At 66.2% G+C, this 57,671-nt stretch carries 43 protein-coding genes and 1 pseudogene (1 of these 44 running past the window's edge); 26 read left to right on the top strand and 18 right to left on the bottom strand.

Annotated features, from left to right (window positions below):
* A protein-coding gene (locus tag AC6CH3_RS20410; protein WP_498134153.1) for a S41 family peptidase crosses the window boundary here: on the top strand, window positions 1-2,555 show its 3' portion. Its footprint begins 994 nt before the window's first position; only the last 2,555 of its 3,549 coding nucleotides appear in the window; its start codon lies beyond the left edge, outside the window; its stop codon occupies window positions 2,553-2,555.
* A gap of 130 nt (window positions 2,556-2,685) precedes the next feature.
* Here the strand turns inward: AC6CH3_RS20410 and AC6CH3_RS20405 are convergent, their stop codons facing one another.
* The 5 genes from AC6CH3_RS20405 to AC6CH3_RS20385 form a co-directional block, all read right to left on the bottom strand.
* Window positions 2,686-3,117, bottom strand: a complete 432-nt coding sequence (locus tag AC6CH3_RS20405; RefSeq protein WP_498134152.1) for an OsmC family protein — start codon at window positions 3,115-3,117, stop codon at window positions 2,686-2,688.
* A gap of 267 nt (window positions 3,118-3,384) precedes the next feature.
* Window positions 3,385-3,735: a hypothetical protein gene (locus tag AC6CH3_RS20400; protein ID WP_498134151.1), complete on the bottom strand. Its 351-nt coding sequence runs from the start codon at window positions 3,733-3,735 to the stop codon at window positions 3,385-3,387.
* Window positions 3,736-3,889: 154 nt separating this feature from the next.
* Window positions 3,890-5,650, bottom strand: a complete 1,761-nt coding sequence (sucB, locus tag AC6CH3_RS20395; RefSeq protein ID WP_498134150.1) for a 2-oxoglutarate dehydrogenase, E2 component, dihydrolipoamide succinyltransferase — start codon at window positions 5,648-5,650, stop codon at window positions 3,890-3,892.
* 113 nt (window positions 5,651-5,763) lie between these two features.
* Window positions 5,764-7,146: a dihydrolipoyl dehydrogenase gene (lpdA, locus tag AC6CH3_RS20390; RefSeq protein ID WP_498134149.1), complete on the bottom strand. Its 1,383-nt coding sequence runs from the start codon at window positions 7,144-7,146 to the stop codon at window positions 5,764-5,766.
* Between the two features lie 264 nt (window positions 7,147-7,410).
* Window positions 7,411-8,934: a leucyl aminopeptidase gene (locus tag AC6CH3_RS20385; protein ID WP_498134148.1), complete on the bottom strand. Its 1,524-nt coding sequence runs from the start codon at window positions 8,932-8,934 to the stop codon at window positions 7,411-7,413.
* A 257-nt stretch (window positions 8,935-9,191) separates the two neighbouring features.
* On the opposite strand from AC6CH3_RS20385, the gene AC6CH3_RS20380 reads away from it, so the two are divergent.
* The 4 genes from AC6CH3_RS20380 (at window position 9,192) to AC6CH3_RS20365 (ending at window position 14,631) form a co-directional block, all read left to right on the top strand.
* Entirely contained in the window at window positions 9,192-10,130 is a 939-nt protein-coding gene (locus AC6CH3_RS20380) for a proteasome assembly chaperone family protein (protein ID WP_498134147.1), read from the top strand.
* Between the two features lie 61 nt (window positions 10,131-10,191).
* Window positions 10,192-11,532: an MFS transporter gene (locus tag AC6CH3_RS20375; protein ID WP_498134146.1), complete on the top strand. Its 1,341-nt coding sequence runs from the start codon at window positions 10,192-10,194 to the stop codon at window positions 11,530-11,532.
* 127 nt (window positions 11,533-11,659) lie between these two features.
* Complete coding sequence (locus tag AC6CH3_RS20370; protein WP_498134145.1) at window positions 11,660-13,036, top strand: DUF4192 family protein; 1,377 nt, start codon at window positions 11,660-11,662, stop codon at window positions 13,034-13,036.
* Window positions 13,037-13,311: 275 nt separating this feature from the next.
* Window positions 13,312-14,631, top strand: coding sequence for an RNA polymerase sigma factor (locus AC6CH3_RS20365; RefSeq protein ID WP_498134144.1), 1,320 nt, complete (start codon window positions 13,312-13,314; stop codon window positions 14,629-14,631).
* 218 nt (window positions 14,632-14,849) lie between these two features.
* Here AC6CH3_RS20365 and AC6CH3_RS20360 read toward each other — a convergent pair whose 3' ends face one another.
* The gene (locus AC6CH3_RS20360; protein ID WP_498134143.1) at window positions 14,850-15,071 is read right to left on the bottom strand and encodes a DUF7455 domain-containing protein; all 222 of its coding nucleotides are present in this window, start codon (window positions 15,069-15,071) and stop codon (window positions 14,850-14,852) included.
* Window positions 15,072-15,294: 223 nt separating this feature from the next.
* Between AC6CH3_RS20360 and AC6CH3_RS20355 the strand changes: the two genes are divergently transcribed.
* Entirely contained in the window at window positions 15,295-17,403 is a 2,109-nt protein-coding gene (locus tag AC6CH3_RS20355; protein WP_498134142.1) for a DNA gyrase/topoisomerase IV subunit B, read from the top strand.
* Window positions 17,404-17,482: 79 nt separating this feature from the next.
* On the opposite strand, the gene AC6CH3_RS20350 is transcribed toward AC6CH3_RS20355, so the two are convergent.
* Both AC6CH3_RS20350 and AC6CH3_RS20345 read right to left on the bottom strand, forming a co-directional pair.
* On the bottom strand, window positions 17,483-18,469 hold the full coding sequence (locus AC6CH3_RS20350) for a M56 family metallopeptidase (protein ID WP_498134141.1): 987 nt from the start codon (window positions 18,467-18,469) through the stop codon (window positions 17,483-17,485).
* 6 nt (window positions 18,470-18,475) lie between these two features.
* Window positions 18,476-18,862 carry a BlaI/MecI/CopY family transcriptional regulator gene (locus AC6CH3_RS20345; protein ID WP_498134140.1) on the bottom strand — a complete coding sequence of 129 codons (387 nt, stop codon included), beginning with the start codon at window positions 18,860-18,862 and terminating at the stop codon, window positions 18,476-18,478.
* A gap of 273 nt (window positions 18,863-19,135) precedes the next feature.
* Between AC6CH3_RS20345 and AC6CH3_RS20340 the strand changes: the two genes are divergently transcribed.
* From AC6CH3_RS20340 to AC6CH3_RS20325, 4 genes are read left to right on the top strand one after another with little or no spacing between them, the layout of a single operon-like run.
* A complete protein-coding gene (locus AC6CH3_RS20340; RefSeq protein ID WP_498134139.1) occupies window positions 19,136-20,737 on the top strand; it encodes a cytochrome ubiquinol oxidase subunit I in 1,602 nt (533 codons plus the stop codon).
* 17 nt (window positions 20,738-20,754) lie between these two features.
* Window positions 20,755-21,804, top strand: a complete 1,050-nt coding sequence (cydB, locus tag AC6CH3_RS20335; RefSeq protein ID WP_498134138.1) for a cytochrome d ubiquinol oxidase subunit II — start codon at window positions 20,755-20,757, stop codon at window positions 21,802-21,804.
* A 6-nt stretch (window positions 21,805-21,810) separates the two neighbouring features.
* A complete protein-coding gene (cydD, locus tag AC6CH3_RS20330) occupies window positions 21,811-25,311 on the top strand; it encodes a thiol reductant ABC exporter subunit CydD (RefSeq protein ID WP_498134137.1) in 3,501 nt (1,166 codons plus the stop codon).
* A 9-nt stretch (window positions 25,312-25,320) separates the two neighbouring features.
* Window positions 25,321-26,352 carry a GNAT family N-acetyltransferase gene (locus tag AC6CH3_RS20325; RefSeq protein WP_498134136.1) on the top strand — a complete coding sequence of 344 codons (1,032 nt, stop codon included), beginning with the start codon at window positions 25,321-25,323 and terminating at the stop codon, window positions 26,350-26,352.
* Between the two features lie 20 nt (window positions 26,353-26,372).
* On the opposite strand, the gene AC6CH3_RS20320 is transcribed toward AC6CH3_RS20325, so the two are convergent.
* The gene (locus AC6CH3_RS20320; RefSeq protein WP_498134135.1) at window positions 26,373-26,891 is read right to left on the bottom strand and encodes a DinB family protein; all 519 of its coding nucleotides are present in this window, start codon (window positions 26,889-26,891) and stop codon (window positions 26,373-26,375) included.
* Window positions 26,892-26,900: 9 nt separating this feature from the next.
* Window positions 26,901-29,423, bottom strand: coding sequence for a DNA gyrase/topoisomerase IV subunit A (locus tag AC6CH3_RS20315; RefSeq protein ID WP_498134134.1), 2,523 nt, complete (start codon window positions 29,421-29,423; stop codon window positions 26,901-26,903).
* Window positions 29,424-29,478: 55 nt separating this feature from the next.
* On the opposite strand from AC6CH3_RS20315, the gene AC6CH3_RS20310 reads away from it, so the two are divergent.
* Genes AC6CH3_RS20310 through AC6CH3_RS20295 form a run of 4 tightly spaced genes read left to right on the top strand, consistent with a single transcriptional unit; the run spans window position 29,479 to window position 34,956 of the window.
* On the top strand, window positions 29,479-32,169 hold the full coding sequence (locus AC6CH3_RS20310; RefSeq protein ID WP_498134133.1) for a bifunctional acetate--CoA ligase family protein/GNAT family N-acetyltransferase: 2,691 nt from the start codon (window positions 29,479-29,481) through the stop codon (window positions 32,167-32,169).
* A gap of 43 nt (window positions 32,170-32,212) precedes the next feature.
* A complete protein-coding gene (locus tag AC6CH3_RS20305) occupies window positions 32,213-32,956 on the top strand; it encodes a DUF5998 family protein (protein WP_400579564.1) in 744 nt (247 codons plus the stop codon).
* A 1-nt stretch (window position 32,957) separates the two neighbouring features.
* Window positions 32,958-34,214, top strand: a complete 1,257-nt coding sequence (locus tag AC6CH3_RS20300; RefSeq protein WP_498134164.1) for an alkaline phosphatase family protein — start codon at window positions 32,958-32,960, stop codon at window positions 34,212-34,214.
* Complete coding sequence (locus tag AC6CH3_RS20295) at window positions 34,207-34,956, top strand: thymidine kinase (RefSeq protein ID WP_498134132.1); 750 nt, start codon at window positions 34,207-34,209, stop codon at window positions 34,954-34,956. Before AC6CH3_RS20300 ends, AC6CH3_RS20295 begins: the two co-directional genes overlap by 8 nt.
* Before the next feature lie 29 nt (window positions 34,957-34,985).
* Here the strand turns inward: AC6CH3_RS20295 and sepH are convergent, their stop codons facing one another.
* Complete coding sequence (gene sepH / locus AC6CH3_RS20290; RefSeq protein WP_498134131.1) at window positions 34,986-36,512, bottom strand: septation protein SepH; 1,527 nt, start codon at window positions 36,510-36,512, stop codon at window positions 34,986-34,988.
* A 280-nt stretch (window positions 36,513-36,792) separates the two neighbouring features.
* Between sepH and AC6CH3_RS20285 the strand changes: the two genes are divergently transcribed.
* Window positions 36,793-37,092, top strand: coding sequence for a DUF4193 domain-containing protein (locus AC6CH3_RS20285; protein ID WP_498134130.1), 300 nt, complete (start codon window positions 36,793-36,795; stop codon window positions 37,090-37,092).
* Here AC6CH3_RS20285 and AC6CH3_RS20280 read toward each other — a convergent pair.
* Entirely contained in the window at window positions 37,089-37,595 is a 507-nt protein-coding gene (locus tag AC6CH3_RS20280; RefSeq protein ID WP_498134129.1) for a DUF3093 domain-containing protein, read from the bottom strand. The two genes, AC6CH3_RS20285 and AC6CH3_RS20280, sit on opposite strands and share 4 nt — an antisense overlap.
* A gap of 182 nt (window positions 37,596-37,777) precedes the next feature.
* Between AC6CH3_RS20280 and dut the strand changes: the two genes are divergently transcribed.
* The 4 genes from dut (at window position 37,778) to AC6CH3_RS20260 (ending at window position 40,243) form a co-directional block, all read left to right on the top strand.
* Entirely contained in the window at window positions 37,778-38,278 is a 501-nt protein-coding gene (dut, locus tag AC6CH3_RS20275) for a dUTP diphosphatase (protein ID WP_498134163.1), read from the top strand.
* Between the two features lie 129 nt (window positions 38,279-38,407).
* Window positions 38,408-39,139, top strand: a complete 732-nt coding sequence (locus AC6CH3_RS20270) for a DUF3710 domain-containing protein (RefSeq protein ID WP_498134128.1) — start codon at window positions 38,408-38,410, stop codon at window positions 39,137-39,139.
* Between the two features lie 13 nt (window positions 39,140-39,152).
* Window positions 39,153-39,482 (top strand): single stranded DNA-binding domain-containing protein, encoded by a 330-nt coding sequence (locus tag AC6CH3_RS20265; protein ID WP_498134162.1) that lies wholly within the window; start codon window positions 39,153-39,155, stop codon window positions 39,480-39,482.
* Window positions 39,479-40,243: a DUF3159 domain-containing protein gene (locus AC6CH3_RS20260; protein ID WP_494035234.1), complete on the top strand. Its 765-nt coding sequence runs from the start codon at window positions 39,479-39,481 to the stop codon at window positions 40,241-40,243. Before AC6CH3_RS20265 ends, AC6CH3_RS20260 begins: the two co-directional genes overlap by 4 nt.
* Here AC6CH3_RS20260 and AC6CH3_RS20255 read toward each other — a convergent pair.
* Both AC6CH3_RS20255 and AC6CH3_RS20250 read right to left on the bottom strand, forming a co-directional pair.
* Window positions 40,204-40,953, bottom strand: coding sequence for a potassium channel family protein (locus AC6CH3_RS20255; protein WP_498134127.1), 750 nt, complete (start codon window positions 40,951-40,953; stop codon window positions 40,204-40,206). The genes AC6CH3_RS20260 and AC6CH3_RS20255 overlap by 40 nt on opposite strands.
* Window positions 40,954-41,625 (bottom strand): potassium channel family protein, encoded by a 672-nt coding sequence (locus tag AC6CH3_RS20250; RefSeq protein ID WP_498134126.1) that lies wholly within the window; start codon window positions 41,623-41,625, stop codon window positions 40,954-40,956.
* A 92-nt stretch (window positions 41,626-41,717) separates the two neighbouring features.
* Here AC6CH3_RS20250 and AC6CH3_RS20245 point away from each other — a divergent pair, with 92 nt between their 5' ends.
* The 4 genes from AC6CH3_RS20245 (at window position 41,718) to AC6CH3_RS20230 (ending at window position 51,280) form a co-directional block, all read left to right on the top strand.
* Entirely contained in the window at window positions 41,718-43,694 is a 1,977-nt protein-coding gene (locus AC6CH3_RS20245) for an APC family permease (protein WP_498134161.1), read from the top strand.
* Window positions 43,691-45,070: a class I SAM-dependent RNA methyltransferase gene (locus tag AC6CH3_RS20240; protein ID WP_498134125.1), complete on the top strand. Its 1,380-nt coding sequence runs from the start codon at window positions 43,691-43,693 to the stop codon at window positions 45,068-45,070. Before AC6CH3_RS20245 ends, AC6CH3_RS20240 begins: the two co-directional genes overlap by 4 nt.
* 155 nt (window positions 45,071-45,225) lie before the next feature.
* On the top strand, window positions 45,226-48,036 hold the full coding sequence (gene acnA, locus AC6CH3_RS20235; protein WP_498134124.1) for an aconitate hydratase AcnA: 2,811 nt from the start codon (window positions 45,226-45,228) through the stop codon (window positions 48,034-48,036).
* 556 nt (window positions 48,037-48,592) lie between these two features.
* Window positions 48,593-51,280: a cation-translocating P-type ATPase gene (locus AC6CH3_RS20230; protein ID WP_498134123.1), complete on the top strand. Its 2,688-nt coding sequence runs from the start codon at window positions 48,593-48,595 to the stop codon at window positions 51,278-51,280.
* Window positions 51,281-51,882: 602 nt separating this feature from the next.
* Here AC6CH3_RS20230 and AC6CH3_RS20225 read toward each other — a convergent pair.
* The 3 genes from AC6CH3_RS20225 to AC6CH3_RS20215 form a co-directional block, all read right to left on the bottom strand.
* Window positions 51,883-52,350, bottom strand: coding sequence for a pyridoxamine 5'-phosphate oxidase family protein (locus tag AC6CH3_RS20225; protein ID WP_498134122.1), 468 nt, complete (start codon window positions 52,348-52,350; stop codon window positions 51,883-51,885).
* Between the two features lie 164 nt (window positions 52,351-52,514).
* Entirely contained in the window at window positions 52,515-54,035 is a 1,521-nt protein-coding gene (locus AC6CH3_RS20220) for an L-lactate permease (protein ID WP_498134121.1), read from the bottom strand.
* A gap of 11 nt (window positions 54,036-54,046) precedes the next feature.
* Window positions 54,047-54,541 (bottom strand): NAD(P)-dependent oxidoreductase, encoded by a 495-nt coding sequence (locus tag AC6CH3_RS20215; RefSeq protein WP_498134160.1) that lies wholly within the window; start codon window positions 54,539-54,541, stop codon window positions 54,047-54,049.
* 386 nt (window positions 54,542-54,927) lie between these two features.
* Here AC6CH3_RS20215 and AC6CH3_RS20210 point away from each other — a divergent pair, with 386 nt between their 5' ends.
* On the top strand, window positions 54,928-55,215 hold the full coding sequence (locus AC6CH3_RS20210; protein WP_498134120.1) for a hypothetical protein: 288 nt from the start codon (window positions 54,928-54,930) through the stop codon (window positions 55,213-55,215).
* Between the two features lie 610 nt (window positions 55,216-55,825).
* Entirely contained in the window at window positions 55,826-56,284 is a 459-nt protein-coding gene (locus tag AC6CH3_RS20205; RefSeq protein WP_498134119.1) for a hypothetical protein, read from the top strand.
* 171 nt (window positions 56,285-56,455) lie between these two features.
* Here the strand turns inward: AC6CH3_RS20205 and AC6CH3_RS20200 are convergent, their stop codons facing one another.
* Window positions 56,456-56,752: a helix-turn-helix domain-containing protein gene (locus AC6CH3_RS20200; protein WP_498134118.1), complete on the bottom strand. Its 297-nt coding sequence runs from the start codon at window positions 56,750-56,752 to the stop codon at window positions 56,456-56,458.
* Window positions 56,753-57,273: 521 nt separating this feature from the next.
* Here AC6CH3_RS20200 and AC6CH3_RS20195 point away from each other — a divergent pair.
* Window positions 57,274-57,651: pseudogene (locus tag AC6CH3_RS20195) on the top strand (IS21 family transposase); the annotation flags it as partial.
* Between the last annotated feature and the right edge of the window lie 20 nt (window positions 57,652-57,671).

The raw sequence follows: 57,671 nt of genomic DNA, 5'->3' as shown, positions 1-57,671 counted from the left end.
CCAGGCTGCCGCGTCCGTTGACGGACGGCCGCATTGCCTACGTAGCGGACCACGATGGGGACGAAGCGCTGTTCATCAAGGAGATCGCCCCCAAGCTTGAGGTACAGGGCGCACGGGTTGACCGTGCCGCCCCGGTCAGGGGGAAGTTCGCCGAACAGCAGTCATCGGAGACTCCGGCGCTGCTGCTGCCCAGTCCCGTCCCCGCTGCCGGGCCCGCCGGTCAGCGGATTGATGTGGCCGTTGCTGACGATTCGCAGGCGGACGTCGCGCCGGCCGCCGGCGCGGAAGACCAGGATGGCCCGGACGCCGGCACGCCCGCCCAGGCCCAGGCCTTGTCCGCAGCCCAGGCGCCGATCCGGATTCCCTTCCCGAAGCCCTCGCGGGCAAGCGCCATGGAAACCAGTCCCGATGGCCGGTGGGTTGCCCTGGGCACCGCGTTCGGTGACGTCTATATTGCCGACACGCGTGCGGGTTCGATTTCCGCGGTGACCAGCATCGGCGAAGGCAGCATCGAAGAACTGTGCTGGTCGCCGGACTCGGCCTGGCTGGCCTGGTCGGAACCGGTGACGTCGTTCGGCTCCCGCAGCCGCCTCCGGCTGGCCCGCGTCGGCACTGGTACGGATAAGGCCGGCACGGATAAGCCCGGCACCGGGACCCCAGAGATCATCGGGGTGACGGACGGCCGCTTCCGCGACCACTCGCCGTCGTTCACGCCGGACGGGAAGTTCCTGGCCTTCCTGTCGAATCGGAGCTTCGACCCGGTCTACGACGGGCATTCCTTTGACCTCTCCTTCCCCAGCCCGATCAAGCCTTACCTCGTTGCGCTGGCTGCGGATACGGCGTCGCCCTTCGGCCCGGCCGTGGACCTTTCCTTCGAACCGGGGACGGACCAGGACGGCGACGCCGGTGAGTCCGGGCAGCCGGCGCCGGTCAGCGTTGACGCCGAGGGTCTCTCGCATCGCGTCGTCAGCGTCCCCGTCCCGCAGGGAAACTACTCCTCGCTGACGGCGGTCGACGGCGCACTGCTGTGGCTGGACAGCCCGCTGGCCGGGGTGACCGGTGACGGCAAAGCCAGCCTGGAGGACAAGAACGCGGCACCGAGCCTGGTCCGGTTCGATCTGGCCAAGCGCAAGAGCGTTACCCTTGTGGACGCGCTGGACAGCTACCTCGTCTCCGGCGACGGCAAGAAGGTGGTGGTTATCCACGACAAACAGATCAGGGTTGTGCCGTCCGACGCGAAGGCCGACGAGGAATCCGGCCAGGTGGTCAAGGTGGACCTTGCGCGTGTCCGGGTGCTGATGGAACCGCTGAGGGTGTGGGGACAGGCCTTTGATGAGGCATGGCGGCTGCAGCGCGACTTCTTCTGGACCGAGGACATGGCAGGCCAGGACTGGGAGTCCATCCACAAGCGCTACCGGCCTTTGGTCGACAGGCTGGGCTCCCATGACGACCTCGTGGACCTGCTCTGGGAGCTCCACGGCGAGCTTGGCACGTCCCATGCATACGTCCGGCCGGCAGCAGCCACAGAGGACGGCGGCAACGGACAGGGCCGCCTCGGCGCGGACCTGGCGTTTACGGGCGAGGGCTGGGAAATTGTCCGCATCCTCGCAGGCGAATCGTCGGATCCGCTGGCGACATCACCGCTGTCCCGCCCCGGCGCCGCTGCCAAGGCCGGCGACGTCCTGCTTGCCGTCGACGGCGTCCAGCTCACCGATAGCCTGACTCCGGCCATGCAGCTGGTCGGCGCGGCCGGGCGGACGGTGGAACTGACCCTTCGCAACGGTGCCGGCCACGGCCCTGCGGCCGGCGAGCAGCGACGCATTGCCGTGGTCCCCATCAAGGACGAGGAGCGCCTCCGCTACCAGGATTGGGTGGCCGCCAACCGCCGAACCGTGCGGGAAGCATCCGAAGGAAACTTCGGCTACCTGCACGTTCCCGACATGATGGCCAACGGCTGGGCCCAGCTGCACCGTGACCTGGACACCGAAACGGCACTGGACGGGCTGATCGTTGACGTGCGCCGGAACCGCGGCGGGCACACCTCCCAGCTGGTGGCGGAGCTGATCGGCCGCAAGGTGACGGGCTGGAGCATGCCGCGCGGCGAGAAGCCCAGGACCTACCCGCACCACGCACCGCGCGGCCCGGTCATTATCCTCACCGACGAGTTCGCAGGGTCCGACGGCGACATCATCACGCAGGTATCGAAGCTGAGGGGCATCGGCCCCGTGATCGGGACCCGGACCTGGGGCGGAGTGGTGGGGATCGACAGCCGCTTCACCCTCGCGGACGGCACCGGCGTCACTCAGCCGCGGTACGCCACCTGGTTCGGCGGCGGGGTGGGCTGGAACGTCGAGAACTACGGAGTTGCTCCGGACATCGAGGTGACGTTCCCGCCGCATGCCTACGCTGCCGGCCGGGATCCGCAACTGGAGTACGGCATCGGAGCGCTCAAGGAAATGGTCCAGGAGATCCCCACAGACCGTCCGCCGGCACGCGAGGGTTACCGCCGGCTGCGGCCCGGGCGGTTGCCTGCCCGCCAGAACGCCGACGGCTGACACGGCGGCCGCCGATGGCAGCCGGCGTCTGACGCCATAAGTAAAGGCCCTGGGCCCGAACTGGATTCTCCAGAACGGGCGCAGGGCCTTTGCTGTGCGGTACTCCGCTGCCGGTAGCGGAGGCCGGCAATCAGGAAGCGGCGAGCGTGGCGTCGAGGGTGATGTCGATGCTGGCGAGGGCGCCGGAAACAGGGCAGCCGACCTTGGCTTCCGCTGCGATCTTCTGGAACTCGTCTTCGGAGATGCCGGGGATCCTGGCGTTGACGGTCAGGTGGCTGCCGGTGATGCCGGTGCCCGGTTTGAAGGTGACATCCGCCTTGGTGTGGACCTCTTCCGGCGTGTGCCCCGCCTGGGCGAGCATGTTGCTGAACGCCATGGAGAAACAGGCGGAGTGGGCGGCGGCAATCAGCTCTTCCGGGCTGGTTTTGCCTTCAGCGGCTTCGGTGCGGGCCTTCCAGGTGACCTCGTACGTACCCAGGCCGGAGCTGTCGAGCGTCGTGTTGCCGGCACCTGTCATCAGGTCGCCGTTCCATACAGTGTGTGCGGTGCGTGTTGCTGCCATGTCCACTCCTAAGCTTCGGTTCAATTCAGGATCCGGCTGACGCCCGGTCCTTCCTGCACAATCCTATGGACTACAAGACCCCCGCGCACGGATTGTCCGCTGTCAGAGGATTATGACCGGCGCTCCGGCGAAAGCGTCCCGCCCGGCGCCAGAAACGACGACGGCGACGCACCCTCCGCTTCTTGGGTAGCGGTAGGTAGGTGCGTCGCCGTCGTCGTTTCCTTCTGGGAGAGCCCCCTTGCGGGAGAGTCCCTTACAGGAGAGCGGCTACGGCCAGAGCGTGGCGATCCCGATGTTCAGCAGGGCCAGGCCGCCGACGGCGTGCGCGAGGCCGGCAGAGATGGGTTCGTCCTTCTTGTACTTGCGCCTGCCGATGAAGGCGAGCACGCCGACGGCCAGTGCGACGGCGAACTTGATGCCCAGTTTGAAGTAGTTGGCATCCATATTCAGGGCGGGGATCAGGCCCATCATGACGATGCCCGTGAGCAGCTGAAGCGCGGCGCCGTCGAACTGCCGGGGGTGGACCGTGGGCTTCTTCATGTTGCCGATCCAGATGCCGACGATCATGGCGGCGCCGACGATGTGCAGGAAGACCATGACGTTATAGACGATGTTCATGGCACCAGTGTAGCCAGCTCCTTCTACGCTCCGTAGTAATGCCGCCGGTGGGTCGGCGCGCGAAACGCAGGCACGAAAAAGGCGGCGGCCGCTCCGGGTGCGGCGGTTTCCCACCGGCACCGGACTGGCCGCCGCCCTATGCAGCGTGCGGAGGCTAGAGTCCCAGGTCCGCTTCGAACGCGCCCTCTTCGAGGCGTGCCTTCAGCGTCTGCAGGAAGCGTCCGGCGTCCGCCCCGTCCACGAGGCGGTGGTCGTACGTCAGCGACAGGTACATCATGGAGCGGATGGCGATGGAGTCATCGCCGTTCGCGTCCTGGACCACCACGGGGCGCTTGACGATGGCGCCTGTGCCGAGGATGCCGACCTGCGGCTGGTTGATGATCGGGGTGTCGAACAGGGCGCCCACAGAACCGATGTTGGTGATGCTGAACGTTCCGCCGGACAGCTCGTCCGGACCGATCTTGCCATTGCGGGTGCGGTCTGCGACGTCCGCGATCTTGCCGGCCAGGCCGGCAAGGTTCAGCGTGCCGGCGTCGGAAATGACGGGGACGAGCAGGCCCTTGTCAGTGTCGACGGCAATCGCCAGGTGTTCGGCGTTGTGGTACGTGATTTCCTGCTTGTCTTCGTCGTACGCAGCGTTGAGCTTGGGGTGCTGCTTCAGGGCCTCGGCTACGGCCTTGGCGATGAACGGCAGGAACGTGAGCTTGGTGCCGTTCTGGGCCTGGAACGAGTTCTTGGCCTGGAGGCGGAGCTTGGCCACCTTGGTCATGTCCACTTCGTGCACCTGGGTCAGCTGGGTGGAGACATCCAGTGACTCGCGCATGCGGCGGGCAATGACCTGGCGGATACGCGGAGCCTTCTGCGTGGTGCCGCGCAGCGACGACGACGCGGCGGAAGCTGCTGCCGGGGCGGAAGCGGCGGGGGCGGACGGTGCTTCCGGGGCAGGCTTGGCCTCAGCGGCGGCCAGGACGTCCTGCTTGCGGATACGGCCGCCGACGCCGGTGCCGGACAGGGCGGAAATGTCCACACCGTGCTGGTTGGCCAGCTTGCGGACCAGGGGAGTGACATACCCGGATTCGCCACCGGCGGCCGGTGCTTCGGCGGGTGCTTCGGCGGGCGCGGCCTGGGCGGCGGGAGCCGGAGCTGCCTGTGCCGGTGCAGCCTGCGCGGGAGCTGCCTGCTCCGGTGCAGCCTGTGCCGGTGCTTCGGCCGGCTTTTCCGGGGCGGGAGCCTCCGCGGGCTTCTCAGGTGCTGCGGCGGGTGCGGCGGCAGGCGCGGCAGCGCCGGAGCCGATCACGGCGAGAACGGAGCCGACCTCGGCAGTTTCGTCTTCGTTGACGCGGATTTCCTGGAGGGTGCCGGCAACGGGGGACGGGATTTCGGTGTCGACCTTGTCGGTGGAAACCTCGAGCAGCGGCTCGTCCACTTCGACGGAGTCGCCGACGGCCTTGAGCCAGCGGGTCACGGTGCCCTCGGTCACGCTTTCACCCAGTGCGGGGAGCGTCACTTCGTGGGACTCGCCGGAGGCGGCGGGAGCTTCTGCGGCGGGGGCCTCCTGGGCGGGGGCCTCTTCAGCCTGAGCCTGCGCCGGCGCTTCCTGGGCGGGGGCCTCGGCGGTTTCTGTGGCCGGTGCCTCTTCGGCGGGGGTGGCCTCAGCGGGAGCGGATCCGCCGCCGGCACCGTCACCGATGCGGACCAGGGGAGCACCAACTTCTGCGGTCTCGTCTTCAGCAACGAGGATTTCCTCGATGACACCGGCGATCGGAGAGGGGATTTCTGTGTCTACTTTGTCGGTGGAGACTTCGAGCAGCGGCTCGTCCACCTCTACCCGGTCACCTACCTGCTTGAGCCAGCGGGTGACAGTTCCTTCGGTGACGCTCTCACCGAGGGCGGGCAAGTTAACGGATTCAGACATGTCGTCCCCGTTCTCCTTATTGATTTTGTGCGGATGATTGCTGGCGTGTTCGAGCTTAGTGCACCCTGCGGATCATGCCGGGTGCACTAAGCACTGGGGTATTGCGGAGCTGCTTAGCCGTGGAGGGCTTTGCCCGCGAGGGCGAGGTGGGCTTCGCCCAGCGCCTCATTCTGGGTCGGGTGGGCGTGCAGCAGCTGGGCCACATCCTCCGGGTAGGCTTCCCAGTTCACGATCAGCTGGGCTTCGCCGATCTGCTCGCCCATGCGGGATCCGATCATGTGGACGCCGACGACGGGGCCGTCCTTCTGGCGGACCAGCTTGACGAGGCCGCCCGTGCCCAGGATGGAGCTCTTGCCGTTGCCGGCGAGGTTGTATTCCTGGATCTCGACCTGGTCATCGCCGAACTTGGCCTTGGCGCCCTTTTCGGTGTAGCCGACCGTGGCGATCTCGGGCTCGCAGTAGGTGACCTTGGGGATATTGACGTCCTCGACGACGACGGGCTTCAGGCCCGCGATCTCCTCGGCGACGAAGATGCCCTGCTGGTAGCCGCGGTGGGCCAGCTGGACGCCGGGGACAATGTCGCCGACGGCGTAGATGTTGCCCACACCCGTGTGCAGGCGCTCGTTGGTGATGACGAAGCCGCGGTCGATGGTGATGCCGGCCTCTTCGTAGCCAAGGTTGGCTGTTACCGGGCCGCGGCCGACGGCCACGAGGAGCAGTTCCGCTTCGAAGGTCTTGCCGTCAACCAGCGTGACCTTGACGCCGTTGTCGTCCTGCTCGACGCCCTGGAAGAAGGTGCCGGTGGAGAACTTGATGCCGCGCTTCTTGAAGGCCCGTTCGAGGTTCTTCACGATGGTGGCGTCCTCGTTGGGGACCAGCGAGGGCAGGCCTTCAACGATGGTGACGTCCACGCCGAAGGAGTTCCACACGGAGGCGAACTCCACGCCGATGACGCCGCCGCCGAGGACAATGACGCTCTTGGGGATGTAGTCCATGGTCAGGGCTTCGTCGGAGGTGATGACGCGTCCGCCGATTTCCAGGCCCGGGAGGGAGCGGGAGTAGGATCCCGTGGCGAGGACGATGTTCTTGCCCTTGTAGGCGGTGCCGTTCACGACGACGGTGTCGGTGCCCTGGAGCTTGCCCTCACCCTCGATGACGGTGATGCCCTTGGACTTGATGAGGCCCTGCAGTCCCTTGAACTTGCCGGCGACGATTCCGTCCTTGTAGGCGTTGACGGCCGTGATGTCGATGCTGTCAAGGGTGACGTTCACGCCGTACTTGGCGGAGTCGCGGGCGTGGTCAGCCAGTTCGGCCGAGTGCAGCAGTGCTTTGGTGGGGATACAGCCGTTGTGCAGGCAGGTTCCACCGAGTTTGGCCTTCTCCACGAGGCCGACGGTGAAGCCAAGCTGAACGGCCCGGAGGGCGGTGGCGTATCCGCCGCTGCCGCCACCGAGTACCAGGATGTCGAATTCTTGCGCAGTTGCCTGATCGGCCACTTAGACGCTCCCTCGCGTGAACGATGACACGAGAGTACGCATCATCTGGTCTTGGAACTTGCTCTGCCGTGATTATGCCAGCAGGCCTGTTCCCTTTCATTTGTGACTACCGTGGTTCACCTTAGCGAACCACTTATCCATGCTCCACCTTGCCGGGACATTTGTGGAGCGCTTGTGTCGAGTGTCACGCAGGCGTGTGGCGGACGGATCATGCCGCCCGCCACACGCCGACACACCCCCCGGGGCAGAACCGGGCGGAACCGGTCAGGCTCCTGCGAGGAGGTCCTCGGCGTACGCCACGAGCGTGCGGACCGTGCAGCCCGTGCCCTGCTTGGGTGTGTAGCCGTAGGGTGCACTGTTGTTGAAGGAGGGGCCGGCGATGTCGATGTGTGCCCAGGGGATCGGCTGGCCGTCCTTGCCCTTGCCCACGAATTCGCGCAGGAACACGGCGGCCGTCATCATGCCGCCATGGCGTTCGCCGATGTTGGCGAGGTCGGCCACCTGGGAGTCGAGGCTGGGCCGCAGCTCTTCCGGCAGGGGCATGGGCCAGATGAGCTCCCCTGCGCGGTCCGCCGCCGCCTTCAGGGGACCGGTGACACTGTCCGCGCCCATGACACCCGCCGTGCGGTTTCCGAGCGCGATCAGCTGCGCGCCCGTCAGCGTCGCAACGTCGATGATCGCGTCCGGGTATTCCTCGCTCGCCGCGACAATGCCGTCCGCCATGACCAGCCGGCCTTCGGCGTCGGTGTTAAGAACCTCGACGGTCTTGCCGCCGAACATGGTGAGGACGTCCGCCGGACGGGAGGCCGCGCCCGAGGGCATGTTCTCCGCAATGCACAGCCATGCGGTCGCCTTCACAGGCAGGCCCAGGCCGGCGAGGGTCAGTACTGTATTAAGTACGACTGCGGCGCCTGCCATATCGCTCTTCATGTCACCCATGCCGAGGGCGGGCTTGATGGAGATTCCTCCGGTGTCGAACGTGATGCCCTTACCGACGAGGGCGATTTTCCGGGTGGCCTTCGCCGGAGCGTATTCGACCTTGACCAGGCGGGGCTGGCGCGATGAGCCTTTGCCGACACCCATGATGCCTCCGAAGCCTTCCTTCTCGAGGCGCTTCTCGTCCCACACGGTCACCTTGACGGGCAGTCCCTTGGCCAGTTCCTTGGCGGCGTCGGCGAACGATTCCGGGTAGAGGTGGCTGGGCGGCTGGTTCACCAGCGAGCGGGTCGCGTTGACGGCCTTCCCAAGGAGCGCGGCGCGTCTCAGGGCGGGTTCAAGGGTCTTGTCGCCGGCCAGGTCCGTGAAGATCACCGCATTGCGGACAGGATCCTTCAGCCCGTCCTTGGACGAGCGGTACTCGGTGAAGGAATAGGCGCCCAGCGCCGCGCCCTCGGCGACGGCCGCGACGTCGGCGACATCCGCCGTCGGGAAGGCCAGCGTAACCGTGGTGAGTCCCGCCAACTGGCGGACTGCTGAACCGGCTGCACGGCGCAGCGCCTCCCGGGTCAGCCGCTGGCCGGGGCTGATCTTGCCTACGCCCGCCAGCACGACGACGCCGTTGCCTGCCTCGGGAAGACCCGGGAGGCGGACAGCCTGGTCAGCCGCCCCGGTGATGCCAAGAACCTTCAACGATTCGGCCAGTGCCTCGGCCGACTTGGCCGTCAGCGGATTCTCAAGCAGGACGGGGCCGTCGGCCCCCTGTCCCACGCCGATGACGACGGCGTCGCTGGCAGCCTTCTTGAGGTCGCGCGCAATGGCGCTAAGGTTGATTTCGCTATTCTTGACCACGAGGATCAGTCCTCAATTCTCTGTGACGATTCGTGCAGGAAGTGCAATGTGCAGGCGCCCTGCCAGGGGTGCCCCGGAGCCGTCCACACGGGAGGCCGCCGGCACGGTGGCCCCAATTAAAGGCCAGTTCCGATCGTAGTCTCTCAGCGGCCGCGCAGCCGGATTGACTGAGAGCCGCGCCACAGCGGCCCAAGGAATGACCCGGACAGCCGCAGCGTTATGGAGATAAACCCCTCCGACCAAGAAAGGAACTCGCCGTGTTTGAACGGATTTCCGGCTCGCTGCTGGACCCCGACGCGCTCTACGCCAAGAACATTGAGCTGTTCCACAGCCCTGAACTGCGGGGGCTGAATCTGGTGATGGGCTTTACCGGTTTTGCCGACGCCGGCCACGTGGTCAGGCAGATCACGGACGAGCTCCTCGACAACCTCGAGTCCGAACGCGTTGCCGTGTTTGATGCCGACCAGCTCATCGACTACAGGACGCGGCGGCCGCATGTGTCCTTCGTCGAGGACCATCTAGAGGACTACCAGGCACCCAGCCTCGCCCTCTACCGGCTCGTCGACGGCCTGGGCAGGCCGTTCCTGTTCCTGGCCGGATTCGAACCTGATTTGCAGTGGGAACGCTTCGCGCGTGCCGTGGTGCAGATCGTGGAAACACTGGACGTCAACCTGGTGACGTGGATCCACTCCATCCCCATGCCAGTGCCGCACACGCGCCCGGTGGGAGTGACGGTGCACGGCAACCGCCCCGAGCTGATCGAGGGCATCTCAGCCTGGAAGCCGACGGTGGAAGTACCCGCCGCTGTGGGCCACGTGCTGGAGCTCCGCCTTGTTGATGCCGGGCGGAACGTGGCCGGCTACGTCATCCATGTTCCCCACTATCTCGCCGAAGCCGAGTACCCGCCTGCGGCCGTCGCGGGCCTTGAATACCTCGGCGCCGCCACGTCCCTCATGCTCCCCACCGACAGGCTGCGGGAGTCGGGCCGCGATGTCGGACGGCAGATCGCCGAACAGGTCGAGGCCTCGGCGGACGTCCAGCAGGTAGTCGCCAAGCTGGAGGCGCGCTACGACGAAAAGGCGGAGGGCACCGTTCGCCGGTCCCTGCTGGCCGACGAGAACGACGAACTGCCGGACGCCGATGCGCTCGGAGCGGCAGTCGAGGCCTACCTGGCCCGGGAAAATCCGACACCATAAGCTCCGTCACTAAATCCCCGAATTAAATCGGATTTGTGCGGGCGCCGGGCATAATGAAATGGTGACTGCACCCCGCGCCTGGCTCGTTTGGTCCATTGGCATTTTCTCGTACCTGGTGGCTGTGACCCAGCGTACGTCGTTTGGTGTGGTCGGACTTGAGGCCACCGAGCGGTTCCACGCCAGTGCCTCGGCGATCTCTTTTTTCACCGTGCTGCAGCTGCTCGTCTATGCGGGGCTTCAGATCCCGGTGGGCGTGCTGGTGGACAGGTTCGGCTCCCGTGCCATGATCGCCTGTGGTGCCCTGCTCATGGGCCTGGGCCAGCTCCAGCTCGCGTTCGCTGAGAGTGTTCCTGCCGGCGTGGCGGGCCGCGTGTTGGTGGGCGCAGGCGACGCCATGACGTTCATCTCCGTCATCCGGCTGATCCCGCTCTGGTTTGCGCCTGCCCGCGTGCCGCTGCTCACCCAGCTCACGGGAATGTCCGGGCAGCTGGGCCAGCTCCTGAGCGTGGTGCCGTTCGCCTTCGTCCTCCATGCCGCCGGCTGGAGCCCGGCGTTCCTGTCCCTGGCAGGACTGTCCGGCGTCGCCGTCGTCCTCGTGGTCCTGCTGCTGCAGGACGTGCCGCCCGGCACTCCCCGCCAGGAGTCAGTCAAGGGCCTGCGCGCCACCGGTGTATCGCTCTCCCGGGCCTGGAAGCAGCCCGGCACCAGGCTCGGCATGTGGAGCCACTTCACCATCCAATTCAGCGGCACCGTGTTCGCGATGACATGGGGATACCCCTTCCTCATTTCGGCGCAGGGCCTGGACTCCGGGACCGTGGCTTCGCTCATGTCCCTCTATGTGGCCGGCGCCATCGGTGCAGGACCCCTGATCGGGAGGTTTGTTTCACGGCATCCCCTCCGGCGCTCAACCATGGTCCTCCTGCTCGTTGCCGCCACGGCAGTCGCCTGGGCGGCGGTGCTCCTCTACCCGGGCCGCTCGCCGCTGTGGCTGCTTGCCGTACTCGTGGTGGTGCTGGCCATCGGAGGTCCGGGGTCCATGATCGGCTTCGATTTCGCCCGAACCTTCAACCCGGCGCACCGGATCGGCACCGCCACGGGCATTGTGAACGTCGGCGGTTTCTTCGCAGCGCTCATGGCCATCTACCTGATTGGCGCCGTCCTCGACATCCTGTATTCCACCGGATTCTCGAACGGAGTGCTGTACGGCCTCGAGCCATTCCGCATCGCCCTGTGCGTGCATTTCCTGATCCTGGGAATCGGATCCGTCGCCATGCTGGTGGTCCGCCGCAAGGTCCGCCGGCAGATGGCCGCCCAAGGTGTGGTGATTCAGCCGCTGCTGCAGGCGATGGCAGAACAGCGCAGGGCGCGCAACGCCCTGCGGAAGTCCGCTTCGCGGGACTGAACCCGTGCAGGCCGGAGGCCTCCCGGGCGGCTGGTGTGTGTCTGCACCTGTCCTCCACAGCCAAGGGTCTTCCACATAGCCCAGGTTGCGGGTGCCGTCGGGGGCGGGAGCGGCGAAAGCTGGAGGCATGAACGCACGCGAGCACCTGATCATCAGCGGCCCCGAGGACATTCTCGGCTATGTTCCCCATACGCTGGGGTACTGGCCCACCCGCAGCCTTGTGGCAATGACCATGCAAGGCAAACGGCTCGGAGCCACGCTCCGCGTCGACTTACCCGATGGGGCGCCGTCCGGGCGCGGACGCGAGGACTTCGCCCGGACTGTGGCCGAGTACCTCCTCGCGGATGACCACGCCAACGGCACCCTGCTGATGTTCTTCACGGATGCTGGCTGGGCAGACGCCTCTGGTCCTCCCGGCGGCAGGGCGCTGCTTGCAGACCTTGAATCCGCCCTCGGGCTGGCCGGGATGCCGGTGCGGGATGCGTGGTTCGTCGGTGCTGACTACTGGCGGAACGTGTACTGCTCGGACACCGGCTGCTGCCCGTTGCCCGGCCGGCCCCTTGCCGAGATCCGCTACAGCCGCCTCAACGCGGAAATGGTGTACCTGGGAAGCAGTGTGGGTGCGCCGCCCGGGGCCGGCTCCGCCGGAAATCCGGAGCCGGAGGAGAATCCGGCGGTACTGGCGGCAGAGCAGCGCTGGATGGAAACACTCGGTGACAGACGGGCCAGCCGGGCCCAGTTCGAAAGCGTGCTGGACGCCTGGGAGCTGACGCTGACCGCTGAAGAGGGCACCCGGCTGTCCCACGATGTTGCCGGCTTCCTGCGCGCCACCCTGTGCGTTCCGTCGTGGCGCGATGCAGTCCTGGTCATGGCTGCCGCGGGCCGGCCAGCCGCGGTGGCCGGTGCTGAGGACTTCGGCATCTTCTCGGCCCTGCCGGGGCCACCGGCAACAAGCCCGTCCGGCCCGGAAGTGCCTGCCAGGACAGTAAGTGCCAGAACAGTGCCTGCAAAGTCGATGCCTGCAGGGACAACCCCGTGCGATTTCCTCCAGCCCAACGCAGCGGGTGAGCCTGATTCATCCCCTGCCCCTGGCAGCTATGGCGAAATCCCTGGCCGTGGCGATGTTCCTGACAATGGCGAGGTGCCGGACGATAGCGAGGTCCATAACGACGGGGAGGTCCCTGGCTACGGCGAGGTTCTCCTCGGCCTGACTCCGATGGTGCCGGACTGGAACAGGATGAAGTCCCTTGAAGACGCGATGCTGCAGCTGGCGTCCTGCGGCCCGGGGGAAGCACAGGCGGCTGCCTGGACGGCCAAAGCCTGGATCGAATGGTGCCGGGGGAGAGGCTCCTACGCCCACGCCTCGCTGACCCGGGCATTGGAGGCAGCCCCTGGGTACAGGCTGGCGGAACTGCTTTCCGAAGTGGTCAGGCGGGGAACCATCTGCGGCTGGGCCGGACGCAGGGAGGCAGCCTGGCAGAAATTCGGCACGGACGCCGCATAGAACCGGGTGGGCGGCCGGGCAGGACAGCCGCGTATTACGGCCGCGGCGGCCCCCGATGCGGAAAATCGTGAGACAATGGTTGCCGAGACCCGGTTGGGTCCGTGAATCAGTGCTTGCAGTGGCGCCCGGAGACGGGAACATTGCAGCCGCCCCGGCAGTTCTACTTAATGGCTCTGTCGGTCGAGGTTGCACCTGATGTCAATCACGGACTTGACAGGGTCATAGTGGTGTTGCCCGTATGGTGATTCCACAGACCGCCGCTAGAAAGGTTTTCTGTGACCCCGTCTTCCGCGAAGAAGGAACCCGCCGCCCAGGCCGATGAATTGGCCGAGGACAAGAAGGCGGCAACCAACGCCAAGCGTGCAGCCACCCGCGCCGCGAACAAGGCTGCCGCAGTCGCCGGCGGCGACAGCACGTCGGCCGCCGCGAAGCCCGAGCCGAAGAAGCGTGGCCCCAAGCCCGGAGCCAAGGCTGCAGCCGAAGCCGCCGGAAGCCGCTCGACCTCGGATGACGACGTCGAAGTGGATGTCGAAGAGGATCTCGATGACGTGGCGCCTGATCCCGCCGAGCTCACCGACGAACCCGACGAGGCCGGAAAGGCTGCCGCCCCCACCGGGTCCGGATTCGTCTACTCCGATGCCGATGATGACGACGCTCCTGTCCAGCAGGTCATGTCGGCCGGCGCCACTGCCGACCCCGTCAAGGACTACCTGAAGCAGATCGGCAAGGTCGCGCTCCTCAACGCGGAACAGGAGGTTGACCTCGCCCTCCGGATTGAGGCCGGCCTCTTCGCCGAAGAGAAGATCGCCGCCGACGACGGCTCAATGGACCCGAAGTACAAGCGTGAGCTTGAATTCATCATCCACGACGGCAAGCGCGCCAAGAACCACCTTCTCGAGGCGAACCTCCGCCTCGTGGTGTCCCTGGCCAAGCGCTACACCGGCCGTGGCATGCTGTTCCTGGACCTGATCCAGGAAGGCAACCTCGGCCTCATCCGTGCAGTTGAGAAGTTCGACTACACCAAGGGCTTCAAGTTCTCGACCTACGCCACCTGGTGGATCCGCCAGGCCATCACCCGTGCCATGGCTGACCAGGCCCGCACCATCCGTATCCCCGTGCACATGGTCGAAGTCATCAACAAGCTCGCCCGTGTGCAGCGCCAGATGCTGCAGGACCTCGGCCGTGAACCCACGCCCGAGGAGCTGGCCCTGGAGCTGGACATGACGCCGGAAAAGGTTGTTGAAGTCCAGAAGTACGGCCGCGAACCGATCTCCCTGCACACGCCGCTTGGCGAGGATGGCGACTCCGAGTTCGGTGACCTCATTGAGGACTCCGAAGCCGTGGTCCCCGCCGACGCCGTGAGCTTCACGCTGCTGCAGGAACAGCTTCATTCCGTGCTTGATACGCTCTCCGAGCGTGAAGCCGGCGTGGTCGCGATGCGTTTCGGCCTCACGGACGGCCAGCCGAAGACTTTAGACGAAATCGGCAAGGTCTACGGTGTCACGCGTGAGCGCATCCGCCAGATTGAATCCAAGACGATGTCCAAGCTGCGGCACCCGTCGCGGTCCCAGGTCCTGCGGGATTACCTGGACTAGGACGTCGACCGGGTGTTCCCGGATTGAGAACGCAACAGCAAGGGGCTGCCGCCGGATGAACCGGCGGCAGCCCCTTGCTGTTGCTCCTTGTGTCCCTGCTGGGTGGCCTGGCAGTCGCTGGCAATCGCGTGTTCCCGCAGTTGTGTCAGGGCAGCAAAAAGCCAGGGTCCCTTGCCGGGAGCCCTGGCTTTCCTGCTCGCGTTTTTCGGTTGTGTGGTCTAGTCGACCGTTACCGGTTCCCTCTCGTGAAGCCGGCTCGTCTCATCGTGCCATTCCGAGCTCAGCGGCTTGAGGGTCGCTTCAACGGCACGTGAATGGTGAGCGCAGAAGAGCAGCTCGCCTCCGGAGGACTCGAGAACAACCCGGACGTATGCCTGCGCACCGCACCGGTCGCACCGGTCAGCTGCGTTCAGTGTGCGGTCGGCAACTGCTGTGGTCATGTCGGCCTCCTTAGTAGATCTTTACATCTATATAACCAGCATTCGCCGCCAAACTATGGCAAGGATGGGTCACTTTCGCTGTCCGCGTATCACGTCTGAGTAACGGCAGGCCTTGCCGAGGGCCGTCTCTGGAGTGGCAGTCCAGTGATCGGCGGCTGCGGGATTAGGCTATAGGAAGCCATTTAATGCCCTGCAGGGCCCCCGTTGAAGGAGTTCACCACCCGTGGCACCGAGTTCTGAGTACACCGCCCGCCACCTATCGGTGCTGGAGGGCCTTGAGGCTGTCCGGAAGCGTCCGGGCATGTACATCGGCTCCACGGATTCCCGTGGACTCATGCATTGCCTGTGGGAAATCATCGACAACTCCGTCGACGAGGCCTTGGCCGGCTACGGCCACGACATCAGGATCATCCTTCACGCGGACAACTCCGTGGAGATCCACGACGACGGCCGCGGCATTCCCATTGATGTGGAACCCAAGACCGGCCTCACCGGCGTGGAAGTCGTCTTCACCAAGCTGCACGCCGGCGGTAAGTTCGGCGGAGGCTCCTACACCGCATCAGGCGGCCTGCACGGCGTCGGCGCCTCTGTGGTGAACGCCCTGTCCGCCCGGCTGGACGCCGAAGTGGACCGCGGCGGCAAGACCTACAAGATGTCGTTCCGCAGGGGCGAGCCGGGCAGGTTCAAGGACACCGGTCCGCGGCCGGACCCGTCGGCCGCATTCACGCCCTTCGTTGAAGATTCCGTGCTCGACGTCGTGGGCAAGGCCAAGCGTGGAGTCACCGGTACCCGCATCCGCTACTGGGCCGACCGGCAGATCTTCACACCGGACGCCAAATTCTCCTACGAGGAACTCGCCGCGCGCGCCCGCCAGACCTCCTTCCTGGTTCCCGGCCTGAAACTGACCGTCCGCGACGAACGCAAGCTTCCCGGCACCCCGGGAGAAGGCGGCCCGCACGAGGAAGTCTTCCACCACGACGGCGGGATCTCCGAGTTCGTGGAGTTCCTCGCCATCGATGCGGGAGTCACGGACGTCTGGCGGCTCCACGGCGCGGGGAAGTTCAAGGAAACGGTCCCCGTGCTCGACGAAAGGGGCCACAGCAAGCTCGCCGAAGTCGAGCGTGACTGCGAAGTGGACGTCGCGCTGCGCTGGGGGATCGGCTACGACACCACAGTCCGCAGCTTCGTGAACATCATCTCCACGCCGAAGGGCGGCACGCACCAGGCCGGCCTAGAGCAGGCCCTCGTCAAGACCTTCCGCAAGGCAGTGGAAGCCAACGCTAGGAAACTCAAGGCCGGCAACGACAAGATCGAAAAGGACGACATCTTCGCGGGCCTCACAGCCGTGCTGACCGTCCGCCTGGCCGAACCGCAGTTTGAAGGCCAGACGAAGGAAATCCTGGGCACCTCCGCAGTCAAAGCCATCGTGGCGCGGGTCGTGGAGCGCGAGATCACCGCCAAGCTCAACTCCTCGAACCGCAACGACAAGGCTCAGTCGGCCCTGCTCCTGGAGAAAATCGTCAGCGAGATGAAGTCCCGCATCTCCGCCCGCGTGCACAAGGAAACACAGCGCCGCAAAACCGCACTCGAGACCTCCTCGATGCCCACGAAGCTCGCGGACTGCCGGACGGACGATGTTGACCGCTCCGAGCTGTTCATCGTCGAGGGTGACTCCGCCCTCGGCACTGCAAAGCTGGCACGGTCCTCCGACTTCCAGGCACTGCTGCCTATCCGGGGCAAGATACTGAACGTCCAGAAGGCCTCGGTGGGGGACATGCTTTCCAACGCCGAGTGCGCCGCGCTGATCCAGGTGGTGGGTGCCGGTTCGGGACGCAGCTTCGCGATCGAGGCCGCCCGCTACGGGAAAGTCATCCTGATGACGGACGCCGACGTCGACGGCGCCCATATCCGCACGCTGCTTCTGACGCTGTTCTTCCGCTACATGCGCCCCATGGTCGAGGAGGGCAGGGTCTTTGCGGCCGTACCCCCGCTGCACCGTGTGGAAGTGATCAACCCGGGCCAAAAGGCCAACGAGATGATCTACACATATTCAGAGGCCGAGCTCCACGCTCTCCTGGCCCGGCTGGCCAAGGAAGGCAAGCGCTACAAGGAACCCATCCAGCGCTACAAGGGCCTGGGGGAGATGGACGCCGAGCAGCTCGCCGAAACCACCATGGATCCGAGGCACCGGATGCTCCGCAAGGTGAACATCGAAAACGCCCAGCAGGCTGAAGCCACCTTCGATCTGCTCATGGGCTCGGACGTCGCACCCCGCAAGGACTTCATCATTGCCGGAGCGGCCAGCCTGGACCGGGACCGCATCGACGCCTGACCCGCCGAGGTGCTGCCTGGGTGCCGCCGCGGTGCTGGGGAGGCGCGCCAGGGAATCGCGCCGCGGTCAGGCCGGCACGTCAGCCCAGCAGGCCCGGCACAATCAGCAGCGCGGTGGGCATGGCCAGCAGCAGGACGCACACGGCCACCACGGCTGCCCGGAGGGCGGCCGGAAGCGGTTCGCGGGGTGAGAGCAGGCGGCTGACGCGGGACGCCGTCGTGCTGGCCGAGCCCGATCCGCCGGCACCGTCGGGAAGCTGCAGGCCCTGCCCGGCGGGGTCGCCCCGGCCCAGGGCGGGCGCATCCTGCGGTACGGCGGAGCCGCTGGCGACGATCGCAATGGCTTTGATCAGCGTTGCCTTGCTCTCCGTCCTCAGGGCAACGTCGTCGGCGAGCATTTCGATCAGTGAGTTGACGGCCTCCTGTGCCAGGCGCGTCGTCGGCAGCCAGGGAAGGGCCTGGCGCCATGCGGCGAAGGCCCACAGCAGGAGGTGGTGGCGCTGGTTGAGGTGGGCGTTCTCGTGGATGAGCACAGCACGCAGTTCAGCCGGTTCCAGCGCCGCCATGAGCCCGTCGGAGAGTACCGTGACGGACCGTGCGCCGCCCGGCAGGCAATAGGCAACGGGGGAGTCGTGGTTGATCACCATGGTGCCGGTGCCGTCTGCGGACGGCGATGCCAGGAGCGACAGCAGCTCACGGTGCCGCCTGCGCTGCCGCTCAATCTTGTAGTAGGTCAGCAGCAGGGTAAAAACGAGATGCGCCGTCAGCAGGGCCGCTGCCGACAGCGCAAAGAGGTGCCAGAAGCCGAGCGCCGTGGTGGGGGCATTCTGGAACACCATCCCGCCGAGTGCCCTGAGGCCCGCGATCAGGTTGTCCCCGATAGGCTCCAGCCCGTAAACCAGCATGGCGCCGATCATGGAAAGGCCACCGGCGAGGCCGATGGCCTGCCACAGCAACATGGCTGTGAAGGGATCCCGCGCCGGCCAGTGGGCACGGGAAAGGAGGATAGGCACCGGCCAGGCCAGTGCTATCGCCAGGACCGCCAGGAAGTATGAGGTCCAGAACATCGTCCGCTAGCTGTGGCCAAGCAGTTTGCGCAGCGTCTCGGCTTCACTCTCCGTCACGGAACCGATAAAGCGGGCAAGCACGGCTTCACGGTCCGGGGCCGATCCCAGCACTTCATGCATGAGTTCGGCGGTGTGGTCCTCCCGGCTGGATACGGCCTGGTACCGGTGCGGCCGGGTACCGCGTTCGCGCTCCACGAGGCCCTTCTTTTCGAGGCGGGACAGCACGGTCAGGACTGTCGTGACGGCCAGGTCCTTGCCCACATGGCCTGCGGCACCGCCCTGGGCCACTGTACTCTGCGCCAGCATGTCGCGCAGCGTGTTGGCTGTAGCAGCTTCGTGGCCAGCCCAGAGCAGGTCCATCACTGCCCGTTCAAGTTCCCCAAGACTTGCCATCTTTACATCCTTCTGACAACGCGCCGCCTGCGGCCGAACGGCCGCCACGTGCTGTGGTTCAAATATCTCACTCCAAATCTAGCGCGTTTGCGCGTTTCTTTCTACATGAGGTAGAACATCCGGCGCGCCGCCCCTGATTGCAGGCCCTTTGCGACGGTGCAGCCATGTTTACAGCGTCGGAGCTGTGTTCTACACTCGGTAGAAGTTGATGTTCTACGCGACGTAGAAAACCGAGCTTGAGAGCTTGAGACCCAGCCAACAGTAGGGACAGCCTTGGAAGCCTTGGAAATCGCACGCTGGCAATTCGGAATCACCACGGTCTATCACTTCATGATGGTGCCGCTGACGATCGGGCTGGGCCTCGTCGTGGCCGTGATTCAGACCATCTGGCACCGGACCGGCAACCCGGCCTACCTGCGGATGACCAAGTTCTGGGGAAAGCTGTTCCTCATCAACTTCATCATGGGCGTGGCCACCGGCATTGTGCAGGAATTCCAGTTCGGCATGGCATGGAGCGAGTACAGCCGCTTCGTGGGTGACGTTTTCGGTGCGCCGCTGGCCCTCGAGGCCCTGCTCGCGTTCTTCGTCGAATCCACGTTCCTGGGCCTGTGGATCTTCGGCTGGAAGCAGCTCAAGAAGGGCGTGCACCTGGCCTGCCTCTGGATCGCCGTAATCGGTTCGTTCTTCTCCGCGTACTTCATCATCGTCGCCAACAGCTGGATGCAGCACCCCGTGGGCGTCGAAATGATCGATGGCCGTCCCGTCATGACGGACGCCTGGGCTGTCTTCACCAATAACACCGCCCTCGTCGCCGTTCCCCACACGCTCTTCGGCGCACTGGCCGTGGCCGGCGGGTTCCTGCTCGGCATTGCCTGGTACCACCTCTGGCGGCGCCGCAGGGACGGCATCGACACGGTGGACGCTGACGGCAAGGTCATCGCCGGTTCGGCTGACATCCCGGGCCGGGACCGTACGGACCACACCGTGTGGATCCGCTCGCTGCGGATCGGGGCGGTGGTGGCCATGATCTCCTTCGCCGGCACCGCACTGACCGGGGACCTGCAGGGAAAGCTGATGTTCGAGCAGCAGCCCATGAAGATGGCTGCCGCCGAAGCCGCCTGTCACGACGGAACGGGCTTCTCAGTCCTCAGTGTCGGCAACCTCGGGGCCCGTAACTGCGATGACATCGTGGCCCTGATCGAGGTCCCGGGCATCCTGTCCTATCTCGCCAAAGGGGACTTCACCACGGAGGTCAAGGGCGTTAACAGCCTGCTGGACCAGTACAGGGCCGACTACGGCACGCATCTGCCGGACAACCCCATCTACGGGGATCGCGCAGGGCAGGAGATCGAGTACGTGCCCGTCATGGAGGTCACTTACTGGGGCTTCCGCATGATGATCGGCTTCGGCGGAGTCGCCGCCCTGGCTGCACTGCTGGCCCTGTGGATCACCCGCAGGGGCACCGTGCCGGAGTCGCGCTGGCTCATGCGGCTGGCGGTGTTCGGCATCCTGGCACCCTTCGGAGCGAACGCCGCGGGCTGGATCTTCACGGAAATGGGCCGGCAGCCGTTCGTCGTGGCACCCAATCCCGACCTCAACGGCATTGACCAGGTCTTCATGTTCACCGCGGCGGCGGTGTCACCCGGTGTCTCCGCCGGCGAGATCCTGACATCGCTGATCGTCCTCACCGCCATCTATGCGGTGCTGCTCGTGGTGGAGGTGAAACTCCTCGTCAAGTACGTCCGGGGAGGCGTAGTCTCCGCCATGCCGGAACTGGCAAGCGCTCCCGTCGACGAGAACGAGGACGCCACCCCCGGGCCGGGCGGTCCCGGCAAACCCGGAGCCGCCGATGACGTCCTGGCCTTCGCCTACTAGACCTGAGGAAACGGAACATGGAACTGCTGCCCACCGTCTGGTTCATCGCCATCGCCGTTCTTTGGACGGGTTACCTCTTCCTGGAAGGCTTCGACCTCGGCGTCGGCATGCTGATGAAGCTCTTTGCACGCGACAACACGGAACGCCGCGTCCTGCTCAACACCATTGGGCCGGTCTGGGACGGAAACGAGGTCTGGCTGCTGACGGCCGCAGGTGCCACCTTCGCCGCCTTCCCGCTGTGGTACGCGTCCCTCTTCTCAGCCCTGTACCTGCCGCTGCTCCTGGTCCTCGTGGCATTGATCTTCCGGGCTGTCGCCTTTGAATACCGGGGCAAAGTGGACACCGACCGGTGGCGGGACACCTGGGACTGGGCCATCGCCGCCGGCTCCTTCCTCGCAGCCTTCGGCGTGGGCGCCACCCTGGCCCTCAGCACCACCGGCCTCCCGCTGAATGCCAACGGTGACCGCGACGGCGGCCCCTTCTCATGGTTCAGCGGCTATGCGCTGCTCGGCGGCTTTGCCGTTGTGGGGTTTGCCCTCCTGCATGCCCTGGCCTTCCTCGCCCTGAAAACCGACGGCGAGGTCCGGCACCGTGCCCGGCGCTGGTTCGTACGCCTGCTTCCCGTCCTGCTCCTCCCCATGGCCGGGTGGGCCCTCAGCGTGCAGCTCCTCAGTGGGGAACTGTGGACGATGGCCGCCCTCGTGCTGGCCGTCGTGGCCGCGGTCGCCGCGTGGTTCCGGGCCCGGAAGGCCCATGAAGGCCGCGCCTTCCTGGCAATCGGTGTGTTCCTGCTCGGCGGCGCCGCCTCGATCTTCGGCGCCGTCTTCCCGGTGGTGCTTCCCTCCACGATTGATCCTGCATTCAGCCTCACGGTCTCCAACGCTTCATCCTCCGACTACACCCTCGGGCTGATGAGCATCGTGGCCTGCGTCGGACTGCCGCTCGTCATTGCCTACCAGGCCTGGACCTACTGGGTCTTCCGGCGCCGTGTCAGCGCCGCCCACATTCCCGAGGCCCACAGCTTCCTGCCAGCGATCGCCGCCAAAGCGCTCACCCGGAACGACTGACGCCCCGTGAAGCCGCAGTTCCCCGGAGGCCCGTCAACACGCGCCGCACTGTACGGCCTTGGCGTGCTCGCGGCCCTCAAGGCCCTCTCGCTGGTGCTCATGGGCCAGGCACTCGCGTCCGTTCTCGCCGGCCTCATGGTGCAGGACCCTGCGTGGGCCGACGAGCTGGTCTGGGGCATGGCCGGTGTGGTCCTGCGCTCAGCCACGGTCTGGGCGCAGGGCGCCGCCTCCCGTCGCGCAGCCCTGGGCGTCAAGGAGGAGCTGCGCTCGCAGCTGCTGGAACAGGCACTGCGCAACGGCGTCCGGTCTTCGGCCCCTGCCGACGGCGGCCTTGCCGTGCTTGCGACGCGCGGCCTCGACGCCCTGGACAGCTACTACACGCAGTTCCTGCCCGCCTTGGTCAATTGCGCCGCCATTCCACTGCTGCTGGGCGCCCGGATCCTCTTTGCCGATTGGGTCAGCGCCGTGGTCATCGTGCTGACAGTGCCGCTCGTGCCGCTGTTCATGGTGTTGATCGGCCGCTACACGGAAGACAAGGTATCGGACGCGCAGGCGGCCCTGTCCCGGCTCTCAGGCCACATGCTGGAACTTGCCAAGGGGCTTCCGGTGCTGGTGGGGCTGGGCCGCGCCTCCGCCCAGCGCCGCGCGCTGGAGGATATTTCCGAAGAGTACCGGTCCAAGACCATGGGGACCCTCCGTACGGCGTTCCTCTCTGCCCTGGCCCTTGAACTGATAGCGACCATTTCGGTGGCCGTGGTGGCAGTCTTCATCGGCGTGCGGCTGGTGCATGGCGACATGGCGCTGGAGGCCGGACTCCTCGCCCTGATCCTGGCGCCTGACTGCTACCTGCCGCTCCGGGAACTGGGAACAGCGCACCACGCCAGCGACGACGGCCGGGCAGCCCTCGCCGAGACGACGGCGGTGCTGGACTCACCGGAGCAGCGGCGGCTTGAGCCGAGGCCGGGGATCCACGACCCCACCGTCGCCGGACTCAGTGGCAGCGACCTCACCGTCAGCGGACTCACGGTCAGCTACGCGGGGAGGCAAGGCGCCGCCGTCGGCCCCCTCAGCTTTACCGCGCCTGCCGGCCGGATCACTGCGCTGGACGGACCCAGCGGTGCCGGCAAGAGCACCGTGCTGGGTGTCCTCGCGGGCACCATCGGCTCCGGGGGAGGCACCGACGTGGCCGGAACGCTCGGCGGCTTCGCCCCGGCGGCCGTGGCCTGGGTTCCGCAGCACCCTGTCATGGTGGCGGACACCGTCCGGGAGGAGATCCTGCTGTATCTTGCGGCCGACCCGGCGAAGGACGGGCACCAGCTCGACGGCGGAGTGCAGCAGTGCCTCGCAGCAGCGGGCGCAGCCCACCTGGCAGGTAAGCACCCGGCAGAATTGAGCCCCGGGGAGCTGCGCCGCGTCGCGCTGGCACGGGGACTTGCCCGCATTGCAGCGGGAGCCACTGTGCTGCTGCTGGACGAACCCACAGCGCACCTGGACCGGGCCTCCGCCGACATCGTCCAGGCGGCGATCGTGGACTTCCGCGGCAGGGTGACCGTGATTCTCGTGGCCCACGACCGGCAAACCCGGGACCTTGCAGATCACGTCGTTTCCCTTCCTGCGGCAGCGAACCACCCCGAGGCCGCCGGCGGCGCTCCCGCCATTGCTGCCCGCCCCGCCGTGGCCGCCGACCACCCGGCTCAGGCCGTCCACACGGCACTGCCGAACACAGCCGCAGCGGCCGCGGGCTCCAGGCAGGCCGCGGGCTCCAGCAGGGACTCGGGTGACTCACCGGAGTCCGGCGGGACGGCGCACACGGGCGGGCTGCTGGGAAGGCTGCTCGCACCGGTGCGCGGCAGGTTTGCGGGCGCCGGCCTCGTGGGAACCCTCGCGTCCCTCTTCGCGGTTGCCCTGTCCGGACTCTCCGGCTGGCTCATCCTGAGGGCCAGCGAACAGCCGCCCATCCTGTACCTGCTCACTGCCATCGTGGGGGTGAGGTTCTTCGGAATCGGCCGGGCCGTCCTGCGCTACTGCGAGCGGCTGGTGCTTCACGACGCCGTCTTCGCATCACTGACGTTGCTGCGCGGGCGGCTGTGGGAGTCGCTGAGCCGGCGTGCCCTTTCCCTCCGGCGGCTGCTGCAGGGCGGGAACGTGCTGGGAGTCGTCATCGACGACGTCGACACGGTCCGCGACCTGCTGCCGAGAGTTGTCCTTCCGCCGGTGACGGCCGTGGCAGTAGCCGCAGCAGCCGTTGGAACGTCGGCATGGCTCGTGCCCGCCGCCCTGCCTGCTGTCGCGGCCGCCGCGGCTGTCAGCCTGGCGGTGGCACCCGCCGCTGCCCTGGTTGCCGACCGGATGTCCGCCGGCACTGAGCAGGCCCTGCGGTCCGGCGTCCTGCGCCGCATCGCGGCTGCCCTCGACGCACGGGCGGAGCTGCACGCCAACGGCGTGGCGTCGCCCGTCCTGGACCGCATCCGCGCTGACGACCGCGCGGCGACCCGTGCCTCCCAGCGCTCCGCGTGGGCAGAGGGACTCGGGCAGGCAATAACCGTCGCTGCCTGCTGCGCCGGGGCGCTGGCCTGCGCCGTGCTGGCGGCGCCGCAGGTTCTGGCGGGTGCCGTCGCCGCCCCGACGGCCGCCGTCGTGGTCCTTATGCAGTTGGCACTCGTTGAACCTTTTGCAGGCATGACGACGGCGGTCCGCCAGTACCCCGCGTTGCGCTCGGTGCTCCGCCGCATCGGAGAGTCCGGGGTGCTCAGCGAACCGGCCTCTGACGTGCCGGACACGGCTGTGCCGGCATCTGACGCGCCGGCCACGCCGGACCCACGGGAGAACGGGCGCCCGGGTGTCGAGATGACTGGGCTCGCCGCCGGGTGGCCCGGAGGCACAGCTGTTTTCAGCGGCCTGTCAGCAGTGGCGGAGCCGGGCCGCTGGCTGGCGGTCACCGGACCCTCGGGCGCCGGCAAGTCCACCCTGCTCGCGGTCATGCTGGGCTTCCTGCCGGCCAGGGAAGGAAGCATCGCGGTGACGGGCCCTGCGGCCTGGTGCCCCCAGGAGGCCCACCTCTTCGATTCCACCATCAGGGGCAACCTGCTGCTGGGCCGCCGGGAACGGCAGTCGTCAGCGGACGCCGGCTCCGAAGAGGAGATGCGGCGGGCGCTTGCGGCAGTGGGCCTAACGCCCCTGCTGGAACGGCTGGATGACGGGCTGGACACTCGGATCGGACCCGGCGGCGCGTTCCTCAGCGGCGGCGAAAGGCAGCGGCTTGCCGTGGCACGCACCCTCATGACTCAGGCCGAGGTGATCCTGCTGGACGAGCCCACTGCCCACCTCGACGCCGAATCCGGCCGTGCGCTGATGGCCGACCTCCGGGCGGGACTCCGTTCCCGGACGGTGGTGCTGGTGACCCACAACCCCGCAGACATCAGCCCCCTGGACGGCCTCCTGTCCCTCCGGCAGCCCGGTGAATCCCGGGCAGCAGAGGAGATGGCGCCGTCGCTGGCCTCCGGTTAGCCTGTTCCCATGACGCCATCCGAGGTTGCCGCCGGCTGCACCGTTGACTTTCCGCTGCTGCGCTGGAGGAGCGCAGGGAACGGGGATGTCCCGGCGTGGGCGGCACTCATAGCCCGGACGGCAGCGGTCGAGAAGCCGGTGTGGTTTGAACACGAGCCGGAGCTGGAACAGATTATGGAATCCCGGAAGAATCCGCCGGAGCGCAATACCGTGCTGGGGTTCGACCCGGACGGCGTGGCCCGGGCGTATGCACGACTAACGAAGAACAGCGACAGCGAGAAGGCGTACGGCTTCGGTTGCGTCGATCCGCAGTGGCAACGCCGCGGCGTCGGCTCCGCCCTGCTGGAGTGGCTGGAAGCGCGGACCCGGCAGCGTTTCGCGGAGGACGCCCAGGCCGGCGCCCAGGCTGCTGAACGAGTTACGGCCGCTCCGCGGCTGCGGATCCATAACGAACAGCAGCACGGGCACCAGGCGGCGCTCTTCGCCAGGCACGGCTATGAGGTGGTGCGCTACTTCAACGAGATGCACCGGCCACTGGCGGGGCCGCTGCCGGACGTCGTGCTGGATCCGGGGCTTGAACTGGTGACCATGGGACCTGAGCTCAGCGAGGCCGTGCGGCTCGCACACAACGAGGCCTTCCGGGACCACTGGGGCAGTGAACCCAAGGACGAGGAATCGTGGGGCTTCGTCGTGAACGACCCGCAGGCCCGGCCGGACCTTAGCGCCGTTGTGCTCGAACGCAGCACCGGGATGGTGGCGGGATACCAGATGGCGGCCCACGACGCGGAAAGCGCGGTAACCCGGGGATTCAGCGAAGGCTACACGGACCTGCTTGGGGTGCGGCGTGAGTTCCGCGGCCGCGGCATCGCCAGCGCACTGCTCGCGGACGCCATGCGGCGCTTCGCAGCGGAGGGATTCGACGTCGCATCGCTGGACGTCGACTCCGAAAACCCCACGGGCGCGCTGGCGCTCTATACCAAGATGGGCTACACACCCGTCAACAGGAGCCTGGCCTGGGATAAGCCGCTGACCTCTGCCTGAACAGCGCAGCTACCCGTCAGCTAACCGTCCACGTCGGCAAGATGGTGGACCACGTCATGCAGGAAATACTGCGCGAGGGTCAGCACCGTGAATTCAGAACCGTTGCTGCGGAGTCCGGTTCTGCCCCACTGGGATTCCCTGACCCCGGCAAAGGATGCTGCCACCTGCTGGCCCTCGGCCGTCAGTTCGGCGCTCACCACGGCGGGGTCGGATCCGGCGTAATCGTTCTCCACGGCCGTCCGGTCCTGGTCCCAGTTCTCGAACTGTGCGTGATCATCGGTGAGCATGAGGTTCAGCCGCCGGTCGAAGAGGCTGAAGACGTCCCGGACGTGGCAGGCATATTCGAGCGCCGACCACGTGCTGTCGTTAGGGCGCTCTCCGACGTCCGGGCGGCGCAGCACCGCCCGCCAGCGCGGGAGCATGTTCTCCACGCTGCCGGGCACGGTGGACGGAGTGACCGTCGAAGCATCGAAACCGCATTCGCTGCACGGGCGGAACAGGACCCACGTCCAGTCTTTTTCATCCGGGATGATAGGCATGCCAGTAGCCTAGCTCTCTGCAGCCTCAGCCCATGCCATGCTGGGTCCGATGGCCTCCACGGCCTGGGACAGCGGAATGCCGGAACCGTCCCGGCGGCCGTGCTCCTGGGGAAGGGAACGGGCCACGCCGGCCAGGGAAGACGCTTTCGCGGGGCCGTGGCCCGCCCAGGCCTGCAGCAGCGTGTCTTCACCCTTGAGGAAGCGGTGCGCACGCACCCCGCCCGTGGCCCGGCCCTTGGCCGGATATTCGGCAAGCGCGGTGACCTTGGCGGCCCCCGGCGCGGTGCCCGGCAGTGCGCCGTCGGTCCCGGAAATAGTCACGACGACGGCGGCCTCATCTCCGGGGGCAACGGCACCGAAGAAGATCACCTGGTCGCCGGACGCGAGTTTGACGCCCGCCATGCCGCCGGCGGTCCGTCCCTGCGGGCGGACGCTGGCCGCGCTGAACCGCAGCAGCTGCGCCTGGCGCGTCAGGAAGACCAGGTCGGTGTCGTCGCTTCCCGCGGGAGCCACGCCCACCACCGTGTCCTTGTCCTTAAGCGCAATGACTTCCCAGTCCTCCCGGTTCAGCGGATAGTCGGGCTGCACGCGCTTGATGACACCCTGCGCGGTCCCGATGGCGAGCACTTCATCCAGCGGCACGAACGCGACGAGGGACTCGCCCTTCAGCAGGGTAATGAAGTCCTTGGCGGGGACACCGCCGGCCAGGTTCGGCACTCCGGACATCGGGGGAAGGACGGGCATGTCCACCACCTGGATGCGCAGCATGCGTCCCAGCGATGTGATGGCCGCGATCTCGCCCCGGGCGGAGGTCCTGACCACGGAGCGGAACACGTCATGCTTGGAGCGAGGCCCGGACTCCGCAAGGCTGTCCTGGTTGGAGGTCCTGGCAATCTGGCCGGATGCAGTGAGGATGGCCCAGCAGGGATCGTCCGCAATCTCCAGTGCGAGCGGAACAGCTTTGCCCTTGACTGCCTTGCCCAGGATGCCGTCCGCCGCAGCGGCAACAGTGGGGGACACCGCCTCGGATTCCAGGAGCACGGTGCGGCGGGGGGTGCCGTATTTCTCCGCGATCTCCGCCAGCTCGCCGGAGACCAGATCCCGCAGCAGCTGGTCGGATCCCAGGATGGCTTCGAGTTCCTCGATCTCGCGGCGGAGCTCGTCCTGCTCCTTCTCCAGCTCGATTCGGGAGTACTTGGTCAGCTGGCGGAGGCGCAGTTCCAGGATGTAGTTGGCCTGGATTTCGGAGAGGTCGTAGATGGACATCAGCCGTTCCCGCGCCACCGACGCCTCATCCGAGGACCGGATGATTTGAATGACCTCATCGATGTCCACGATGGCAATGAGGAGGCCCTCCACGAGGTGCAGGCGGTCCTTCTTCTTGCCCAGCCGGAAGGCCGTTCGGCGCCGCACCACGTTGAGGCGGTGGTCCACGTAGACGGTGAGCAGCTGCAGCAGACCCAGAGTCTGCGGCTGCCCGTCCACGAGGGTGACGTTGTTGATGCCGAAGGAGTCTTCCATGGGCGAGTAGCGGTAGAGCTGCTGTAGCACGGCGTTCGGGTTGAAGCCGTTCTTCAGCTCGATGACCAGGCGCAGACCGTGTTTGCGGTCGGTAAGGTCGACGATGTCGCTGATGCCCGTCAGCTTCTTGCCGTTGACCGCGTCCTTGATCTTCTCGATCACCTTCTCCGGCCCCACCATGTACGGCAGCTCGGTGACCACCAGGCCCGTCCGACGGGCGGAGAGCTGCTCCACCTCCACCTTGGCGCGTGTCTTGAAGGAGCCCCGGCCGCTGGCATACGCGTCGCGGATGCCGTCCAGCCCAACGATCCTGCCGCCCGTGGGAAGGTCCGGGCCGGGCACGAACCGCATGATGTCCTCCAGCGTGGCATCCGGATTGGCGATGAGGTACCGGGCCGCGGAGATCACCTCCACGAGGTTGTGCGGTGCCATATTCGTGGCCATGCCCACGGCAATGCCCGTGGCGCCGTTGACCAGCAGGTTGGGGAACGCGGCCGGAAGGACATCGGGCTGAGTGAGCTGGTTGTCGTAGTTCGGAACGAAGTCCACCACGTTCTCGTCGAGGTGGTCGGTCAGCGTGAGCGCGGCCGCCGCGAGGCGGGCCTCGGTGTAGCGCGGCGCCGCCGGACCGTCGTCGAGCGATCCAAAGTTGCCGTGGCCGTCGATCAGCGGAAGCCGCAGCGAGAAGTCCTGGGCCATGCGGACCATCGCATCGTAAATGGCGGTGTCGCCATGCGGGTGGAGCTTGCCCATGACCTCGCCCACCACACGGGCGCTCTTGACGTGGCCGCGGTCAGGCCGCAGGCCCATCTCGCTCATCATGTATAGGATGCGCCGCTGTACCGGCTTGAGGCCGTCGCGGGCGTCGGGAAGCGCCCGCGAATAGATGACCGAATAGGCGTACTCCAGGAAGGAGCCTTCCATTTCGGAAGTGACGTCTATGTCGACGATGTTTTCGGTGTAGTCCTGGACGATTTCCCCTGACGGGGTGGAACTCTGGCGGCGGGCCATGGGGCTGGTGGATCCTTTGGGGGTGCACTTCGGAAGTCTTAGCTAGGCTAAGCCTATGGTGGAACAGCCCGCGGACGGCATTTATCCGGAATATTGGGAGGCCGATGTCGTCCTGCGGGACGGCGGAACGGCACACCTGCGGCCCATTCACCCATCGGATGCGGACGCCGTGCAGGTTTTCCATACCGGACAGTCGCAGAACTCAATCTACATGCGGTTCTTCTCGTTCAAGGCACGGTTGTCGAGCAGGGAGCTCAAACGGTTCACCGAGGTGGACTACCGCAATCGGGTGGCTTTCGTGATCACCATTGGCGGGGAAATTATCGGGATCGGCCGCTATGACAGGCTCGACGATCCCACCGAGGCCGAGGTGGCCTTCAACATCGCTGACAAGCACCAGGGCCGCGGCATCGGCTCCATCCTGCTGGAACATCTGGCGGCAGCTGCCCGGGAAAACGGCATCCACCGCTTCACCGCCGAAGTCCTGCCGGAAAACCGGAAAATGCTAATGGTCTTCTCAGACGCGGGCTACGACGTCCGAAGGCATTTCGACGACGGCGTGGTCAGCCTTGAGTTCAACATCGATCCCACCGACAAGTCCCGTGCCGTGATGGAGGCCCGGGAACACCGTGCGGAGGCGAGGAGCGTGCAGGACCTGCTCGCGCCGTCGTCGGTGGCGGTGATAGGAGCGAGCCGCAAGTGGGGCACCGTGGGGTACCAGCTCCTGGAGCACATCATCGAGGGCGGCTTCACCGGTCCCGTCTACGCCATCAACCCGGAAGCGCTGGAACTGGCCGGGATGCTGTCCTTTGGGAGGCTGACGGAGGTGCCCGGCCCCGTGCAGCTGGCGATCGTGGCCGTGCCCTATGAGGAAGTCCCCAACGTGGTGGATGAGTGCGCGGCCGCAGGCGTCAAGGGAATCGTGGTGGCAACGGCAGGTTTCGCCGAAGACGGCGACCGCGGCCTCGCGCGCCAGCGTGCCCTGGTCCGGCAGGCCAGGGCCAACGGCATGCGGGTCATCGGACCGGCATCGCTGGGCATGGTGAACACCCATCCTGCCGTGTCGCTGAACGCCTCCATGGCACCGAGCCTGGCCCGGCGCGGGGGACTGGGACTCTTCAGCCAATCCGCCGCGATCGGTGTTGCCCTGTACGCGGCGTCAAGCCGCCGCCGCGTCGGCATCTCCACCTTCCTCTCCGCAGGCAACCGCGCGGACGTCTCCGGCAACGACATGATGCAGTTCTGGGAGGACGACGCCGATACCACCGCCGTGGGTCTGTATCTGGAGTCGATCGGCAACCCGCGCAAATTCTCGCGGCTGGCCCGCCGTCTGGCCCTCACCAAGCCCGTCATCGTTGCCAAGTCCAACTCCATGGGCCTGCAGTTGCCGCCCGGGCACGCGGTGCGCACCACCCAGGCCCCGGCCGGAGCACTCGACGCCATGATGCGCCAGGCCGGGGTGATCCGGGTGGAGACCATCGAGCAGCTCATGGACGTCGCACAGATTGTCGCCGCCCAGCCGTTGCCCAGGGGCGCCGGCGTGGCCGTGTTCAGCAACTCAGGGGCGCTGGGGAAGGTCGTGGCCGACAGTGCAACGGCCCACGGCCTGGGCGTGGAGGAACTCGTGGCCGATCTGGACCTCGACGCCGGCATGTCGCGCGCGCTGCCTGAACTGCAGCGCCGGCTGCGCGAAACGCTTGCCCTGGACGCCGTGCACGCGGCTGTGGTCGCCTTCCTCCCGGCCAGGGGGCTGACGGTCGAGAAGATCGCGGGCGCGCTCGCCGGCTGCTCGGCCGAGGCAGGGAAACCCGTTGTCGCGGCATTCACCGGCATCCTCGACCCGTCCGTCTACGTGGAGGGCATGGTGGGGGATGAGGCCCCCGCTGCGCCGGTCCCGTGCTACTCAAATCCGGGGGCCGCCGTCGCGGCGCTGTCCGCCGTGGTGCGCTACGCCGAGTGGGCCGACCGGGACCAGGGACTCTTCGCGGATCCCGAGGGCTGCGACCCAGAAGCCATGCATGCCGATCTTGAGCTGCTGCTCCACGACGTCCGGGGCGAACAGCTGAAGGAGCTGGACCCGGCGGACGCCGCCCGCCTGCTGGGGCACTACGGGATCAAGGTCCTGCCCTCCGAAGGTTTCGTGACACCAGATGAAGCGGTGGCAGCGGCTGAGCGGCTGGGCTGGCCCGTGGCATTGAAGACCACCGATCCCACACTGCGGCACCGGCTCGACCTGGGAGGAGTGCGGCTGGACCTCCAGGATCCGGAGTCCCTTCGGCTGAACATCCAGCAAATGCGCCGTGCGCTCGAACCCTACGGCTCGTCTTCGCTGGAGGTGCAGGCCATGGCGCCGGTGGGCCAGGCCTGCACGTTCCGCGCCATCGAGGATCCGCTGCTTGGGCCGGTGGTCTCGTTCGGGCTGGCGGGCGACGCCGTCAACCTGCTCGACGACTGGGCGCACCGCGTGCCGCCGCTGTCCGCCGCGGACCTCCGGGACTTCATCCGCAGTCCCCGCGCCTCCCGCAAGCTGTTCGGCTACCAGGGGCTTCCCGCCGTCGACATTGCCGCACTCGAAGACCTGGCCGCGCGGCTGACCCGGCTGAAGGACGCCCATCCGGAAATTGCGCTCGTGGAGTTCAACCCGGTCCTGGCCACGCCGCACGGAGTGTTCATCCTCGCGGCTGACGTCCGGATCGGCAACGCCGCCCAGCGCACGGACAGTGCCCGCAGGGCCATGCGCGACTGAGCGCTGGTTAGCATGTGCCAAGCCGATCTGTGAAAATGGGGAAATGAGCTCCCAGCCTCCCACCTCGAAGCCTCAAGCACCGGACCACAGCCCCCAGGCTTCCAGCCACCACAGCTCACACAACCACACCGCCCAGGGCCAGAGCCTGGACGGGGCCCTGCAGCAGGCAGGCTTCTACCCGCGGCTCGTGGCTGACGTCGTGGACGATGCCCTCGACGGCCGGGACTGCCTTGCCCACCTGGTGCACCTCGAAACACACTTTGACCGGGCCGAAGTCCGGCGGCACATCACGGTGCTCGTACTGACGGACGACATGCTCGTGATCACCCACGTGGACGACCAGCAGCTCGACGATGCAGGCGAGCAGATCGTGGCGCAGATTTCCACGGAGTCCGTCCCCGTGGCGCAGATCCGGTCCGTCGTGCTGAGCTACATGTACGCCCAGCCGCAGAACTACAAGCCATCGGATCCCGTGCGCGAGGTCACCCTGTCCATCGCCTGGTCCGGCGGGCAACGGCTCGAGATGGGCCCGGCCAGCTGCGGCGACCCACAATGCGAGGCGGACCATGGGTACAGCGGAACGATCGCCCAGGAGGACATCGTGTTGCGTATCTCTGCTGAAGCGGATGGCCTGCAGGCGGTCCAGGACGCCAAGCTTTTCGCCCGCGCCCTGCGCGCCGTGAACACAGGTTCTTCCACGCCGGTTCCGCACGGGGCCAGGGCATCGCAGCCGCGCCCCCGGATGGGTGTGTTCTCGAACCGCCTCAGCCGCGGACACCAGCGCTGAGATGGCGCCGGAAAACGGCCTGCCTTCCCCCGCTTCCCCTTCAACGCATTCCGCTGCACCGGTGCTTCCGCCGGCCCCGGCTTACGGGCACCGCTCCGTAGCCGACGTGCTGGGCAGCGCTGCGGCGAGCCTCGGCGTTGAAGGCTTCGAGAACCGGCTCGGGCTGCCGCCCGCCAAACGGATCTGCGTTGTCCTCGCCGACGGTCTGGGGCGCAGCCTGCTGAAGCAGAAGTCCGCCCACACCCCGTTCCTCCGCGGTGTCATGCAGCGGGGCCAGGGCGACGTCCCGGTGTGGATCGATTCAGCGTTTCCCTCCACAACCGCCGCTTCCCTCGCGAGCCTTGGCACGGGACTGGCCCCCGGCCAGCACGGGCTCGTGGGGTATGACGTTCTTGACCCCTCCCAGGACAAAGTGGTCAACATGCTGGGCAACTGGGATGCCGGCGTGGACCCGCAGGACTGGCAGCCATTTCCCACGGTCCTGGAGCGGGCCGCGGAACATGTTGACGTTACGACCGTCAGCCTTCCGCAATTCGGTGATTCTCCCATGACCCGCGCTGCCCTGCGGGGAGGAACCTTCATCTCGGGAATCACATCGCATGCCCGCACGGCTGCCGCCGCCGAAGCGATGGCCGCTTCCGACTCGTCCCTCATGTACTTCTACGTGAACGACCTCGACAAGGCCGGTCACCGGCACGGTTCCCAGTCGCCGGAGTGGGAACACCAGCTCGAAGAACTGGACGCAACGGTCAAGCGGCTTGACTCCGCCCTTCCCGCGGGAACCACCGTGCTGCTCACCGCCGATCACGGCATGCTGGACGTGGCAGAGGGCCAGCGGATCGACTACTCGGAAGATCCTTCACTGGTGGCCGGCGTCAGGCACACAGGGGGGGAGCCCCGCATGCTCCACCTTTACCTTGGGGAAGAGGCGGGTCCGGGCGGTACCGGGAGCGCCCGCCAGCGTCTTTTGGAAGCCTGGCGGAGCCGGTTCGGCGAGCGGATCTGGGCCTTCACACGGGAAGAAGCGATTGCCGCCGGCCTCTTCGGTCCGGTCCGGCCCGGCGTCGAGCAGCGGATCGGCGACGTCATGATCGCGGCCCGCGATGCAGTGGCCTTCTACGACACCCGCCGAGTGCGGCCCACCGCCATGGAGGTCGTGGGGCAGCACGGTTCCCTGACCAAGGCGGAGCGGGAAGTTCCGCTGCTCTGCTTCCAGGCTGCGGGCAAGACACCCAGCCGCGGGAGAACCCGTGGCTGAACTCGTCTTCTTCTCGGGCACCATGGACTGCGGAAAGTCCACGCTGGCGCTGCAGATGGACTATAACCACCGTGCGCGCGGGCGCGGCGGAGTCCGCTTCAGCTGCAACGACCGCGCCGGCGGCTCACGCATCTCAAGTCGGCTTGGACTGCAGACTGACGCCGTGGAGGTCGTGGACAGCACCGATTTCTGGGACGAAGTGGTGCTGCGCCGCACGCGGGGCGTCCGCGTCGACTACCTCATCTGCGACGAGGCCCAGTTCTATTCGCCCGCGCAGGTGGAACAACTCGCGCGGATCGTGGACGAGATTGAAGTCGACGTCTTCGCGTTCGGCATCACAGCAGATTTCCGCACCCGGCTTTTCCCCGGTTCGCAGCGGCTGATTGAACTCGCGGACCGGGTGCAGGTGCTTCAGGTGGAGGCACTCTGCTGGTGCGGACGGCGCGCCACGCACAATGCCAGGACGGTCGACGGCGTGATGGTCATGGAGGGCGCGCAGGTAGTGGTGGGCGACGTCGAAATGGCCGGGGATGCGGCGGTTGCCAGTGCTCCCGGGGACGCCTCCGGAACGGAGCCGGCGGTGGGGTACGAGACACTGTGCCGGCGGCATTTTATGCGGCGCGTCACCGCCCACGGCGCCAACATCATGGCACAGCAGGACCAGTTGCTGCCCTTCGAAGTTGACGCCTGCCTGTGGCGCGGTACTGGCAGCCGTACCGGAAGTACAGCCGGGAACAGCTAGCCGGGACCTCGCCAGGAAGTAACAGTGGCCTAGTCGCCCCGGGTGCCGAAGACTATTTCGTCCCAGCTCGGAACGCTGGACCGCTTGGGCCTCGACGGCTGGCGCTCAGGTTCATCGCGGTCCTGCTCCTGGCGCGCTGGTGGTCCCTGGTCCGGTGCCGCTCTGCCCGCGTCCAGCCTGCCCGCATCCAGCCTGCGGCGTGGAGTTCCCCGTCCGAGCAGTTCGTCCAAGCCTGGATTGCCGGCTGCAGGACGGCCGGGACCCTCTGCCGGCCGGCCTGCCGGCTTGTCGGCGGCGGGCGGAACCGCCGGCTGTGCCGGAACAGCGGGCGGCGCAGCGGGCGGAACCGCAGGCTCTGCCGGACCTGCCGGCTCTGCCGGACCTGCCGACCCCGCCGGTGCTGCCGGTGTTTCCTGGCCCGCCTTGCCGACGGGACGCAGCGGGGATGGGACGATCGTGATCTCGCGTGTGTCCGTGCTGACGCCTTCGTGAAGGGTGAGGGAATCCTGTTGCGGCTCCTGAGGCCGGGGCGCGAGACTGAGGCGGGACATCATGGAGGGCCTGCCGTCGCGCCGTCGCGTTCCGGGCCCCAGCTCGGCCGCCGGGGAATTCGGTTCCTCGGACTCGGCCGCGTCGCCGGGCTCGTCCGGGTCCGGCTCGGAAGCGGCAGGAATCTCCGCCGGCCGGGGGTGCGCCGCCGGGACACCGTGGGTCAGCAGGAGCGCCAAGGCATCGTCGCTGTCCTCGTCAAGGCCCAGGCGCTGACCCCTGCGGGAGCGCAGCATGTCCAGCAGGCCATCGGCGTCCTTCTGGTGGTCGGCGCCCTGCTGGTGGGTGCCCTGCTGGTGCGTGCCCTTGCGGGCTGTCGCCTCAGCGTCGGTTTCAAAATCAAACGGGCGGTCCGATACTGCCGACAGCCTGCGCGCGGGCACGGGACCATCGAGGGGCTCCAGCTCACTGAGCTGCTGGGCCCAGCGATTGGCATTCTGCAAAGATTTGCGGGACGGATTGAATGTCCACATGGCCGGGGGCTCTTCACCGATGCTGGCATGCCCGCCCGGCTGGGTATCGAACCTTGCCACAACTGTCCAAGTTCCGTCAGGGCGCCGCCAGGAGTCCCATTCGAGCGTGGAGGACGCGATGCCGTGTGCGGTGAGGCGGTGGGCCACCATGTCGCCCAGCGTGGCCGGGTTGTCACCGAAGGCTGACCGATAGATGTCGTGGCCGGGGGCGGGCGACGCGACCTCTACCTTCCGGGCCTGCTGTGCCACGTATTCCCGTTCGGCCAGGACCGGGCCCTCGTAACGCTCAACTTTTTCCAGAGGCAGCCCGGAGGCTTCGGCGACCTCTGCCGCAGTGGCGCCGCTGCGGATCTTCGCCTGGATGTCGCGCGGAGACAGGGCCGCAACCGTCGGGGCCTGTTTCCGTAGGGAAGGCCGGCTTGCCGCCAGCCGTAAGGCCTCGTTGATCGGCAGCTGGAACATCTCGCCGCCGGTGCCGCTCAACAGGAGATGCTCCCCGTCGTCGTGGACGCCTACAAGCCGTAGATCCTGCATACAATCCTCCACCCTGGCATTACTATCAATCGAAACTCTGCCACCCAAGCCTGTCTTTTCCTGTTAGGACGAAGGGCGCGCCGCGAAATTCCGGGACTCCCGGCGGAATGGAAGGACATCGGGGCCGGAAGCTGACCATGCCGCAATCCGGCCAGGAAAGGCTATGGCTTTTCGGTCCGCCATAGGGAACAATGGCCCCGAACCGGGCACAAAGGGGCGGCGTTCGGCGTTGTGTACGTTGAATTACCCAAGCGAGTCGACGGAGTGTGAGCAGCAGACCATGGCGACAGACTATGATGCGCCGAGGAAGTCGGAGGAAGACCTCAACGAGGATTCGATTGAGGAGCTGAAGACTCGCCGTGCCGAGAAACCGACGGCGGTGGTCGAAGAGGATGAAACCGATCTTGCCGAGGGATACGAGCTGCCCGGCGCAGACCTCTCCGGCGAGGAACTGCTGGTCCGGGTCATGCCTGCGCAGGCTGACGAGTTCACGTGTTCCTCATGCTTCCTGGTCCGGCACCGCTCGCAGATCGCCCGCGAAAAAGACGGCCGCCTCTATTGCCGGGACTGCGAAGGCTAGGACCGGCCCGCTGCGTTGCCCGTGCCGAGCGCGGCCACCAGTTCCTCCGGGCGGCGCGTGGACGTCAGCCAATAGGGCGTGGGATCCGAGGGATCGTTGATCTCGATGCGGACCACCGGATCGATCCAGCCGCGGATGCAGAGATAGGCGAGGCCGTTGAGGCGGGTGCCGCGCTCGGCGGTGGCTTCCGTGCCGCGGAACGCCTCAACATGGCCGATGAGCCCGCGCTCGATGCTCGCCCTGCCCACTTGGAGAGTCCGGCCCGTGACTGAAATTGCGGGTGTGGACAGGAGAAGCAGGGCCGCTTCGATGGCGAAGAGAACGGCGGCGGCCGTGAAGCCGGCGGCAGGACTGATGGGTGCGAAGACCAGGATGCCCGCGCCCGCCAGTCCCGCGGCAACCAGCCAGATCCACACACCGGGCCACAGCTTTTCGGCAAACACGACGGTGTCATCCTGCGGAGGCTGATGGCGGGCAGGCACGGGGGCGCTTGATTCGGGCATGCTCCCAGCTTTCCATCTTTGCCGGGGCTTTTCATCCCGGCAGATCCTCGCTTGTTCCCAGAGTTCTTCCTGAGTCACGGCCGGTAGGCCGACCGAACCTGCGGGCGATAGAGTGAGGAACTGTGACTGACGAAATAACAGCCATTACGCCAACGCTGCAGCACGCGGCGCCGGAAGCTGGGCTGCCCGCTTCGGCGGCAGCGCTGCCCGCGGCAGAGTATGGAGCGCCAACTGTGCAGGTTCAACTTAAAATGCTCGACGACGGCCTGGAAGCGCCGTCCTACGCCCACCCCGGCGACGCCGGCGCTGACCTGCGCGCCCGCGAGGACGTGGTCCTTGAGCCTGGTGAGCGGCGGCTCGTGCCCACCGGCGTCTCCATCGCCCTTCCGGACGGGTTTGTGGCACTGATTCACCCCAGGTCCGGCCTCGCGACCAAGCACGGCCTCACGGTAGTCAACGCCCCCGGTACTGTCGACGCCGGTTACCGCGGTGAAATCGCTGTGACGCTGCTGAATACGGACCGCGATCAGGCGATAGAACTCCGGCGCGGCGATAGAATTGCACAGATGGTCATCCAGCGCGTGGAGTATGCCCAGTTCATCGCTGTAGGGGAACTGAGTGACTCCGTCCGCGGCGCCGGAGGATTCGGCTCAACGGGCGGCTTCACGGTTCCGCGCCCCTAGGCTCCGCGCCCTGGGTTCCGCGGCCCTGGGTTCCTGGTCCGGCCTCCCGGGACGGCCGAGGGCGGCCAGCCAGACAAGATGCGGCGCCCGCGGGCCGGCGCGACAAGATCACAACTAAGGAGACAACCCATGGTTTTTGGGCGGGGCAAGAAAGCCAAGAAGGAAGCGGCTTCAGAGCCGGAGGAAGTCCGGGAGGACAGCGCAGCCGAGTCGGCCGGCGCTACCACTGAGGCGTCCGGCCGAAGCGTCACCGGTCCCTTTGATGTCTCCGAGATCAGCAGCCGGGACGGTTATGTGGACCTGGGCGCCTTGCTTATTGCCCCGCGCGAAGGCCTTCAGCTGCGGCTGGAGGTGGAGGAGGCAACCCAGCGGGTAGTGGCGGTAACCATGGATCTGAACGGGTCCAGCCTGCAGCTTCAGGCTTTCGCCGCCCCGCGGTCAGAGGGCCTTTGGGACGAGATCCGCGAACAGATTGGCCAGTCGGTGGGCAGCCAGGGCGGCCAGGTCGAAGAAATCCAGGGCGACTTCGGCACCGAGCTCGTGGCCAAACTGCCGGCCAGCGCCAGCGACGGCGGCCAGGGGTACCGTGTAGCCCGCTTCATCGGCATCGACGGTCCACGCTGGTTCCTCCGTGGCGTGTTCGGAGGCGAAGCGGCACTGAACCGGGAGGCCGCCGCTGGCCTCGAGGAGCTTTTCCGCAAGATCGTGGTTATCCGCGGCGACAACCCCATGCCGCCCCGGGACCTCCTGCAGCTGCGCCTGCCCAAGGACGCCGCCGGATCGGTGCCTCCCACCGGGCAGGAATCAGGTCCGGAATTCGAACAGCCTGAACGCGGTCCGGAGATCACCCAGATTGGTTGATGCCGGCCGCAGTATGCAGGACGGGCCGGTACCCATCAGCCGGTTGCCGGAGCGGGGGCGTGTCCTGTGCCAAGGCTTCATCGAATCGGTGACCTACGTGCCTGCCACCGAAGTGGCGGCTTTCACGGCCACCGTTGTGGATCACGACCGGCCGACGCGGGCAACGCCCGCCCCGGCGGCACAGCACGGCCGGCTTCGGGTCGTCTGGCTGGGGCGCCGCCGCGTACCCGGCATCGACCCCGGGACCGAAGTCAGGCTGGACGGCATGCTGGCCGTGCGCGACGGTTTGCCCACCATGTTCAATCCCCGCTACGAAATATTGTCCCGCCAGGAGAACCCATGACATTGCCAGAAAAGCCCGAACCCGGAGCGGAAAGGCCGGAACCCGCGCCGGCTCCGGACGCTCCTGGCCTGGCGGGCCTGGCCGAAGGCTATGCATCCAAGGCAGGGCTGCACCGCACGGATGACGGCCGCATCGACGTCCTCAAGAGCGCCGGCGGTTACCAGGGGATCGCGGAGAGCATCCTCCCCGGACTGGTCTTCCTCATATCCTTCACCATCACGGCTAACCTGACGCCGTCGCTTATTGCGGCGCTGACCGCTGCGGCCGTGTTTACCGTGGTGCGCCTCGTGCAGCGCCGTCCCCTGACACAGGCCCTTGCCGGGGTGGTCGGCGTCGGCATTTCCGCCTGGCTCGCCAACACCACGGGTAAGGCGGAGGACTTCTACCTTCCCGGGTTCCTGACCAACGCGGCCTACATTGTGGCGATGGTCATCTCGATCGCCGTCCGCTGGCCCATTGCCGGGCTGCTGTTCGGCTTCATCCGCAACGAGGGCCTGGACTGGCGGCAACACCCGGGACGGGTACGCGCCTACCAGCTGGGCACCTGGATTATCGTGGGCGTGCTCGCCCTTCGCCTGGTGGTGCAGGTACCCCTGTACCTCATGGGGCCGGACGGCCTGGCCGCGCTGGCAACCACGCGCCTCATCATGGGCGCGCCGCTGTACATCCTGGGCGTGTGGCTGGCATGGCTGGTCACGCGGCCGGCGGCAGCGCCGGGGACTCAGCCTTCGAAGCCGTCACCCTCCAGCGATTCAGCCTGAGCCGCAGCCTGGATTTCATCCGGTCCGGGCGGTTGCTCCAGGCGTTCACCCGATCCAGGCGACAGCAGCTCACGCAACTGCTCCTCGGCAGCAATCGTGGTGACGAAGAACAGCTCGTCGCCGCCGTCGATGACGTCGTCCCGGCTGGGCGTGATCGGTGCCTGGTCGCGGAGGATTGCCACGAGGGTCGAGTCCTCGGGCCAGTCGATGCTTCCCACGGTGAGCCCGATGGCGTGCGAGTCATGCGGCACCGTGAACTCCACGAGGGATGACACACCGGTCTGGAGCGTGAGCAGCCGGACGAGGTCACCGATTTCCACGGCTTCCTCGACCAGCGCCGTCATGAGCTGCGGCGTGTTGACGGCGACGTCCACGCCCCAGGAATCATTGAACATCCAGTCATTCTTCGGGTTGTTGACGCGACCCACCGTGCGCCCGACCCCGAATTCGGTCTTTGCCAGAAGCGAAACGACGAGGTTCACTTTGTCATCACCCGTGGCAGAGACCACCACGTCGGCGTCTTCGAGCTTTGCATCCTGCAGGGTGCTCAGTTCGCAGGCATCGCCAACCAGCCAGTGCGCACCCCGCAGCCCGCTGCGGCCGATGACCTCGGGCTTGAGATCGATGAGCAGGATCTCATGCTTATGGGCCAGCAGCTCACGGGCGATCGAGGAACCGACGCTTCCGGCTCCGACGATGACGACTTTCACTCAGGACTCCTTGGCGGGTGCTTTGGCGAGAATGTGGGCCACTTCTGCGCTGCGGTCCAGGCGCATCATGGCGTGGACGGTGTCGCCGTCCTGGTACGCCGTGGCGGCGGTGGGAAGCATCCCTTCACCGAACCGGGTCAGGTACGCGACGCGGACATCGGCCGCCTTTTCAATCGAGGACACGGAATGGCCGATCCAGGCGGGGTCGATGTCGAGTTCACCCAGGACCAGCCGGCCGGACGGTTCCCGGAAGTCACCGGCCAGATGCTGTTCAGGGAGGATGCGGCGCAGGACCTGGTCTGCGCTCCACCGCACGGCAGCCACGGTGGGGATGCCAAGCCGCTGATAGATCTCGGCGCGGCCGGGATCGTAGATCCTGGCGACGACGTGCTGGACATGGAAGGTTTCGCGGGCCACACGCGTGGCCAGAATGTTGGAGTTGTCACCGCTGGAAACAGCGGCGAACGCGTACGCCTCGGCGACGCCGGCCTGCTTCAGAGTGTCCCGGTCGAAGCCCACGCCGGTGACTTTGCGCCCGGTGAAGCCGGAACGGAGCCGGCGGAAGGCGCGGTCGTCCTGGTCGATGATGGCCACCGAATGGCCTGCGTCCTCGAGTGTGTGGGCCAGGGTTGCCCCAACGCGTCCACAGCCCATGATCACGAAGTGCGCCACCCGTGTCTCCTCCAGTTGTCCTGCTGCTCCGTACGACTCTACCGCCGGATTCCCGCCATGACATCGCGCGTGAATCAGACTAACTTTGTGTGGTGCTGACAATTCTGAATGCAGTGAAGCGGGTGCTGGTGGGGAGGCCCTTCCGGACTGACCGGATGCCCCATACCCTCCTGCCGAAGCGGATCGCGCTTCCCGTCTTCGCTTCGGATGCGCTGTCGTCCGTGGCCTACGCGCCAGACGAGATTCTTCTCACACTGGCTCTGGCGGGCGTGAGCGCCGTGGCATTCTCTCCTCTGGTGGGACTCGCAGTCATGGTCGTGCTGCTGACGGTCGTCGCCTCCTACCGGCAGAACGTCCATGCCTACCCGTCAGGCGGCGGCGACTACGAAATCGCCAGTGTGAACCTGGGGAAGCACGCCGGGCTGACCGTTGCATCCGCCCTGCTCGTTGACTACGTGCTGACCGTCGCCGTTTCCATGTCATCGGCAGCGACCTACCTGACCACAGCGGTTCCGTCCCTCCACGGCCAGCAAGCCATGTTCGCCTCCATCGGTGTGGTGGTTCTTGCCCTCGTGAACCTGCGTGGCATCAAGGAAGCCGGAGGCGTCTTTGCCGTGCCCACCTACATCTTCATGGCATCGATTCTCGGCATGACCGCCGTCGGGATTTTTCAGGGCTTAACAGGGCAGCTGGGCCAGGCGCCGTCGGCAGCGTTTACGATCGTCCCGGCCCCGGGTTTCGATGAAGGCCTCGTGGGTCTCGCCGGCGCATTTTTGCTGCTCCGGGCCTTCTCCTCGGGCGCAGCCGCGCTGACCGGTGTGGAGGCCATCAGCAACGGCGTGCCGAATTTCCGGAAGCCGAAGAGCAAGAACGCGGCCACCACACTGCTGCTCCTGGGCATCATTGCCTCAGCCATGCTGGCCGGGATCATCTACCTGGCCAATGCGACCAAGGTGCACATTGTGCTGGACCCGGCAACGGAGTTCCTCCTGAACGGGAGTCCGCTTCCTGAGGGCTACATCCAGAGCCCGGCAATCAGCCAGATTGCACAGACCGTCTTCGGGCCGGGCTCCATCCTCTTCTTTATCGTGGTTGCGGCCACCGGCGTGATCCTGGTGTTCGCCTCCAACACTGCCTTCAACGGCTTCCCCGTGCTGGGTTCCATCCTTGCGCAGGACGGTTACCTGCCCCGCCAGCTCCGCACCCGCGGCGACCGGCTGGCCTTCAGCAACGGCGTGCTCGCGTTGGCCGCCGGGGCGCTTGTGCTGATCATTTCCTTCAACGCCGATGTCACTAAGCTCATCCAGCTTTACATCGTGGGTGTGTTCATCTCCTTCACCGCCAGCCAGCTTGGCATGGTCCGTCACTGGGGCCGTGAGCTGAAGCTGGCCCGGAACAAAGCCGTGCGCCTCCGGATCTTCAAGTCCCGGACCATCAACATGATCGGCTTCGGAATGACGGCGCTGGTGCTGGTGATCGTCCTCATCACCAAGTTTGAGCAGGGCGCCTGGATCGCACTCCTGGCGATGTTTGTCCTGTACCTCATCATGTGGAGCATCCGGGCGCACTACGACAACGTGGCCAGGGAACTCGCCGTGGACGAAGACTCCTCGCCGCGTGCCCTGCCCACCCGGGTGCACGCCGTGCTGCTCGTGTCGCACGTCCGCAAGCCCGTCCTGCGTGCCCTGGCGTATGCGCGGGCCTCCCGGCCTTCCCGGCTGGATGCGGTCACCGTGGACATCAACGAGGAAGAGACGGCCCACACGCTGGCGGACTGGGAAAAGCTGGACATCCCCGTGCCGCTGACCGTGCTGGCGAGCCCCTACCGCGAGACCGTCACTCCCATCATGGAGTACATCAAGAACATGCGCCGGGACTCTCCCCGGGACCTGATCGTTGTCTACATCCCGGAATACGTGGTCGGCAAATGGTGGGAGCAGCTGGTGCACAACCAGACAGCCCTGCGCATCAAAACGCGGCTCCACTTCGAACCCGGCGTCATGGTGGCCAGTGTTCCGTGGCAGCTCAAATCATCCGAAGAAGCAAAGAAACTGCAGGACATCCAATGAACCCCGAACCCCTGACGTCCTCCGCCGGCACACACCTGGTGGTGGATATCGGCCCCGTGGCCCACGGCGGGCACTGCGTGGCCCGGCACGAGGGCCGGGTGGTATTCGTCCGCCACGGCATCCCCGGGGAGAAGGCCCGGATCCGCCTGACGGATGCGGGGGAGTCCGCCAAATTCTGGCGCGGCGACGTCGTAGAGGTGCTGGACCCGTCGCCGGACCGTGTCCCGCACTTCTGGCGTGTAGCTGATTCGCCCGCTTCCTGGGCGCACGGGCGGCCGCCGGTCGGCGGCGCCGAACTGGGGCACATCTCCCTGTCCCGGCAACGGCGCCTCAAGTCCGAGGTGCTGGCCGAACAGCTCAGGCGGCTGGCCGGCGTCGAGCTTTCACCTGAGGTGGAAGCGGTGGGCGCCGCCGCCCAGGACGGCGAAACGCAGGGCGGCGAAACGCACGACGGCGGGGCCGGCCTCGCATGGCGGACCCGGGCCGGTTTTGCGGTCACCCCGGGCGGCAAGCTCGGCATGCACGCCCACCGTTCGGACCAGGTCATTCCTGTCCGGGAAATGCCGCTCGCGGTCGCGGCCATCAACGATCTTCGGCTCTGGGACGCGGACCTGCAGGGCATCGACAGGGTGGAGGTTGTTGCCCCTGCGAACGGTTCCCGCCCCCTCGTCCTCCTCGCCCCTTCGCCCGGCACCCGCGCCAAACGCCTCAGCTCCATCCTGGCCCAGCTCCCCGCGGACATTTCGGTGGCCAGTTACGATCCGCTCAAGGAGGAGACGCTGCAGCTGCGCGGCCGGACCTGGGTGCAGGAGTCCGCTGCGGGCCACGATTACCGGGTAACCGGTGCCGGATTCTGGCAGATCCACCGGGACGCCCCGGAAACACTGGTCGGTGCCGTCACCAGTTTCCTCCACGACGGCGGGTTCCTGGAGCCGGGCGCGGCAGTGGCCGATCTCTATGCCGGTGCCGGACTGTTCACCGCGCCGCTCGCCGACGCCGTTGGCGAAACGGGCTCCGTGCTGTCGGTGGAAGGCGCTCCCGGAACAAGCAGGGACGCCCGGAAGAACCTCCACGGAGCGCCACAGGTGGAAATCGTGCAGGGCCGCGTGGAGCGTGTGCTGCGCCAGCGGCCCCGGAACTTTGATGCGCTGGTGCTGGATCCGCCGCGCGCCGGCGCCGGCAAGGCCGTGGTGAACCAGCTCATCGCTGCCGGTCCGCGGGCCATTGCGTACGTTTCCTGTGACCCCGCATCGTTTGCGCGCGACATCGGGTACTTCCAGCAGGGCGGCTGGGGGCTGACGCAGATCAGGGCCTTCGACCTGTACCCGCACACACATCACCTGGAGACGGTGGCACTGCTGACGCCCCGCGGCTGATGCCACTAGGATGGGCGGAGTAGTCCCACGTCGCGCACCGTATATCACGGCTGGCCCCATGCTCTTTTGTAGGACCATCTACTAATTAGGCTCACCTAACTAGCAAGCGGTCTACCGCGCGACAAAGATGAAACTGTTGCGAGAGGAGTCCTGCGATGAGCACTGTGGACAGCTTCGGTTCAAAAGGCAAACTTAATGTAGCCGGAACCGAATACGAAATTTTCCGGTTGAACTCCGTTGAAGGTTCAGAAAACCTTCCGTTCAGCCTCAAGGTATTGCTTGAAAACCTGTTGAGGACCGAGGACGGCGCGAACATCACTGCCGATCACGTTCGCGCCCTCGCTGGGTGGGATCCGAATGCCCAGCCCGACACTGAAATCCAGTTCACGCCTGCACGCGTGATCATGCAGGATTTCACCGGCGTTCCCTGCGTGGTGGACCTTGCCACCATGCGCGAGGCGGTGAAGGAGCTTGGCGGCGACCCGAAGAGGGTGAACCCGCTGGCACCTGCGGAAATGGTCATCGACCACTCCGTCCAGATTGATGCCTTCGGTAACTCCGGCGCGCTGGAGCGCAATATGGAGATCGAATACCAGCGCAATGGTGAGCGCTACCAGTTCCTGCGCTGGGGACAGACGGCCTTCGACGACTTCAAGGTCGTCCCGCCGGGAACCGGCATCGTGCACCAGGTCAACATCGAATACCTGGCCCGCACCGTCATGACACGTGAAGTTGACGGCGCTTTGCGCGCCTACCCCGACACCTGCGTCGGCACCGACTCGCACACCACCATGGTCAACGGACTGGGTGTGCTCGGCTGGGGCGTCGGCGGCATCGAAGCCGAGGCGGCCATGCTGGGCCAGCCCGTTTCCATGCTGATCCCGCGCGTCGTCGGCTTCAAGCTGACCGGGTCCATTCCTGCCGGCGCCACCGCCACCGACGTCGTACTGACCATCACCGAACAGCTGCGCAAGCACGGTGTGGTGGGCAAGTTCGTCGAGTTCTACGGCGAAGGCGTGGCCGAGGTTCCGCTCGCCAACCGGGCGACCATCGGCAACATGAGCCCGGAGTTCGGCTCCACCGCCGCAATGTTCCCGATCGACGACGTCACAATCGAGTACCTGCGCCTCACCGGCCGCTCGGAAGAGAACGTGGCCCTCGTCGAGGCTTACGCCAAGGAACAGGGCCTCTGGCACGACCCGTCGAAGGAGATCAAGTTCTCCGAGTACCTCGAGCTGGACCTGTCCACGGTGGTTCCGTCCATCTCCGGCCCGAAGCGTCCCCAGGACCGCATCGAGCTGACGGACGCCAAGGAGCAGTTCCGCAAGGACATCCACAACTACGTCACGCTCGAAGACGGCAGCGTGGACGAGTCGCTGGACGAGTCCTTCCCCGCGTCGGACTCGCCGTCGTTCACGCACGCCGACTCCCACACGACTGATTCGGCACGCGTTGTTTCCGCTGCCAACGGTGCCGAGGGCCGCCCGTCCAGCCCCGTCCACATCGAGATGGAAGACGGCCGGGAGTTCGAACTGGACCACGGCGCAGTGTCAATCGCGTCGATCACGTCCTGCACCAACACCTCCAACCCGTCGGTGATGCTGGCCGCCGCCCTGCTGGCCCGCAACGCCGTCGACAAGGGCCTGGCCGCCAAGCCGTGGGTCAAGACGTCCGTCGCACCGGGGTCCAAGGTAGTCACCGACTACTACGAGAAGTCCGGGCTGACGCCGTACCTGGAGAAGCTTGGCTTCTACATCGTGGGCTACGGCTGCGCCACCTGTATCGGTAACTCCGGACCGCTGGACGCTGAGATCTCAGAGGCCATCCAGGCCAACGACCTTTCCGTCACCGCTGTCCTGTCCGGTAACCGCAACTTCGAAGGCCGGATTAACCCGGACGTAAAGATGAACTACCTGGCGTCGCCGCCGCTGGTCATCGCGTACGCCCTCGCCGGAACCATGGACTTCGACTTCGATACTGACCCCCTGGGCAAGGATGAAGCCGGCAACGACGTCTTCCTGAAGGACATCTGGCCGAACCCGGTCGAGGTCCAGCAGGTCATCGATTCCTCCATCGACAAGGAAATGTTCGCCCGCGGCTACGAGGGCGTCTTCGAAGGCGACGACCGCTGGAAGGCCCTCGACACCCCCGCAGGCGACACGTTCGCATGGGATGAGAAGTCCACCTACGTCCGGAAGCCCCCGTACTTCGAGGGCATGAAGGCACAGCCGGAACCCGTCCAGGACATCACTGGCGCCCGGGTCCTGCTGAAGCTGGGCGACTCGGTCACCACCGACCACATCTCCCCGGCCGGCTCCTTCAAGTCGGACACCCCGGCCGGCCAGTACCTGCTGGCCAACGGCGTGGAGCGCAAGGACTTCAACTCCTACGGCTCGCGCCGCGGTAACCACGAAGTGATGATCCGCGGCACCTTCGCCAACATCCGCATCAAGAACCAGCTGCTGGACGGCGTGGAGGGCGGCTTCACCCGCGACTTCACCCAGGCCGACGGCCCGCAGGCCTATGTCTACGACGCCGCCCAGAACTACCAGGCCGCCGGCACCCCGCTGGTTGTCCTGGCAGGCAAGGAGTATGGCTCCGGTTCATCGCGCGACTGGGCAGCCAAGGGCACCGCGCTGCTGGGTGTCAAGGCCGTCATCGCCGAGAGCTACGAGCGCATCCACCGCTCCAACCTGATCGGCATGGGCGTCCTTCCCCTGCAGTACCCGGCCGGCGAATCCGCTGCCACCCTGGGGCTGACCGGTACGGAATCTTTCGCTGTTGAGGGTGTCACCGCGCTCAACGAAGGCACCACTCCGAAGACCCTCAAGGTCACGGCGACCGCCGAAGACGGCACCGCCAAGTCGTTCGATGCGGTCCTCCGCATCGATACGCCGGGCGAAGCGGACTACTATCGCAACGGCGGTATCCTGCAGTACGTGCTTCGGCAAATTAGCGGTTCCTGAGCTGATCCGCTCGGATACCAGAGGATCTGGTCGCTGACTCGCTGTCACCTGCGGTCACACTAGAGTCTCGCACAAGTGCCCCGTCAGGCTTCGGCCTGGCGGGGCACTTGCCGTTTCATGCTGATCGAGTGGTGGCCGGTACGTGTCCCGCCGACGCTGATCTGTCCTTTGCCATGAACTGCCTGGGGCGGGCTCACCGTCACACGAGGGGTTAGAAGTTGGCTGACTCCTGCGGAGCGTTTGATGGCGTCGCAGGAAGCCTGCGCGATCGTGAAGGGTTCATGCTTCTTGGATTTGCCCAGAGCGACGGGAGGATTGTGCCGTGAACATCGGGGGTCGCAGCCGCGAGGTTCCGGGAGAGCCTGGCAGTCTGCTGGAGGGGATGGTGCTGGGGGACCGGTCCCGCAACTTGCCACTGTTGACTGATGGACTCCAGGAGCCATCGGCTGGAGAGGGGATCACGGCGCAGCCTGAAAGTGCGCAGCGCAGAGGTCGAGGACCCGAGACGTAACGACGACCCTTGTCGAAGTTCCGGCGCCGGTGAAGACTGGCACTCATGACCAACGGGCCCGATACGCAGTCACCGACCGCAGCCGGGCCGGTTCCCTGGCACGCGCTGAGTTCCGAGGAGGTCTTTGCCGGGCTTTCGTCGGGTCCGGAGGGACTCAGCAATGCTGAGGCGTCCCGCCGCCTGACTGACGCGGGTCCGAACGAGTTGAGCTTCTCCGGTGCCACGCCGTGGTGGAGGGTTTTGCTGCGGCAGTTCATCAGCCCGCTGATCGGGATCCTGCTGGTGGCGGCCGTGGTCACGCTCATTCAGCAGCATTGGGTGGATTCCGGGGCGATCTTCCTGGTCCTGTGCATCAATGCTGCCTTGGGGTTTGTGCAGGAGCGCAAGGCGGAGGCGGACGTCCGGGCGCTCCAGTCGCTTTCCACACCGTCGTGCCGCGTGCTGCGTGAGGGCACTGAACGGGTGGTCCCCGGGCGTGAGGTGGTCCCGGGCGATCTGGTGATGCTGGAGAGCGGTGAACGGGTCCCGGCCGATCTCCGGCTTTTCGAGACCAACGGCCTCCGGCTGGATGAGTCCATGCTCACCGGTGAGCCATTCGCCGCCACCAAACACACGGGACCGCTTCCGGCCGACACCGGCGACGCGGACCGGGCAAATATTGCTTTCAGCGGCACGTTCGTGGGCAGTGGCCGGGGCAGGGGCGTCGTGATTGCGACCGGTGCCGGCACCGCGCTGGGCGAAATCAACGCCCTCGTCCAGGGCCCGTCGGGCAAATCACCGCTGCAGCTGCTCACCCACAGCCTGGAACGCCGCATCGGCCTGATCATCCTCGCTGCACTGGTCTTCATCTTCATTGCCGGGCTGGTGCTCGGCAACGACATCTCCACCATGTTCCGCACCTCCGTCGCACTCGCGGTGGCGACCATCCCCGAATCCTTGCCGATCGTCCTGACCGTCGCGCTCAGTCTCGGCGTCTCACGGATGGCGAAACGAAACGCCATCATCCGCACCCTGCCCGCGGTCGAAACACTGGGTTCCACCGATGTCATCGGATCCGACAAGACAGGGACCCTGACCGAGAACCGGCTGACCGTGGAACGAATCTGGACCACCGCGGGCCTGGTCGACATCGCCGCCGGGACCAACGGCGGTGCTGCAGAGCCTCCGCTGGTCCGGGCGGTTCTGCGGGCCGGTGCTTTGACCAATGAGGCCACGCTTTCCTCCGAGGACGAGGACCTGGAGTATTCCGGGGACGCCGTTGATGCTGCCATGGCCAAGACCGCCGTGTTCCGGGGCGCCATCAGTGAACAGGACCGCACCGCAGAGCCCCTGGCGCACCAGCCGTATGAACCGCACCTGACGTACTCCCAGACGGTCCACGCCGATGCCCGCGGACGGCGGACCCTGTACGTCAAGGGGTCCCCGGAAGCGGTGATGGACGCCGCCGGCACCATGGCCCGGGAAGACGGCGAGGCTCCCTTGGACAAGGCGTTGATCCTTGAGGCCAACGAGGCGATGGGTCGGGACGGTATGCGGGTCATCGCCACCGGCTCCCGGATGCTGGCCGACGACGAGGAAATCCCCTCGCCGCTGCCGGCGCCGTCGGGCCTGACGTTCCTGGGCCTGGAAGGAATGACCGACCCGCCCCGTGCCGGGGTGGCTGAGGCCATCGCCAAGTGCCGGCGCGCCGGGATCAAGGTCATGATGATCACCGGAGACCACCCGGTGACCGCAACCGCCATCGCTGGCCGGCTCGGACTCCCCACAGACAAACCCGCACTGACCGGCACCGAAATGGCGGACCTGGATGACCACATGCTCGCCGCACGCCTGGAGCAGGCCAGCGTAGCGGCACGGGTCTCCCCGGTAGAAAAGCTCAGGATCGTGCACGCCCTGCAGGGAGCGGGGAAGGTGGTCGCCGTCACGGGTGATGGAGTCAATGATGCCCCGGCCCTCAAAGCAGCCGCGATCGGCGTCGCGATGGGCAAATCCGGCACGGACGTGGCCCGCGAAGCAGCCGACGTCGTGCTGACCGATGACAATTTCGTCACCATCGTGCACGCCGTGGAAGAAGGCCGGGTCACCTTCGCCGCCATCCGCAAAACCACGTACTTCCTTCTCTCCACCGGAGCAGCAGCACTGGTGGCGGTGACATTGAGCGTCTTCGCCGGCACGCCTCTGCTGTTCCAGCCCGTGCAGATGCTGTGGATGAACGTGGTGACCAACGGCGTCCAGGACATCGCCCTGGCCTTCGAACCGGCGGAGGGCGATGAACTCAGCCGCCCGCCCCGGCCACCGTCCGATGGCATCCTCTCACGCACCCTGTGGTTCCGGGCCGGGATCACCGGCGCCTGGATGGCCCTGGCAGTGATTCTGAGCTTCATCGTGGCACTGCACAACGGCTACCCCGAAATCCATGCCCGGACCCTGGCACTGACCATGTTCGTGATGCTCAGTTTCTTCCAGGTCTTCAGCTCCCGCGCCGAAACCAAATCCCTCTTCCAGCTCAGGCTGCTGGCCAACAAACCGCTCCTCTCCACGTCCCTGGCCGCCCTCGCGCTCCACTGGGCAGTCATGACCTGGCCGGTCACCGCCGGCCTGCTGGAACTCACCCCGCTGAACGCGTGGGAATGGCTCCTCTGCGCGGCCGTCGGCTCCACCGTCCTGATCATCGTCGAGGCAGAAAAAGCCGTCCGGCGCTGGGCCCACCGCAACGACGCCCCAGTGGCATGACCGGTGTCCACTGCCCCGCCGAGGCTTTTCCCGAGCCCCCGCGTTCTTCCCCCCGATGCCAGACTTCCGGGGTGGGTCGGCCGCGAGTCCGCAACGGCCAGTGACTGCTGGGCGACGGCGGCTACGGTCCTGCAGTTGAGGCCCTGCGCGGGGCTCTCTGCGCGGTCGGCAATGGCTACTGGGCCACCTACGGTGCCGAGCCGGAAGCCGACGCGGACGCCCCCACTACCCGGGAACCTACCTTGCCGGCGTGTACAAGTGCGTGCTTCCCGCCCGGCTCCGTCGAGGACGAGCCCATGGCCCACTGCACATTTTGCCCTCATGCTGTGATGCGCAGCTGGGCTTGCCTAACATCGCGTGCTTGCCGCAGTCGGAATCCCAATCATCGTGGTGATCGTGACTAACCGGGTGTTCACCCACATTCAGCAGGACGTGCTCACCATGCTGCGGTGAGATTACGTCCAATGCTGCCTGCCGAAGTACGGAAGTGTCCGTCAGCCGGGACGGTCAGGGCAGGACTGTTCATGCAAATGACCTGGTCGCAGGGACTCCATGATCCTGACGGCAGGTAACCGCTGCTCAATGCCAGAGCAGGGCGCAGGCTATTCGAGTCCGGCACCGGCTTCGTCCAACGACGTCCGCCACATCAACGGCGATGCGACGGAGAATCGCCTGCCTGTCACAGACTCGGGCACGATCCGGAGTAGATGCTCCTGCCCGACTCCCTGCCAGGGAAACAATGCCCGACGGATTTCATCCAGGGCAGGGCCCGTGGGCGTTGTCTCAGCCGCCCTTCCCTTGACCACCACGCTCCAGGCCAAGCCGAATTCGGCGCTGACAGCATCAGCTTCCAAGGCAACGGTGGCGTCTGCTTCGATCGCCTCCTGCTTGGTTCCGCTGCCGGTGCGGAACACGAGCGTCCGGTCATCCACCCTGTAGTTGACGGGGAAGACGTCGGGATGGCCATCAACGATGACGGCGAGCCGTCCCACCGTCGTTTCCGCAAGGAGCGTCCAGCACTGGTCCGGATCGAGAATCTCTGCCGCGGGCACTGCTTTCTTGTCCGTCATATGGCCGATCCTAGGCCGGTCTGCCGGTGTTAACAAGGCAACAGGGGCACAAAGGCCCGGCCCCAGCGATGGAAAGCGGTATCGAAAGCAGCTCGCAAGCATACCCGGACCGAGTTCGTTGCAGCCAGGAGACAGTTGAAATCGGCCGTGCTCCTTGCTTAAGGTCAGCGTGTGAAGGCAAAGGCCAGGAGGCCTCCGAGGGTGACGTAGAGCAGCGCGGTGGGAAAAGTGGTGCGCAAAAGCTTGCCTTCCTGCCCGGTGAGGCCCACGGTGGCTACGGCAGCCACAATGTTGTGCGGGCATATGATTTTTCCGACCGCGGCTCCGAATCCCTGCGCCCCTAGGAGGGGGAGCGCCGGAAGACCGGCGGCGTGGGCGGTAGTGGTTTGGAGTTCGGTGAAAAGCACGTTGGAGGCGGTGGCCGAGCCGGTGACGAAGGTCCCGAACGCCCCGACCGCGGGTGAGAGCAGGGGCCACGCCATTCCGATGCCGGCTGCCGCGTAGGCCAGCTCATTGGTCATCCCGGCATGGGACATGGTGCGGGCGATAGTGACCATGGCGATCAGCGCCACCAGCACAGGGCCCAGCTGTCTGGTCGCGGTCAGGAAAGCCTCACGGATGTCGCGTCCCGAGGCCCGTTGCAAAACCGCCCCGGCGGCAAAGGCCACGGTCAGCAGCATTGCCGGGTGGAACAGCGGCCGGACGCTGCCGGAGAATCCCGTGCCGGTCTCCCACTCGATCGCGACGCCCTCCAGCGTGTCCCGGACCGGTGGGACCAGGCGGGTGGCCAGGACGAGAAAAACCAGGACCAGGTACGGGGCGGCTGCGCGCAGCAGCCCTGCCGGGTCGCCGGGCAGAGCAGGTCCGCCGCCGGAGGGGGCTGCCGCCTCCAGCCGCCGTCGTCGGTTAAGCACGACGGCGAAGACGGCAACCCCGGCCAGTGCACCTCCGAGTGTGGGCAGTTCAGGGCCGACGAAGGTGGCGGTCAGGCCGTAGGGCACGAGGAAGGAGATCGCGGCCAGGACACCCCAGGTCCGCAGCCTGCGGGTCCCGGGCAGGGCGCGGCCGATGGTCAGCACGACCGCAGCCGTCAGGATCCCTCCGAGGATGACGTGGTAGGGAGCGGTGGCCTTGGCCAGCTCTGTTCCGGAAGAATCCACAAGCGCGCTTTGGGCGAGCACGGGCGTGCCGATGGCGCCGAAGGACACGCCCGCGGCGTGGCCCAGCAGGGCCGCTGCCACGGCCCGCACCGGGGGCAGGCCTGCAGCTACCAGGAAGGGAGCGGCCAACGCCACCGGCGTGCCGAACCCGGCGGCGCCCTCCAGGAACAAGGCAAAGAACCACGTCACCAGCAGCGCGCCCAGCCGGGGATCGGGGTGAAGACGGGCCAGACCGGCGTGCAACCGTTCCGCGACGCCGGTGCGTTGCTGCAGGTAGTGGATGCCCAGTGCGGGCCCGATGATGCCCGCCACCGTCGCGGCGATGAACGAAGCTTCGGACAGCACACCGGCCGTACCCGAGACCACGCTGAAGTGATCCGTCGGGCCGCCGAAGCCGAACGCTGCCACGGCGAGCACCAGCGTGACCGTGGCTGTTACAACCCCCGCCCGGGCGGCCGACCAGCCGGCAACGGTCATCAGCACGAGTACCAGCAGCACCGGTGCAGCCGCCAGGAATGCCAGCATCCCGGGCCCGGTTACCCGGCGAAGTCGTCAGCGGTGACCTGGTTCAGGTTCTCGCCGCGCTCTGCAGCCGTGAGGTTATCCATCGTCGTTGCCGCGATGTTGGTCATGGCCTCGCGCATGAAAAATGCCTGATGGCCGGTGATCAGCACGTTGGGGAAGGTGAGCAGCCGCGAAAATACGTCATCGCGCAGAACCTGGTCTGAGAGATCCTCGAAGAACAGGTCAGCCTCCTCCTCGTACACATCCAGGCCCAGGTAACCTATCTTGCCCTGCTTGAGGGCATTGATTACCGCGCGCGTGTCGATCAACATACCCCGGCTGGTGTTGATGAGCATGACACCGTCACGCATCCTGCCGAGCTGTTCGGCCTGGATGAAATGATGGGTCTGCGGTGTCAGAGGCAGGTGCAACGAGACGATGTCGCTTCGCGCCAGCAAGGCGTCAAGGGGCAGATACTCCACTCCCATCGTCCGGCACTCATCGCTGGGATACGGATCGCTGGCTATTCAACTTACGGCAGACTTCACGCGTCGTCACACACCCGGCCGCTTACAGCCCACATGTGGGCCGGAACTGGTCAAGAGCAGCCACATTTCGACCCTCAGAACGCTGAAGGGCAACAACGAGCCAGTCTCTGGGCAGAACCTGACCAGAGATGGCCACAAACGACGAGAAGTAGAGCCTTTGATTCGACTATCGCGCCGATCTTGACAGGGAATGTCAGCAGGGACAATATCCATTATTAGTCAACCAGATGCAATAAATGCCGGCTTGGGGGTAGGACTCCTGTGCCTCGTCGTGTTCGGTGCCGGTGTTGAACCCTTCAGAACCGACAACGTCGATTCGCCTTGGCTGGCTGTTGGGGGACGACATTGAATCCGGGGGATCCAAAATGACGAACGGCATGGCGCGAGAGAACGGCGAACGCGGAATCTTTAAGCCCCATATGAAAGCCCAAACTAGACGACTTGGGTGGGCTTTCGCGACAGTCTGGTTCCTGGTCACGGCCGTAGGCGTGGTTCTGTGCGGATTCTTGTTCCATTTCGTAGGCGCGTTTCCACCTAGCAATGGTGAGGCGTTCAATCTGAATCCGGTGGGCGCCCTGATTGGCGGCCTTGGGACGGTGTTCCTGGCCCTGCCGGCGTTCGTCACTTCGGTGGTTTTCATCGTGACTGTTTAGGCGTGAGTCGCATGGCGATATCCAGTCCGCGGCGTCAGAGGACCCCTCAAGGACGACGCTTTTAGCTGTACACCCCACGATCCACTGCCACAGCCCTGGCGAGCTGCATGAACGGAACCTTCAATGAAAGCTTTAACTGAGGAAACCTCGCTAATAAGATGCTTGGCCATGGCACTGGCGTCCTCTGGGCGATGTTTGTCGGAGGTGTGCTGTGGGTTGTTGTCGGATGCTTCCGGTTCCTGACTCCTTTAGGGTTGGACGTCACATTCCGGGAAGACCTTGGGTACTCCCAGATCCTCAGCACTGAATTGTTCCTGCTGTACAACCTGGCGGGTGTTCTGGCCCTTCTGTTGACAGCCTGGGCTGCCCTCTCGTACCTGACCGCCCTTCGCACCGCAGGCACCGGGCTGAAGCGCGCGGCGCAGGTATTTGCGCTTGCTGGCGTCTCTTTTGGGCCTCGTCGCAGCTGCGGGTCAGATAATTCAATTCGATCCCCTGACAACGGGCGGTCTCCGCCTTGGTGTACGCGAGGACCGCAGCGAGCATCGCGCTCTGCCCTTGTGCGCCTATGGGAAATGTTGATACTGGAAGCATCATGGAAGGGGCCGGAATGCCTAAAGTGGAAGTGGTTGTGGATTCCCCCGTCCCGCCGGGGAAAATACGAGAAGCCCTGTTGGACTTCAGCCCACGCCGACCGGAGATCTGGCCCGGCATTTATGCGCCCCTGTACGAGGTGTACGAGGTGGGGGATACGTATGCGGACATCAGGGAGGGAAGCAAAGCTCCCGGCGGCGCGATCTGGGCCAAGGAACACTATGACTGGTCAGATCCCGAAGCGGTGACCTGGACCGTGCGCGAGAGCAATTTCTGCGCACCGGGCAGTTACGTGAGCGCGCGGATCAAGCCGAACGGGTCGGACGGATCACGCATTCACATCACGTGGAACCGGACTCCGACCAGCGTGGCGGGGCGGGTTGCCGCGTTCCTGATCGTCGCGACGCGGGGTGCGCCCGTGGCAAGCTCCTTGCGCATGGGCCTGAAGCAGCTGGAATCCGAAGGCCCAGCGTAGTCCGCTGACAAGTCCAGCCGCGCGCGGCCCGCCGACCGGAACCCCGGGCAGCAGCAGGGCAAAGGCGCCAAGGAACAGCATCAGTGGTGCAACGATGAAAAGGTTCACCACGTCCTGGGCGATGGCGGTATCCGAGAGGTCCGGCGTCTCGTGCCGGTGGATGTGCTCCTGTCAAAGCAGCCCGATGACGCTGCCTGCGGCCGCGAGCAAGGCCGTCGCAACCGAGAGGGTTTGCCTGAAGGCCGCGCGGAACATCGTGACGAACCCGCTGGCGGAGGAGTACTCACAGGCGCTGGCAGTCTGAGTAACCGTCCTGCCCCCAGCGAGCATCAGGGTCGCCAACTGCAGTCGGAGCTGGTTGCGCCCCACGGTGTAGCCCATCCCAACCTCGTCTCGGAACATTCGGGAGAACGTGCGCTGGCTCGCTCCGACTTGACGGCCGAACTCGGTCAGGCCGGGGGAGTCCATCGTATGCCGGAGATTGCCAACACATGAGCATGTGGTGGCGAGGGCGATATTGGTGTCCTTGCATGCTCGTTTGCGCTCGTTTGGGTGTCGGCGATCCGTCCGCGGGCCGGGTTCGCCGTTTTCGGATGCTCTCCGTGGTTCAACTTCCAGATGGTCATGGACAAGGGAGCGGCTCTTGGCGGCTCCCGCCTTCTGAAGGTCCTCAAGTACGACCGGAGAGACCGTAGTGCAGGCGGTGAGTGAGACACCCCTCATCCAGCGCCGCTACGCTGACGGCTCGCCGACACGGGACTTGCCACGGTGAGGTGTTGGCGGCCATGAAAAACTGCCCGTAGATGGCCTCGGAATTGCCCGCTGATGGCCACCGGGACTGCCCGCGTATGGCCATAATTTCTGCCCAGTTGTGGCCGTTTGGTTTGTCCGCATTGTTCGCTTATCCCGCCGTGTCGTAAGACGGCGGGGGCCTCTTCCCGTTTGGATGTCGGTGTCGAATCGAATCCGCTGACAGGAAGAGGCCCTGAATGAAGGATGCCCTAGAAACCGTGAAAATTCTTGCTGCTTATGATCTGACCAAGTCGCTGCGCGGTGCAGCGGAGCTATCAGGTTGTTCCCACCACACTGTTGACCGGCTCGTGCAGGCCCGTGACGCAGGACGTGCACCGGGCGCCGCGACCGAGCGTGGCCGCGTCACCGACGCGTGGCTGCCGAAGATCGAGGAATGGGTCGAAAAGTCCAAGGGCCGGATCCGTGCCGATGTCGTCCATGCCAAGCTCGCCGCGATGGGCTACCGTGGCTCGGACCGCTCCACCCGCCGCGCCGTCGCCCAAGTCAAAGACGCTTACCGGCGCGGGAACAAGCGGGTCCACCGTCCCTGGATCACCGAGCCGGGAGCCTGGTTGTTATGAAGAATTCTTCATAA

It is taken from the genome of Arthrobacter sp. GQ119 (assembly GCF_059759125.1).
Note: the sequence above shows the minus strand (reverse complement) of the source record. Positions and strands in the feature narration are given on the sequence as shown.

Bases quoted from the DNA above. Each gene is read 5' to 3' on its own strand.
- AC6CH3_RS20405 (WP_498134152.1), bottom strand. From the start codon at position 3,117: ATGGCAGCAACACGCACCGCACACACTGTATGGAACGGCGACCTGATG.
- AC6CH3_RS20400 (WP_498134151.1), bottom strand. From the start codon at position 3,735: ATGAACATCGTCTATAACGTCATGGTCTTCCTGCACATCGTCGGCGCC.
- sucB (WP_498134150.1), bottom strand. From the start codon at position 5,650: ATGTCTGAATCCGTTAACTTGCCCGCCCTCGGTGAGAGCGTCACCGAA.
- AC6CH3_RS20370 (WP_498134145.1), top strand. From the start codon at position 11,660: ATGAACGCACGCGAGCACCTGATCATCAGCGGCCCCGAGGACATTCTC.
- AC6CH3_RS20360 (WP_498134143.1), bottom strand. From the start codon at position 15,071: ATGACCACAGCAGTTGCCGACCGCACACTGAACGCAGCTGACCGGTGC.
- AC6CH3_RS20350 (WP_498134141.1), bottom strand. From the start codon at position 18,469: ATGTTCTGGACCTCATACTTCCTGGCGGTCCTGGCGATAGCACTGGCC.
- AC6CH3_RS20345 (WP_498134140.1), bottom strand. From the start codon at position 18,862: ATGGCAAGTCTTGGGGAACTTGAACGGGCAGTGATGGACCTGCTCTGG.
- cydB (WP_498134138.1), top strand. From the start codon at position 20,755: ATGGAACTGCTGCCCACCGTCTGGTTCATCGCCATCGCCGTTCTTTGG.
- AC6CH3_RS20325 (WP_498134136.1), top strand. From the start codon at position 25,321: ATGACGCCATCCGAGGTTGCCGCCGGCTGCACCGTTGACTTTCCGCTG.
- AC6CH3_RS20320 (WP_498134135.1), bottom strand. From the start codon at position 26,891: ATGCCTATCATCCCGGATGAAAAAGACTGGACGTGGGTCCTGTTCCGC.
- AC6CH3_RS20315 (WP_498134134.1), bottom strand. From the start codon at position 29,423: ATGGCCCGCCGCCAGAGTTCCACCCCGTCAGGGGAAATCGTCCAGGAC.
- AC6CH3_RS20310 (WP_498134133.1), top strand. From the start codon at position 29,479: ATGGTGGAACAGCCCGCGGACGGCATTTATCCGGAATATTGGGAGGCC.
- AC6CH3_RS20305 (WP_400579564.1), top strand. From the start codon at position 32,213: ATGAGCTCCCAGCCTCCCACCTCGAAGCCTCAAGCACCGGACCACAGC.
- AC6CH3_RS20300 (WP_498134164.1), top strand. From the start codon at position 32,958: ATGGCGCCGGAAAACGGCCTGCCTTCCCCCGCTTCCCCTTCAACGCAT.
- sepH (WP_498134131.1), bottom strand. From the start codon at position 36,512: ATGCAGGATCTACGGCTTGTAGGCGTCCACGACGACGGGGAGCATCTC.
- AC6CH3_RS20285 (WP_498134130.1), top strand. From the start codon at position 36,793: ATGGCGACAGACTATGATGCGCCGAGGAAGTCGGAGGAAGACCTCAAC.
- AC6CH3_RS20280 (WP_498134129.1), bottom strand. From the start codon at position 37,595: ATGCCCGAATCAAGCGCCCCCGTGCCTGCCCGCCATCAGCCTCCGCAG.
- AC6CH3_RS20270 (WP_498134128.1), top strand. From the start codon at position 38,408: ATGGTTTTTGGGCGGGGCAAGAAAGCCAAGAAGGAAGCGGCTTCAGAG.
- AC6CH3_RS20265 (WP_498134162.1), top strand. From the start codon at position 39,153: ATGCAGGACGGGCCGGTACCCATCAGCCGGTTGCCGGAGCGGGGGCGT.
- AC6CH3_RS20260 (WP_494035234.1), top strand. From the start codon at position 39,479: ATGACATTGCCAGAAAAGCCCGAACCCGGAGCGGAAAGGCCGGAACCC.
- AC6CH3_RS20240 (WP_498134125.1), top strand. From the start codon at position 43,691: ATGAACCCCGAACCCCTGACGTCCTCCGCCGGCACACACCTGGTGGTG.
- acnA (WP_498134124.1), top strand. From the start codon at position 45,226: ATGAGCACTGTGGACAGCTTCGGTTCAAAAGGCAAACTTAATGTAGCC.
- AC6CH3_RS20230 (WP_498134123.1), top strand. From the start codon at position 48,593: ATGACCAACGGGCCCGATACGCAGTCACCGACCGCAGCCGGGCCGGTT.
- AC6CH3_RS20225 (WP_498134122.1), bottom strand. From the start codon at position 52,350: ATGACGGACAAGAAAGCAGTGCCCGCGGCAGAGATTCTCGATCCGGAC.
- AC6CH3_RS20220 (WP_498134121.1), bottom strand. From the start codon at position 54,035: ATGCTGGCATTCCTGGCGGCTGCACCGGTGCTGCTGGTACTCGTGCTG.
- AC6CH3_RS20210 (WP_498134120.1), top strand. From the start codon at position 54,928: ATGACGAACGGCATGGCGCGAGAGAACGGCGAACGCGGAATCTTTAAG.
- AC6CH3_RS20205 (WP_498134119.1), top strand. From the start codon at position 55,826: ATGCCTAAAGTGGAAGTGGTTGTGGATTCCCCCGTCCCGCCGGGGAAA.
- AC6CH3_RS20200 (WP_498134118.1), bottom strand. From the start codon at position 56,752: ATGGACTCCCCCGGCCTGACCGAGTTCGGCCGTCAAGTCGGAGCGAGC.